50 protein-coding genes (2 of these 50 only partly in view) are annotated in these 56,224 nt (G+C 72.0%); 28 read left to right on the top strand and 22 right to left on the bottom strand.

The features are described 5' to 3' along the window. On the bottom strand, positions 1-275 hold the beginning of the coding sequence (locus ACYVLJ_RS45280; RefSeq protein ID WP_460443351.1) for a class I SAM-dependent methyltransferase. The gene continues 508 nt to the left of window position 1, outside the view; only the first 275 of its 783 coding nucleotides appear in the window; its start codon is at positions 273-275; the stop codon falls past the left edge of the window. A 199-nt stretch (positions 276-474) separates the two neighbouring features. Here ACYVLJ_RS45280 and ACYVLJ_RS45275 point away from each other — a divergent pair, with 199 nt between their 5' ends. The 7 genes from ACYVLJ_RS45275 to ACYVLJ_RS45245 all read left to right on the top strand — a co-directional run bounded on the left by ACYVLJ_RS45275 (position 475) and on the right by ACYVLJ_RS45245 (position 11,098). After that, positions 475-2,709: a discoidin domain-containing protein gene (locus ACYVLJ_RS45275; protein ID WP_460443350.1), complete on the top strand. Its 2,235-nt coding sequence runs from the start codon at positions 475-477 to the stop codon at positions 2,707-2,709. A 6-nt stretch (positions 2,710-2,715) separates the two neighbouring features. Beyond that, positions 2,716-4,896 (top strand): discoidin domain-containing protein, encoded by a 2,181-nt coding sequence (locus ACYVLJ_RS45270; RefSeq protein WP_460443349.1) that lies wholly within the window; start codon positions 2,716-2,718, stop codon positions 4,894-4,896. An 85-nt stretch (positions 4,897-4,981) separates the two neighbouring features. After that, positions 4,982-5,989 carry a LacI family DNA-binding transcriptional regulator gene (locus ACYVLJ_RS45265; RefSeq protein ID WP_451988516.1) on the top strand — a complete coding sequence of 336 codons (1,008 nt, stop codon included), beginning with the start codon at positions 4,982-4,984 and terminating at the stop codon, positions 5,987-5,989. A gap of 301 nt (positions 5,990-6,290) precedes the next feature. After that, the gene (locus tag ACYVLJ_RS45260) at positions 6,291-7,667 is read left to right on the top strand and encodes an ABC transporter substrate-binding protein (RefSeq protein WP_460443348.1); all 1,377 of its coding nucleotides are present in this window, start codon (positions 6,291-6,293) and stop codon (positions 7,665-7,667) included. Beyond that, entirely contained in the window at positions 7,645-8,619 is a 975-nt protein-coding gene (locus tag ACYVLJ_RS45255) for a carbohydrate ABC transporter permease (protein WP_451988518.1), read from the top strand. The genes ACYVLJ_RS45260 and ACYVLJ_RS45255 overlap by 23 nt, the downstream gene beginning before the upstream one ends. Continuing rightward, complete coding sequence (locus ACYVLJ_RS45250) at positions 8,616-9,485, top strand: carbohydrate ABC transporter permease (protein ID WP_460443347.1); 870 nt, start codon at positions 8,616-8,618, stop codon at positions 9,483-9,485. The genes ACYVLJ_RS45255 and ACYVLJ_RS45250 overlap by 4 nt, the downstream gene beginning before the upstream one ends. Before the next feature lie 35 nt (positions 9,486-9,520). Beyond that, complete coding sequence (locus ACYVLJ_RS45245) at positions 9,521-11,098, top strand: glycoside hydrolase family 13 protein (RefSeq protein WP_460443346.1); 1,578 nt, start codon at positions 9,521-9,523, stop codon at positions 11,096-11,098. Positions 11,099-11,156: 58 nt separating this feature from the next. Here the strand turns inward: ACYVLJ_RS45245 and ACYVLJ_RS45240 are convergent, their stop codons facing one another. Beyond that, complete coding sequence (locus ACYVLJ_RS45240) at positions 11,157-12,491, bottom strand: LVIVD repeat-containing protein (RefSeq protein ID WP_460443345.1); 1,335 nt, start codon at positions 12,489-12,491, stop codon at positions 11,157-11,159. 102 nt (positions 12,492-12,593) lie between these two features. Here ACYVLJ_RS45240 and ACYVLJ_RS45235 point away from each other — a divergent pair, with 102 nt between their 5' ends. Further along, a complete protein-coding gene (locus tag ACYVLJ_RS45235; protein ID WP_460443344.1) occupies positions 12,594-14,024 on the top strand; it encodes a peptide ABC transporter substrate-binding protein in 1,431 nt (476 codons plus the stop codon). Here ACYVLJ_RS45235 and ACYVLJ_RS45230 read toward each other — a convergent pair. Continuing rightward, complete coding sequence (locus ACYVLJ_RS45230) at positions 14,021-14,896, bottom strand: LysR family transcriptional regulator (protein ID WP_451988524.1); 876 nt, start codon at positions 14,894-14,896, stop codon at positions 14,021-14,023. The genes ACYVLJ_RS45235 and ACYVLJ_RS45230 overlap by 4 nt on opposite strands. Before the next feature lie 71 nt (positions 14,897-14,967). Between ACYVLJ_RS45230 and ACYVLJ_RS45225 the strand changes: the two genes are divergently transcribed. Then, positions 14,968-15,987 (top strand): SDR family oxidoreductase, encoded by a 1,020-nt coding sequence (locus ACYVLJ_RS45225; RefSeq protein ID WP_460443343.1) that lies wholly within the window; start codon positions 14,968-14,970, stop codon positions 15,985-15,987. A gap of 3 nt (positions 15,988-15,990) precedes the next feature. On the opposite strand, the gene ACYVLJ_RS45220 is transcribed toward ACYVLJ_RS45225, so the two are convergent. Together ACYVLJ_RS45220 and ACYVLJ_RS45215 are read right to left on the bottom strand one after the other, a co-directional pair. Continuing rightward, positions 15,991-19,101, bottom strand: coding sequence for an arabinosyltransferase domain-containing protein (locus tag ACYVLJ_RS45220; RefSeq protein ID WP_460443361.1), 3,111 nt, complete (start codon positions 19,099-19,101; stop codon positions 15,991-15,993). Positions 19,102-19,452: 351 nt separating this feature from the next. Next, positions 19,453-20,187 (bottom strand): SDR family oxidoreductase, encoded by a 735-nt coding sequence (locus tag ACYVLJ_RS45215; RefSeq protein WP_460443342.1) that lies wholly within the window; start codon positions 20,185-20,187, stop codon positions 19,453-19,455. Between the two features lie 21 nt (positions 20,188-20,208). On the opposite strand from ACYVLJ_RS45215, the gene ACYVLJ_RS45210 reads away from it, so the two are divergent. Further along, complete coding sequence (locus ACYVLJ_RS45210; RefSeq protein WP_460443341.1) at positions 20,209-20,841, top strand: class I SAM-dependent methyltransferase; 633 nt, start codon at positions 20,209-20,211, stop codon at positions 20,839-20,841. 52 nt (positions 20,842-20,893) lie between these two features. On the opposite strand, the gene ACYVLJ_RS45205 is transcribed toward ACYVLJ_RS45210, so the two are convergent. The 4 genes from ACYVLJ_RS45205 to ACYVLJ_RS45190 all read right to left on the bottom strand — a co-directional run bounded on the left by ACYVLJ_RS45205 (position 20,894) and on the right by ACYVLJ_RS45190 (position 25,752). Beyond that, the gene (locus ACYVLJ_RS45205; protein WP_460443340.1) at positions 20,894-22,792 is read right to left on the bottom strand and encodes a S8/S53 family peptidase; all 1,899 of its coding nucleotides are present in this window, start codon (positions 22,790-22,792) and stop codon (positions 20,894-20,896) included. A 289-nt stretch (positions 22,793-23,081) separates the two neighbouring features. Next, positions 23,082-24,473 (bottom strand): dihydrolipoyl dehydrogenase, encoded by a 1,392-nt coding sequence (gene lpdA / locus ACYVLJ_RS45200; protein ID WP_451988531.1) that lies wholly within the window; start codon positions 24,471-24,473, stop codon positions 23,082-23,084. Between the two features lie 49 nt (positions 24,474-24,522). Next, positions 24,523-25,284, bottom strand: a complete 762-nt coding sequence (locus ACYVLJ_RS45195; protein WP_451988532.1) for a lysophospholipid acyltransferase family protein — start codon at positions 25,282-25,284, stop codon at positions 24,523-24,525. 63 nt (positions 25,285-25,347) lie between these two features. Next, positions 25,348-25,752, bottom strand: coding sequence for a nitroreductase family deazaflavin-dependent oxidoreductase (locus tag ACYVLJ_RS45190; protein ID WP_451988533.1), 405 nt, complete (start codon positions 25,750-25,752; stop codon positions 25,348-25,350). Positions 25,753-25,967: 215 nt separating this feature from the next. Here ACYVLJ_RS45190 and ACYVLJ_RS45185 point away from each other — a divergent pair, with 215 nt between their 5' ends. From ACYVLJ_RS45185 to ACYVLJ_RS45140, 10 genes are all read left to right on the top strand, one after another. Then, positions 25,968-27,008: a LacI family DNA-binding transcriptional regulator gene (locus ACYVLJ_RS45185; RefSeq protein WP_460443339.1), complete on the top strand. Its 1,041-nt coding sequence runs from the start codon at positions 25,968-25,970 to the stop codon at positions 27,006-27,008. 94 nt (positions 27,009-27,102) lie between these two features. Next, positions 27,103-28,236, top strand: a complete 1,134-nt coding sequence (locus ACYVLJ_RS45180; protein ID WP_460443338.1) for a beta/alpha barrel domain-containing protein — start codon at positions 27,103-27,105, stop codon at positions 28,234-28,236. Then, the gene (locus ACYVLJ_RS45175; RefSeq protein WP_460443337.1) at positions 28,236-29,048 is read left to right on the top strand and encodes a sugar phosphate isomerase/epimerase family protein; all 813 of its coding nucleotides are present in this window, start codon (positions 28,236-28,238) and stop codon (positions 29,046-29,048) included. Before ACYVLJ_RS45180 ends, ACYVLJ_RS45175 begins: the two co-directional genes overlap by 1 nt. A gap of 51 nt (positions 29,049-29,099) precedes the next feature. Beyond that, a complete protein-coding gene (locus ACYVLJ_RS45170; protein ID WP_451988537.1) occupies positions 29,100-29,765 on the top strand; it encodes an IclR family transcriptional regulator in 666 nt (221 codons plus the stop codon). Positions 29,766-29,781: 16 nt separating this feature from the next. After that, entirely contained in the window at positions 29,782-30,492 is a 711-nt protein-coding gene (locus tag ACYVLJ_RS45165; protein ID WP_451988538.1) for a response regulator transcription factor, read from the top strand. Positions 30,493-30,494: 2 nt separating this feature from the next. Next, a complete protein-coding gene (locus ACYVLJ_RS45160; protein WP_460443336.1) occupies positions 30,495-31,787 on the top strand; it encodes a sensor histidine kinase in 1,293 nt (430 codons plus the stop codon). A gap of 254 nt (positions 31,788-32,041) precedes the next feature. After that, positions 32,042-33,433 carry an amino acid permease gene (locus tag ACYVLJ_RS45155; RefSeq protein ID WP_460443335.1) on the top strand — a complete coding sequence of 464 codons (1,392 nt, stop codon included), beginning with the start codon at positions 32,042-32,044 and terminating at the stop codon, positions 33,431-33,433. Further along, positions 33,430-34,170: a carbon-nitrogen hydrolase family protein gene (locus ACYVLJ_RS45150; protein ID WP_460443334.1), complete on the top strand. Its 741-nt coding sequence runs from the start codon at positions 33,430-33,432 to the stop codon at positions 34,168-34,170. The genes ACYVLJ_RS45155 and ACYVLJ_RS45150 overlap by 4 nt, the downstream gene beginning before the upstream one ends. Then, entirely contained in the window at positions 34,167-35,858 is a 1,692-nt protein-coding gene (locus tag ACYVLJ_RS45145) for a flavin monoamine oxidase family protein (protein ID WP_451986730.1), read from the top strand. Before ACYVLJ_RS45150 ends, ACYVLJ_RS45145 begins: the two co-directional genes overlap by 4 nt. A gap of 34 nt (positions 35,859-35,892) precedes the next feature. After that, positions 35,893-36,558: a TetR/AcrR family transcriptional regulator gene (locus ACYVLJ_RS45140; protein ID WP_451986728.1), complete on the top strand. Its 666-nt coding sequence runs from the start codon at positions 35,893-35,895 to the stop codon at positions 36,556-36,558. Positions 36,559-36,654: 96 nt separating this feature from the next. Here the strand turns inward: ACYVLJ_RS45140 and ACYVLJ_RS45135 are convergent, their stop codons facing one another. Further along, a complete protein-coding gene (locus tag ACYVLJ_RS45135) occupies positions 36,655-37,398 on the bottom strand; it encodes a TetR/AcrR family transcriptional regulator (protein ID WP_460443333.1) in 744 nt (247 codons plus the stop codon). A 68-nt stretch (positions 37,399-37,466) separates the two neighbouring features. Between ACYVLJ_RS45135 and ACYVLJ_RS45130 the strand changes: the two genes are divergently transcribed. Together ACYVLJ_RS45130 and ACYVLJ_RS45125 are read left to right on the top strand one after the other, a co-directional pair. Beyond that, positions 37,467-38,333, top strand: a complete 867-nt coding sequence (locus tag ACYVLJ_RS45130) for an alpha/beta fold hydrolase (RefSeq protein WP_451986724.1) — start codon at positions 37,467-37,469, stop codon at positions 38,331-38,333. Between the two features lie 82 nt (positions 38,334-38,415). Continuing rightward, a complete protein-coding gene (locus ACYVLJ_RS45125; protein WP_460443332.1) occupies positions 38,416-38,799 on the top strand; it encodes a hypothetical protein in 384 nt (127 codons plus the stop codon). A gap of 365 nt (positions 38,800-39,164) precedes the next feature. On the opposite strand, the gene ACYVLJ_RS45120 is transcribed toward ACYVLJ_RS45125, so the two are convergent. Next, positions 39,165-40,397 carry a PucR family transcriptional regulator gene (locus ACYVLJ_RS45120; RefSeq protein WP_460443331.1) on the bottom strand — a complete coding sequence of 411 codons (1,233 nt, stop codon included), beginning with the start codon at positions 40,395-40,397 and terminating at the stop codon, positions 39,165-39,167. 111 nt (positions 40,398-40,508) lie between these two features. Between ACYVLJ_RS45120 and ACYVLJ_RS45115 the strand changes: the two genes are divergently transcribed. Further along, entirely contained in the window at positions 40,509-41,351 is an 843-nt protein-coding gene (locus ACYVLJ_RS45115; protein ID WP_460443360.1) for an SGNH/GDSL hydrolase family protein, read from the top strand. Here the strand turns inward: ACYVLJ_RS45115 and ACYVLJ_RS45110 are convergent. The 5 genes from ACYVLJ_RS45110 to ACYVLJ_RS45090 are packed head-to-tail and all read right to left on the bottom strand — an operon-like array spanning position 41,341 to position 47,194. Then, the gene (locus ACYVLJ_RS45110; protein ID WP_460443330.1) at positions 41,341-41,859 is read right to left on the bottom strand and encodes a pyridoxamine 5'-phosphate oxidase family protein; all 519 of its coding nucleotides are present in this window, start codon (positions 41,857-41,859) and stop codon (positions 41,341-41,343) included. The two genes, ACYVLJ_RS45115 and ACYVLJ_RS45110, sit on opposite strands and share 11 nt — an antisense overlap. 2 nt (positions 41,860-41,861) lie before the next feature. Next, entirely contained in the window at positions 41,862-42,845 is a 984-nt protein-coding gene (locus tag ACYVLJ_RS45105) for an LLM class oxidoreductase (protein WP_460443329.1), read from the bottom strand. After that, complete coding sequence (locus ACYVLJ_RS45100) at positions 42,842-44,029, bottom strand: acetyl-CoA acetyltransferase (protein ID WP_460443328.1); 1,188 nt, start codon at positions 44,027-44,029, stop codon at positions 42,842-42,844. The genes ACYVLJ_RS45105 and ACYVLJ_RS45100 overlap by 4 nt, the downstream gene beginning before the upstream one ends. 4 nt (positions 44,030-44,033) lie before the next feature. Continuing rightward, positions 44,034-45,725, bottom strand: a complete 1,692-nt coding sequence (locus ACYVLJ_RS45095; RefSeq protein ID WP_460443327.1) for a class I adenylate-forming enzyme family protein — start codon at positions 45,723-45,725, stop codon at positions 44,034-44,036. Then, entirely contained in the window at positions 45,722-47,194 is a 1,473-nt protein-coding gene (locus ACYVLJ_RS45090) for a carotenoid oxygenase family protein (RefSeq protein ID WP_460443326.1), read from the bottom strand. The genes ACYVLJ_RS45095 and ACYVLJ_RS45090 overlap by 4 nt, the downstream gene beginning before the upstream one ends. A gap of 138 nt (positions 47,195-47,332) precedes the next feature. Here ACYVLJ_RS45090 and ACYVLJ_RS45085 point away from each other — a divergent pair, with 138 nt between their 5' ends. Further along, complete coding sequence (locus tag ACYVLJ_RS45085; RefSeq protein ID WP_460443325.1) at positions 47,333-48,289, top strand: winged helix-turn-helix transcriptional regulator; 957 nt, start codon at positions 47,333-47,335, stop codon at positions 48,287-48,289. An 82-nt stretch (positions 48,290-48,371) separates the two neighbouring features. Continuing rightward, positions 48,372-48,557: a DUF5302 domain-containing protein gene (locus ACYVLJ_RS45080; RefSeq protein ID WP_451986708.1), complete on the top strand. Its 186-nt coding sequence runs from the start codon at positions 48,372-48,374 to the stop codon at positions 48,555-48,557. A 47-nt stretch (positions 48,558-48,604) separates the two neighbouring features. On the opposite strand, the gene ACYVLJ_RS45075 is transcribed toward ACYVLJ_RS45080, so the two are convergent. After that, a complete protein-coding gene (locus ACYVLJ_RS45075; protein WP_460443324.1) occupies positions 48,605-49,531 on the bottom strand; it encodes an MBL fold metallo-hydrolase in 927 nt (308 codons plus the stop codon). Between the two features lie 83 nt (positions 49,532-49,614). On the opposite strand from ACYVLJ_RS45075, the gene ACYVLJ_RS45070 reads away from it, so the two are divergent. Next, on the top strand, positions 49,615-50,562 hold the full coding sequence (locus ACYVLJ_RS45070) for a type 2 periplasmic-binding domain-containing protein (protein ID WP_460443323.1): 948 nt from the start codon (positions 49,615-49,617) through the stop codon (positions 50,560-50,562). On the opposite strand, the gene ACYVLJ_RS45065 is transcribed toward ACYVLJ_RS45070, so the two are convergent. The 5 genes from ACYVLJ_RS45065 to ACYVLJ_RS45045 form a co-directional block, all read right to left on the bottom strand. After that, positions 50,547-51,350, bottom strand: a complete 804-nt coding sequence (locus ACYVLJ_RS45065) for a serine hydrolase (RefSeq protein WP_460443322.1) — start codon at positions 51,348-51,350, stop codon at positions 50,547-50,549. The genes ACYVLJ_RS45070 and ACYVLJ_RS45065 overlap by 16 nt on opposite strands. Beyond that, positions 51,347-52,420, bottom strand: a complete 1,074-nt coding sequence (locus ACYVLJ_RS45060; protein ID WP_460443321.1) for a Glu/Leu/Phe/Val dehydrogenase dimerization domain-containing protein — start codon at positions 52,418-52,420, stop codon at positions 51,347-51,349. The genes ACYVLJ_RS45065 and ACYVLJ_RS45060 overlap by 4 nt, the downstream gene beginning before the upstream one ends. 160 nt (positions 52,421-52,580) lie before the next feature. Next, the gene (locus ACYVLJ_RS45055; RefSeq protein ID WP_460443320.1) at positions 52,581-53,774 is read right to left on the bottom strand and encodes a kynureninase; all 1,194 of its coding nucleotides are present in this window, start codon (positions 53,772-53,774) and stop codon (positions 52,581-52,583) included. Beyond that, entirely contained in the window at positions 53,771-54,565 is a 795-nt protein-coding gene (locus ACYVLJ_RS45050; protein ID WP_460443319.1) for a tryptophan 2,3-dioxygenase, read from the bottom strand. Before ACYVLJ_RS45050 ends, ACYVLJ_RS45055 begins: the two co-directional genes overlap by 4 nt. After that, positions 54,562-55,377, bottom strand: a complete 816-nt coding sequence (locus tag ACYVLJ_RS45045; RefSeq protein ID WP_460443318.1) for a PaaX family transcriptional regulator — start codon at positions 55,375-55,377, stop codon at positions 54,562-54,564. The genes ACYVLJ_RS45050 and ACYVLJ_RS45045 overlap by 4 nt, the downstream gene beginning before the upstream one ends. Positions 55,378-55,425: 48 nt before the next feature. On the opposite strand from ACYVLJ_RS45045, the gene ACYVLJ_RS45040 reads away from it, so the two are divergent. Then, the gene (locus ACYVLJ_RS45040; protein WP_460443317.1) at positions 55,426-56,178 is read left to right on the top strand and encodes a creatininase family protein; all 753 of its coding nucleotides are present in this window, start codon (positions 55,426-55,428) and stop codon (positions 56,176-56,178) included. After that, a protein-coding gene (locus ACYVLJ_RS45035) for an acyl-CoA synthetase family protein (protein ID WP_460443316.1) crosses the window boundary here: on the top strand, positions 56,171-56,224 show its 5' portion. 1,458 nt of this gene lie beyond the right edge of the window; only the first 54 of its 1,512 coding nucleotides appear in the window; it begins with the start codon at positions 56,171-56,173; its stop codon lies beyond the right edge, outside the window. Before ACYVLJ_RS45040 ends, ACYVLJ_RS45035 begins: the two co-directional genes overlap by 8 nt.

Genomic DNA, 56,224 nt, shown 5'->3' with positions numbered 1-56,224 from the left:
GGCAGCTTCTCGGCCACCGCGTCGACCGCCGGCGGCAGGTCCGCCGGGCGCTGCGCGCGCATCGACGCGGACGGCTCGACCGCCGTCACTTCCCGGTCTTCCGGTTCGTACGCGCCCGCGCCGGCGCCGACGTTGAGCACGGTCCGCGCCTCCCCCAGCGCGTCGGCGATGTACCGGCCGATCCGGGGGTCCGGCTTGCGGTAGTCGGTGTAGACCCCGCCGATCGCGCCGTAGTCGGCGTCCCCCGCGCTGCCGTCCGCACGTCGCTGGCTCATGCCCCGAAACTAGCAGCGCTTCCCGGCGGTCCGGCCGCTGCTCCGGCGGGCGTAAGCGGGCGTCGGGCATCCGGGGTAGCCGTCAGTTCTTGTCGCAAACTTGCGTAAGTTCGTCGAACTATTGCGGATTCTTGTCCAGGATTCGTATGATCCCCGTCACAGAGGTCCCCACCTGCTGCCGGAAAGGCCAGTGCTGCCCATGTCCCCCAGCTCTGTCTTCAGCGCACCCAAAATCCTTTGGGGTGCCCTTGCCGCCGCGGTGATCACCGCCGCCGGCGTCACGATCGCCGCGGTCCCGGCCGAAAGCTCGGCGCTCGCCGCCGGCCGCGGCGCCACCGTCCCGTTCGTCGAACAGGAAGCCGAAACCGCCGCGACGAACGGGTCCGTCATCGGCCCCGACCGCGCCGCGGGCACCCTCGCGGGCGAGGCGTCCGGCCGGAAAGCCGTGACCCTGTCCGGCACCGGCCAGTACGTCGAGTTCACGCTCACCGCCCCGGCGAACTCGATCGACGTCCGGTACAGCGTCCCGGATTCCGTGACCGGGACGCTCTCCCTGTACGTCAACGGATCGCACAACCGCGACCTCGCGCTGACGTCGAAGTGGGCCTGGTACTACGGCTCCTACCCGTTCACCAACAACCCCGGCGACGGCCACGCGCACCACTTCTACGACGAGACCCGGGCCCTGCTCGGCACCTCCTACCCCGCCGGGACGAAGATCAAGCTGCAGGTCGACGCCGGTGACGTCCCGGCAACGGTGGATTTGGCCGACTTCGAGCAGGTCGCCCCGGCGGCGACGCGGCCGGCGAACTCGGTGTCGGTCACCGACTACGGCGCCACCGCGGGCGACACGAGCGACGACGCCGCGGCGTTCGACTCGGCCGTGGCCGCCGCGAAGAGCCAGGGCAAGGAAGTCTGGATCCCGGCGGGGACGTTCACCCTCGGCCACCACATCACCGTCGACCAGGTGACCCTCCGCGGCGCCGGGCCCTGGTACTCCGTGCTCACCGGCCCGCGTGCCGGGATCTTCGGCAAGGGCGAACCGGCGAGCTGCGGGACGTCGACCTATCCCGGCAACCCCGCCGTGCCCGGCACGAGCAGCGCGGTGAAGCTGTACGACTTCGCGATCATCGGTCAGGTCGACGCCCGTGTCGACTGCGACCAGTCGAACGCCGTCGGCGGCGCGCTCGGCGGCGGCTCGGTGGTGCAGAACCTGTGGCTGCAGCACACGAAGGTCGGGCTGTGGCTCGACGGGCCGTTCGACGGGCTCACCGTGTCCGGCAACCGGATCCTCGACCAGACGGCCGACGGGCTGAACCTCCACCAGGGCATCAGCCACGTCACGGTGACGAACAACTTCCTGCGCAACACCGGCGACGACGGCCTGGCGATGTGGTCGGAGCACGACGCCGACCACGACAACACGTTCTCCTTCAACACCGTGCTGCTGCCGATCCTCGCCAACAACATCGCGATCTACGGCGGGCACGACAACACCGTGTCCGACAACGTCGTCGCCGACAACCAGGACCAGGGCGGCGGCCTGCACATCGCGAACCGGTTCAGCGCGGTGCCGCTGTCGGGGACGACGACGGTCGCGCGCAACACCGCGATCCGCACCGGCGTGCTCGACTCGAACTGGCAGTTCGGCGTCGGCGCGCTGTGGTTCGACGGCCGCGACTCGGCCATCACCGGCCGCGTCGACGTCACCGACCTCGACCTGCAGGACAACAACTACGAGGCGATCCAGTTCATCGACAGCGCCACCACGGACGTCCACTTCAGCGACGTCCGGATCACCGGCGCCGGGACGTTCGCCTGGCAGCTGCAGGCCAAGCCGACCGGCTCGGTGAAGAACGTCGTCGCGACCGGGGTCGGCCGGGCGGGCGTCTACAACTGCCTCGGCCCGGACGCGCTGAGCGGCCTGGCCGACCAGGGCGGCAACTCCGGCTGGACGACGACGTACTGCGGCTCGTGGCCGACCCCGGTCTACGGCTCCGACAACGGCGGCACAACTCCTCCGCCGACCACCACGCCGACGCAGCCGTCGGGGAACCTCGCGCTGCACAAGAGCGTCAGCGCGTCCGGCTCGCAGGGCGGCTTCCCGCCGGGCAACGCCGTCGACGGCGACGCGAACTCCTATTGGGAGAGCACGAACAACGCGTTCCCGCAGTCGCTGACCGTCGACTTCGGCAGCACGGTCAGCGTCTCGCGGCTGGTGCTGAAGCTGCCGCCTTCGTGGGGTGCGCGGACGCAGACCCTGTCCGTCGACGGCGTCAAGGCGTCCGCGACCTACACGTTCGACCCGGCGTCCGGCAACACCGCGACCGTGACGTTTCCCGCGACGTCGGCGCGCACCCTGCGGCTGACCTTCACCGGCAACACCGGCTGGCCCGCCGGGCAGCTGTCCGAACTCGAAGCCTATTCGTCCTGAGAGGTGATGACGATGTCCCGCATTCCCGCCTTACTCGCCGTCGCGCTCGCCGCGTCCGGCCTGGCGATCCTGTCCGGCAGCACGCCCGCCGCGGCCGCCACCTGCCCGGCGAGGGCGTCCGGCGGCGCGAGCGTGCCGTTCCGGACCGTCGAAGCCGAGTGTTCCGCCACGAACGGCTCGTCGGTCGGCCCGGACTACACGCAAGGCAGCATCGCCTCGGAAGCGTCCGGGCGGCAGGCCGTGAAGATCACCACCGGCCAGTACGTCGAGTTCACGCTGCCCGCCGCGGCGAACTCGATCAACGTCCACTACAACCTGCCCGACGGCTCCTCCGGCCGGCTTTCGGTGTCCGTCAACGGGTCCACGCTCGCCCTGCCCGTGACCTCGCGCTACACCTATGTGGACACCGGCTTCATCACGGGCTCGAAGACGCACCACTTCTTCGACGACGCGCGCCTGCTGCTCGGGCAGAACCTGGCGGCGGGCGCGAAGGTCCGGGTGCAGGCGAACTCCGGTGACGTCGGCCAGGCGACCATCGACCTCGCCGACTTCGAGCAGGTCGGCGGCGCGGTTTCGCAGCCGGCGAACTCCCTTTCGGTGACCGACTACGGTGCCACGGCGAACGACTCATCGGACGACTCGCAGGCGTTCCGCAACGCGCTGTCGGCGGCGCGCTCGCAGGGCCGCGAGGTCTGGGTGCCGCCGGGCCGGTTCGAAATCGGGTCGGCACTCCAGATCGACCAGACGACGGTCCGCGGCGCGGGTCAGTGGTACACCGTGTTGCACGGCAACAACATCTTCAACAACGGCAGCGCGTCCGGGAACATCAAGCTGTACGACTTCGCGGTGTTCGGCGATGTGACCGAACGCAACGACGGCAGCCCGGACAACGCGTTCCACGGCGTGCTGGGGAACGGCTCGGTCGTGTCCGGCCTGTGGATCCAGGACACGAAGTGCGGGCTGTGGCTGATGAACGGCGCGTCGTCGAACCTCACCATCGAGAACAACCGCATCCTCGACACCCAGGCCGACGGCGTGAACTTCGACGGTGCCGTCACGAACTCGACGGTGCGCAACAACTACCTGCGCAACAACGGCGACGACGGCCTCGCGCTGTGGTCCAACGGGCAGGCCGACTCGGGCAACTCGCTGCTGAACAACACGATCGTGCAGCCGAACCTGGCCAACGGCATCGCGTTGTACGGCGGGTCGGACAACACGGTCAGCGGCAACCTGGTCCAGGACACCAACGCCCTCGGCGGCGGCTACCTGGTCGCGAACCGGTTCAACTCGGTGCCGCTGTCGGGCACGGTCACGCTGTCGAACAACACGGCGCTGCGGGCCGGGGCCCTCGACCCGAACTGGCAGTTCGGCGTCGGCGCGTTGTGGTTCGACGCGCGGGACCAGGCGATCACCGGCGTCACGATCCGGGTCACCGGGTTCACCGCGATCCAGAGCCCGTACGAGGCGATCCAGTTCATCGACGGCAACGGCGCCGGCAAGCCGATCCAGGGCATCACGATCGACAGCGTCTCGGTGCAGGGCGCCGGCACGTTCGTCGCGCAGTCGCAGACGCAGGGCTCGGTGTCGATCAGCAACCTGACGGCGTCCGGTGTCGGCGTGACCGGGACGTACAACTGCCCCTACCCGACGTCGATCCCCCGCATGACGTTCGGCGGGTCGGGCAACAGCGGCTGGACCGGCACCTGGAGCGACTGCTCGTCGTGGCCCGCGCCCAACTCGGGCCCGCCGCAGCCGCCGCAGTCCGGGAGCAACGTCGCCCGCGGGAAGGCGATCAGCGCGTCGGCTTCGGTCGGTGGCTTCCCGCCGTCGAACGCCGTGGACGGGGACGCCAACTCGTACTGGGAGAGCGCGAACAACGCGTTCCCGCAGACGCTGACGGTGGACCTCGGCGCGGCGACGTCGATCAACAAGGTCACGCTCAAGCTGCCGCCGTCGTCGGCGTGGGGCGCGCGGACCCAGACGGTGACGATCTCGGGCAGCACGGACGGCGGTTCGTACACGACACTGGTCGGCTCACGCGGCTACGCGTTCGATCCGGCTTCCGGCAACACGGCGTCGGCGTCTTTCACGGCGACGTCACAGCGTTTCGTCCGGTTGACGTTCACCGGCAACACCGGCTGGCCCGCGGGCCAGGTCTCGGAGTTCGAAGTGAGCGCCGCCTAGTCAAGCCGCAGGCGAGCCCGGACCGGTCGGAACACCGGTCCGGGCTTGTCTTACTTTTGCGCCCGGTTGCTGTAAAGTTTCACCTATGACGCGTCGTCTTGCCGAAGTCGCCCGCCAGGTCGGGGTCAGCGAAGCCACGGTCAGCCGGGTCCTCAACGGCCGGTCCGGGGTGTCCGCGAGCACCCGGGCCGCCGTGCTCACCGCGCTGGACGTGATGGGGTACGAGCGGCCCACGCAGCTGCGCGGCGAGCGGGCCCGGCTGGTCGGGCTGGTGCTGCCCGAGCTGCAGAACCCCATCTTCCCCGCGCTGGCCGAGATCATGGGCAACGCCCTCGCCCAGCAGGGGTTCACGCCGGTGCTCTGCACGCGGACCGCGGGCGGGGTGTCGGAGGCGGAGTACGTCGAGCTGCTCCTGCAGCAGCAGGTGTCGGGTGTGGTGTTCGCCGGCGGGCTGTACGCGCAGGCGGACGCGGTCCACTCGCACTACCACCACCTGGTCGAGCGGCGGCTGCCGACGGTGCTCATCAACGCGGCCGTCGACCACCTCGGCCTGCCGCAGGTTTCGTGCGACGACGCCGTGGCCGTCGAGCAGGTCGTCGGGCACCTGAGCTCCCTGGGGCACGAGAAGATCGGGCTGGTGCTCGGGCCGTCGGACCACGTGCCGTCCCAGCGCAAGCTCGCGGCGTTCCAGGCGTACGCCGCGAAGCTCGGGTTGCCGGTGCTGGACGAACTGGTCGAGCACGGCATGTTCTCGATCGAAGGCGGCCACGCGGCGGCGGCCCGCCTCTACCCCCGCGGCGCGACGGCGGTGCTCTGCGCGAGCGACCTGCTGGCCCTGGGCGCGGTGCGCGCGGCCCGGCGTCAGGGCTTGTCGGTGCCGGAGGACGTCTCGGTGGTCGGCTACGACGACTCGGCCCTGATGAACTGCACCGACCCGCCCCTGACGACCACCCGCCAGCCCATCGAGGCGATGGGCCGCGCGGTGGTGGAACTGCTGGTGAAACGCATCAACGGCGGCGAAGTGGCGGCGGAGGAACTGCTCTTCGCACCGGAGCTGGTGGTCCGCGGCTCCACCGCCCGCCGCACCGCTTGACCCCACTCCCCAAGGGCGCGACAGCTCCGGCTGTCGCGCCCTTCGCCGTCCCACGTGATCAGCGAGCCGACACGCGTGCTTGGAGAGTCGACCTCTCCATCACGTGTGTTGACCTTCTGATCACGCGTGTTGACCCTTCACGCACGTCGCTTGCGTTTTGCCTTGCCCTGTCGGGCACCAGTCGGCCGCTGCCTGTTCGTAACTTGCAGATTTCCGTCGGGTTATTGCGTCGATCCGGTCTCACACTTTATGGTGACCGCAATCACGTGACAGCCGTCGCGACCCCGAGAAGAGGCTTGAGATGAGCAGTCCCTGGTCCCGATCCGTGCCCCGCCGTGTGTTGTGCCTGCTCGCCGCAGGCGGTCTCACCCTGGGGGTGGCCGCCTGCGGCGACGGTGACAACGCCGCCCAGCCCGGCGGCAAGGTGACGATCACGGTCACCGGCCAGCCGCCGACCAGCCAGCCGTTCGAGCGCAGCGTCTTCGACGCCGACGTCAAGGAGTTCGAGGCGTCCCACCCGAACATCCAGATCCAGCCCCACGAGGGGTTCATGGACCCGAAGACGTTCTCCGCGAAGCTCGCCGGCGGGCAGCTCGAGGACGTCTACTACGTCTACTTCACCGACCCCGCGCAGATCATCGCGCGGCACCAGGCCGCCGACATCACCGAAGCCGTGAAGAGCGTTCCGCACGTCGGCGACATCAAGCCCGAACTGCTGGACAACTTCCGCGACGCGAACGGCAAGCTCTACGGCCTGCCGACGATGAACTACACCATGGGCCTGCTCTACAGCCGTCCGCTGTTCCAGAAGGCCGGGCTCGACCCGGACAAGCCGCCGGCTACCTGGGACGAGGTCCGCGCGGACGCCAAGAAGATCGCCGCGCTCGGCAACGGTGTCGTCGGGTACGCCGACTACAGCAAGAACAACCAGGGCGGCTGGCACCTGACCGGCTGGATGTACTCGATGGGCGGCGACATCGCCCGCAAGGACGGCGACAAGTGGGTCGCCGACTTCGACAACGAAAAGGGCAAGCAGGCCCTGCAGTACCTGCACGACATGCGCTGGACCGACAACTCCATGGGCAGCAAGCAGCTCCTGGAAGCCACGGACGTGCAGCGGATGATGGGTGCCGGCCAGCTCGGCATGTACATGGCCGCCCCGGACAACGTCCCGGTGCTGGTCAAGCAGTTCAACGGCAAGTACGAGGACTACGGCATCGCCGGCATGCCCGGCGGCCAGGGCACGCTGCTCGGCGGCGAGGGCTACATGATCAACCCGAAGGCGTCGCCGGAGAAGATCAAGGCCGGCCTCGAGTGGATCCAGTGGAAGTACCTCAACCCGGACCGCTTCGAGAAGCACATCCAGCAGTACGTCGACGGCAAGCAGCCGGTCGGCCTGCCCGCGGAGCCCACTCCCGACGTCTGGACCGGCTCGGTGCGCGAGCAGCAGCTGGCCCTGAAGGCCAAGTACGCCAACGTCCCCGCGAAGAACTACCAGTCCTATGTGGACACGACCAGCAAGATCAAGGGCAGCATCGAGCCGCCGGGTGCGCAGCAGATCTACGCCGCCCTCGACAGCGTGATGCAGGCCGTGCTGACCGACCAGAACGCCGATATCGACCAGCAGCTGTCGTCGGCGTCGTCGAAGGTCAACAGTGTCCTCGCCCAGGTCAAGTAGCCTGCTCGCCTGGCCCGCGACGTCCTCGTCGCGGGCCAGGCGCCCGGTCGCCTCGCCGGAAGACCGCCGCCGGACCCGGCTCAAGCGCAAGATCCGGGAGAACCTCACCGCGTACGGCCTGCTCTGCGCCGCGCTCGTGGTGTTCGCGCTGTTCTCGTGGTACCCGATCGTGCGCGGGGTGCTGCTGAGCTTCCAGCAGGTCGACTTCGTCAACGCGCCGACGTGGGTCGGGTTCGCCAACTTCGAAAAGCTCTTCGAAGACCCGCTGTTCGGCGTCGCCTGGCGCAACACGCTGCTGTTCACCGGGCTCGCGCTGGTCTTCGGGTTCGCCGTCCCGTTCCTGACGGCGGTGCTGCTCAACGAGATCCGGCACGCGAAGGCGTTCTTCCGGCTCGCCGTCTACCTGCCGGTGATGCTGCCACCGGTCGTGACGGCGTTGATGTGGAAGTGGTTCTACGACCCGGGTCCCGGTCTGTTCAACTCCGCGCTCGGCGCGGTCGGCCTGCCCGGCGGCCAATGGCTCGACTCGAGCGGCACGGCGATGCTGTCGCTGGTGTTCGTCTCGACGTGGGCCAACATGGGCAGCACCACGCTCATCTACCTGGCCGCGCTCGGCACGATCCCCGGCGAGCTGTACGAAGCCGCGGAACTCGACGGCGCCGGCCTGTGGAAACGCCTGCGGCACGTGACGTTCCCGCAGACGCGGTTCGTGCTGCTGGTGCTGCTCCTGCTGCAGATCGTCGCGACCATGCAGGTGTTCACCGAGCCGTACGTGATGACCGGCGGCGGGCCGGACGACTCGACGGTCACCGTGCTCCTGCTGCTCTACCGCTACGCCTTCGTCTACAACGACTTCGGCTCGGCGAGCGCGATGAGCCTGCTGCTGTTCGTGGCGCTGGGCGTGTTCTCGGCGTGGTACGTCCGGCTGACGCGGAAGGCGGACCAGTCATGAGGACCCTCGTCTCCCCCAGCGCGCTGCGCAGCCCGCGCGGCAAGGTCGTCTACGGCGTGGTTTTCGCCTGCACGCTGGTGATCTTCATCCTCGCCTTCCTGTTCCCGCTCTACTGGGCGGTCACCGGCGCGATGAAGTCGCCGCAGGAGCTGGCCGCGACACCGGCGACGCTCGTCCCGCGCGGGTGGCACCCGGAAACCTTCGCCGACGCGTGGGACCAGCTGAGCCTGGGCAAGTACTTCCTCAACACGCTCGTCGTCGCGGGCGGCGCGTGGCTGGCTCAGCTGGCCATCGACGTCCCGGCCGCGTTCGCGTTGTCGAAGCTGCGGCCGAAGTTCGGCAACGTCGTGCTGGGGCTGATGCTCGCGACGCTGATGCTGCCCGCGACGGCATTGCTGGTCCCGACGTACGTGACGGTGACGGACCTGCCGCTGGTGCACCTCAACCTGATCAACTCGCCGACCGCCGTCTGGCTGCCCGCCGCGGCGAACGCGTTCAACATCTACCTGCTGAAGCGGTTCTTCGACCAGATCCCGGACGAGCTCATCGAGGCGGCGCGCATCGACGGTGCCGGGCCGGTGCGGACGCTCTGGCGGATCATCCTGCCGATCTCGCGGCCGATCCTGGCCGTGGTGTCGATCCTCGCGGTGGTCACCGCGTGGAAGGACTTCATCTGGCCGCTGCTGGTGTTCCCGGACACCGAAAAGCAGACGCTCTCGGTGATGCTGCAAAGGGTGGCGATCGACATGCCGCTCAACGTGCTCGTCGCCGGGATGGTGCTGGCCAGCCTGCCGATGGTGGCGCTGTTCCTGGCCTTCCAGCGGCAGATCCTCGCCGGGCTGACCGCCGGCAGCATCAAGGGCTGAGCCGGGTTTTCCCAACGATTAGGAGGGGCACTTTCGTGACCGACAACACCGGCTGGTGGCGGAGCGCGGCCATCTACCAGATCTACATCCGCAGCTTCGCGGACGGCAACGGCGACGGCGTCGGCGACCTCGCCGGCGTGCGCGCCCGGCTGGACCACCTGGCCGGCCTGGGGATCGACGCGATCTGGTTCACCCCCTGGTACCCGTCGCCGATGGACGACGGCGGCTACGACGTCGCCGACTTCCGCGACATCGAGCCGCTGTTCGGCACGCTCGCCGAGGCCGAGCAGCTGATCGCCGAGGCGCACGCCCGGGACATCCGCGTGATCATCGACATCGTGCCCAACCACGCCTCCGACGAGCACCGCTGGTTCCAGGCCGCGCTGGCGGCGGGCCCGGGATCGCCGGAGCGGCAACGGTTCTGGTTCCGGCCCGGCCGCGGCCCGGACGGGAGCGAGCCGCCGAACAACTGGAAGTCGCGCTTCGGCGGGTCCGCGTGGACGCGCGTGCCCGACGGCGAGTGGTACCTGCACCTCTACAGCTCGCGCCAGCCCGACTTCAACTGGGACAACCCCGAGATCCGCGCGGAGTTCGAGGACGTGCTGCGGTTCTGGTTCGACCGGGGGGTGGACGGCTTCCGCATCGACGTCGCCGACGGGCTGGTCAAGGACCCGCGGCTGCCCGACGTCGACGAGGGCGACGAGACGCCGTTTTCGGACCAGGAGGGGCTGCACGAGATCTACCGCTCGTGGCGCAAGATCGTCGACAGCTACCCGGGCGAGCGCGTGCTGGTCGGGGAGATGTGGCTGCCGGACATGTCCCGCGCGGCGCGCTACCTGCGCCGCGACGAGCTGCACTCGGCGTTCAACTTCGACTTCCTGGTGTGCCCGTGGGACGCCACGCGCTTCCGGGACGTCATCACGCGCACGCTGCGGGCGCACGACGAGGTCGGCGCGCCGGCGGCGTGGGTGCTGTCGAACCACGACGTCACGCGGCACGTGACGCGTTACGGCCGGCAGGGCGACACGGGGTTCTCGTTCGCGAACCGGCTGCACGAGCTGCCGGTGGACCGCGAGCTGGGCACCCGGCGCGCGCGGGCGGCGGCGTTGCTGACCCTGGCCCTGCCCGGCGGGCTGTACGTCTACCAGGGTGAAGAGCTGGGGCTGTGGGAAGTCCTGGACATCGCGGACGACCTGCGGCAGGACCCGGTGTGGGCGCGGACGAACGGCGCCGACCCGGGCCGCGACGGCTGCCGCGTCCCGCTCCCGTGGTCCGGCGACGAGCCGCCGTTCGGCTTCGGTTCCGGGGGCGCGTGGCTGCCCCAGCCGGCGGAGTGGAAGGCGTACACGGCTTCGGCGGAGGCGGCGGACCCGGACTCGATGCTGTCGCTGTACCGCGCCGGCCTCCGGCTGCGGCGTGACCTCCCGGCGGGCTCGCTGGAGTGGCTTTCGCTGGGCGAAGACGTGCTGGCGTTCCGGCTCGGGCCGGAGTTCACGTTCGCGCTGAACTTCTCGGCTTCCCCGGTGCCCCTGCCCGCTGGTGAGGTGCTGCTGGCGAGCGGTCCGGTGACGGACGAACTGCCGACGGACACGGCGGTCTGGCTGCGCGGCTGAAGACGCACCGGAGGCCGTCGCCGAGCGGGCTCGGCGGCGGCCTCCGGTGGATCAAGCGCTACTTCGTGAGCTGCAGGATGTCGATGCCCCGGGCGTTGTCGGCCACGTACACGTACTTCCCGTGCCAGTACGGCGCCCAGGCGCTCGCGTCGCCCGGGCGGTAGTAGGCGATCTGGCGGGGGTTCGTCGGGTCGCTGACGTCCAGGAACCGCGTGCCCTGCGAGTAGAACGACTGGACCAGCACCTTGCCCCGCACGTCGAAGTAGTGCGCCGAGCAGTCGTCAGATGCCGGGTCGCTGCCCTCCTGGCCGTTGACGCTCCACGTGCCGATGCTCTGCAGGCGGAACGGCTGCGAAGGCGTCGAACGCCAGCCTTCGCCGTGGTACGAACCCGCCAGGGACGAGATCGTCAGGACGCCGTCGCCCGCGCAGCCGTCGACGAAGTTCTCCTCCGTCGCGTAGATCAGGTCCTGGCCGCGCCACGCGCCGTCGCCGATGCGGTGGCCCGCCGGGTGGAAGCTGTTGTGCATGAAGCGGGACGGGGCCGCCGTCTCGGCGATGCCGCCGCCCGCGTACGGGATCGGCTCGTGCGCGGTGGCGCGGTGGACCTTGCCGGACAGCGGGTCGCGGTGGACGCCGGACGTCCAGTAGCCGCGCACGCCGCCGCGGCCGGACACCCAGGCCACGCCGTCCTCGTCCACCTGGACGTCGTGCACGTAGTCGGTCTTGCCGTCGTTGCGGGCCAGCTCGATCGGCTCCGGGTTCACCTTCGGGTGCCGCGGGTCGCGCACGTCGGTGACCCAGACCGGCCGGCCGCCCCAGTCGGCGGGCTGGTCGTCGGCCTTCGCCGGGCCGCCCGTCCACAGGTAGCGGCAGCCGTCGACGCAGCTGGTCGTGTGGCCGGCCGGGACCTTCGTGTAGCTGAGGATCGCCGGGGCTTCCGGCTTCGAGACGTCGACGACGTAGATGCCGGACTCGCCGGTGTGCGTGGTGCCGCCGAACGCGCGCGGGTCGCGGGAGAGGAACACCAGCTTGCGGTTCTGGTCGACCTCGGTGTCCTCGGTCTCCCACAGGCCCGGCAGGCTGACCTGCCCGACCAGCTTCGGCGCCGCCGGGTCCTTGGTCAGGTCGTACACCTTCAGCCCGAACTCGCCGGACACGACCATCACGTCGCGGCGGCCGTAGTCGAGGAAGTTGACCGAGATGGCGCCGGCCGCGTCGGGCACGTTGCCGACGGCCTTGACGTTCTTGATCGCGCCCGGGTCGCCCAGCGTTCGGGTGGCCGGAACAGCGGGTTTGTCGTCCTCGCCACAGGCGGCGGCCGGGAGCCCGGTCGCGACCAGCGTGGCGCTGACGGTGACGGCGGCGAAGCACGACCGCAACCAGGTGCGCACGCGAACCTCCCAGAACGCTCAGAGCGTGACCAACCGAACGTACGTCGGAGATCAACCGGACACAACCGTCTTTTGTCGGCTGTTCACTGGTAGGACTGGCGCATGCGCCTGCTCGCCCTGCTCGCCGTCCTGACCCTCGCCGTCACGGGCTGCTCCGGCTCCGGCCCGGCCCGCCCCGGCGTCCTGTCCGTCGGCATCCGGGAGCCCGCGACGCTCCTGCCCGCCGACGTCGCCGACCAGGCCGGCCGGCTGGTGACGGGCGCGCTGTGGACGCCGCTCGCCGACTACGACGCCGCGTCCGGGAAGCTCACACCCCGGGCGGCCGAGTCCATCGAGAGCACCGACCGGGTGCACTGGACGGTCAAGCTGCGCCCGGCCACCTTCCACGACGGCACCCCGGTGACCGCCCAGTCCTATGTAGACACCTGGCGGGCGGTCGCCGCCGAGCACTGGGCGTCGTCATCGGTCTTCACGAAGCTGTTGCGCGCCAAGGAGATCACCGCACCCGCGCCGGACCGGATCACGGTGACCCTGGACCGGCCGTCCGGTCAGGTGCCCGCGCTGCTCTCGGCGCCGGGTCTCGTGCCGCTGCCCGCGTCGGTGCTCGCGTCCCGCGACTGGAAGGGCTTCGCGACATCGCCGGTCGGCAACGGCCCGTACCGGCTCGACGGCGCGTGGCGGCCCGGCTCGGGCGGCACGCTGAAGCGCGTCGGCGAAGGCCGGTCCGCCGAGATCGAGCTGCGCGTCGGCGATCCGGCCGCCCAGTACGACGCGGTCAAGGCGGGCACCCTCGACCTCGCCACCGAAGTCCCCGGCGAGAAGCACGAAGCCATGCACGGCGACTTCGCCGACCACCACGCGACCTGGGACCTGCCGCTGGCGGGCTATCTGGCCTTCCCGGTGACGAACCCCCGGTTCGCCGATGCGACGGTCCGCCACGGCTTCGCGCTCGGCGTGGACCGCGCGGCGCTGGAAGCCGGGCCGCTGGCGCACCAGGCCGATCCGGCCAAGGCGCTCCTGCCGCCGGTGGACGCCCCCGGCGAGCGGTCCGGCACGTGCCGTCCGTGCAGCTTCGACGCCGCCGCGGGCAAGGCGCTGCTGAAGCAGGCGTCGTTCCCGGGCGGCGCGACCGTCTACTTCGGACCTGACACGGAGGCGTGGACGCGGACGCTGACGGTCGGCCTGCACAAGGCCTTGGACGTATCCGTCACCGCGCAGGCCGCTCCGGGCGACGGTCCCTCCACTGTGGAGCTCAAGCCGGCGACGGCGAGCCCGTACGAGGTGCTGACCGAGCTGGCCGCCGCGTCGGGGTACGCCGACGACGTGTTCCGCCAGAACCTGGCCCTCGCCGACGCCGCGGCGACTCCCGAGGAGGCGGGCGAGCTGTACCGGCTGGCGGAGAACCAGCTGCTGCGCGACCTCCCGGCGGCGCCGCTGTGGACCGGCCACGGCCACGCGGTCTGGGCCCCGCGGGTCCACGACGTCACGACGACGCCGTTCACCGGCCCGGTACTGGCGGGCATCGGCGTCTAAACCACCGCGTGCACGGCCAGGGTGTCGATGAACGCGCTGGTCAGTGGGTCCGGGGCCGCCCGCGTGTACGCGACCACGGACCGCCGGACCGGCACCCGGGGGCGCAGGACGCGGCCGTCGAACCGGGCCGGCAGGACGTTCGCCGGGACGAGCGCGGGGCCGAGGCCGGCCGCCGCGAGGATGGGTGCCGCCGCGGTCTGCTCGGTGCGGACCGCCGGGCGCGGCCGGAACCCCGCCGCCGCGCACGTCGCGTCGACCAGCTCGGCGAGGCCGTTGCCCGGGGCGTAGTGCACCCACGCGCAGTCCGCCAGCGTGGCCAGGTCGACGACGCCCTCGGCGCCTTCCGAAGCGCCGTCGGCCGGGAGCACCACGACGAACTCCTCCACGCCCAGCTCCCGCACCGGCCCGGCCCACTCGCCGGGCCGCGGGCCGAGCGCGACGTCGGCTTCGCCCGCGGCCATCGCGTCGCGCAGCTCGTCGGCGTGCCGGAACTCGATCAGCCGGACGTCGACCTCGGGCCGGTCGCGCCGCCACACCCGCAACGCGGGCGGCAGCACGCCGAGGCTCATCGAGTAGACCGTCGCGACCTGCAGCTCCCCCGCCGTCGTGCCGGACGCGAGCCGGGCGGCGCAACGGGCGCGTTCGGCGTCGGCCAGCGCCGCCCGCGCGTGCGGCAGCATCGCCCGGCCCATCGGGGTGAGCCGGACGGTGCGGGGCAGCCTCTCCAGCAGCGGCCCGCCGAGGCTCTGCTCGAGGGCCCGCATCTGGTGGGACAACGCGGGCTGCGTCACGTGCAGCTGTTCGGCGGCTCGGGTGAACGAGCCGGTGTCGACCACCGTGACCAGGTACTCGAGCTGCCGCAGGCTAGTCATGAACACACCTTATCGCCGCCGTGAAAACTAAGCCTTGGACTTATCGCGAGCGCGTGACCAGCCTGGACGGCATGGAACGCAAGACAGCCCTGGTCGCCGGGGCGAACGGGATCATCGGCCGCACCCTCGCCGAGCGCCTGCGGGCGGACGGCCGCTGGGACGTCGTCGGCCTGTCCCGCCGCGGCGGGCCGGGCACGGTCGCCGTCGACCTCCTCGACGCGGCCGACACGAAGGCGAAGATCGGCGACCTGACCACGACGACCCACCTCTTCTACGCCGCCTACCAGGACAAACCGACGTGGGCCGAGCTCGTCCCGCCGAACCTGGCGATGCTGACGAACCTCGTCGACGCGGCCGAGGCGGCGGCTCCCGGCCTCGAACACGTCAGCCTGATGCAGGGCTACAAGGTCTACGGCGCGCACCTCGGCCCGTTCAAGACGCCGGCCCGCGAGACCGACGCCGGGCACATGCCGCCCGAGTTCAACGTCGACCAGCAGGACTTCCTCGAACGCCGGGCGGGCGCGTGGACGTGGTCGGCGATCCGGCCGTCGGTGGTCGGCGGCACGGCTCTGGGCAACCCGATGAACCTCGCGCTGGTGATCGCGGTCTACGCGTCGATTTCGCAGGAACTCGGCCTGCCGCTGCGGTTCCCCGGCAAGCCCGGCGCGTACGACAGCCTGCTGGAGATGACCGACGCCGGCCTGCTCGCCGACGCGACGGTCTGGGCGGCCGGGCAGCGGGGCGCGTTCAACATCGCGAACGGCGACCTGTTCCGGTGGCGCGAGCTCTGGCCGAAGCTCGCCGCCTACTTCGGCCTCGAAACCGCGCCGCCGCTGCGGATGTCCCTCGCGGACGTGATGGCCGACAAGGGTCCACTGTGGACGAAGATGGCCGCGGAGCACGGGCTCACCGCGTCCTACGCCGACGTTTCGGCGTCCTGGGCCTTCGGCGACTTCGTGTTCGGCTGGGACTACGACGTGTTCGCCGACACGTCGAAGTCGCGGCGCGCGGGCTTCCACTCCTACGTCGAGACCGAGCAGATGTTCTACCGGCTCTTCGACGAGTTCCGGAAGGCGCGCGTGATCCCGTGAGCGTCAGCGCGTGGCCGTGGACCCGTTCGGCTGCGCGGGTCCCGGCCCCGGCGACCACCAGCCCCACACGGTCTTTTCCCCGTGCTCGACGTGCGGTGCCTGCCCCTCGGCGTAGGGCTTGATGCGCATCAGCTGGCCCCACGGCTGTCCCGGCTCGCCCTGCAGGTAGCTCGGGACCTCAGGCTGGTCGGCGACTTCTTCGAGCCAGCCGAGCGGACCGCCGTGGACGTTGTTCGCCCAGCCTGCCTCGTCCTGGAGCGTGCCCGAGGTGATCCGGTACTGCGGGACCTCGGAGATGCCGTCGTGCGAGGTCACCGGGTTCATCCGCGGGTAGACGAACGCCGCCGGCCAGTCCATGTACACCGGCGCGTCGCCGACCCGCTGCGTCAGCGTGGTGAACGTCGGGACGCGCGGTGCGGTCACCGCGACCCAGCCGTCGGAGGTCACGTCGTCGTCCTTCGCGACCACGCGGACGAGCGTGGCTTCCTTCGGCAGGTCACCGATCTGGACCCGCTGGTCGGCCCAGCTGCCCTTGCTCGACGGGTCGTTGTCGGACCCGGTGTCCGCGCCCGGCGCGTGCACCTGGTCGGAGTTGACGACCTTGACGCCGTCGGGGGTCTGCTTGCCGTACTCGAACCAGACGCTCTCCGCCTTGCCCGCCTTCGCCGCCACCGAGATCGCGAGCTGCGAGTTCGCCCGGTCCGCCGGCAGCTGGTACCAGGACGTGCGCAGCCGGCCGGTCCGCTCCTCCGCGCCGTAGCTGCTCCACATCGGCAGGGAGTTCGCGCTCAGCCCGTTCGGCGGCTCGTCCAGCGGGTCGTCGCTCGACTTCGCCTTGGTGTGGAACCCGGTGCTGGTCGGGCCGTTGTCCTGGTCGGCGGGCGGCAGTCCCGGGGCGGGCTGCCGCTGCACGACCGCCGCCGTCTGCGCCGGAACCGGCTTGAGCACGCTCGCCGCCGGGTCCTTTTCGACCATCACGTGGTCGGACAGGTTGCCGCTGGTGGTGAACAGGTGCTGCACGTTCGCCGCGCCGAGGCTGTAGCTGCCCAGCTGCTTCTCGATCGCCTTGCCCATGCTGGCGAACTCGAACGCGACGACCACCCCGCAGATCACGACGAGCGAGATCGAACCGAGCTTCAGCGCGCGCAGCCGGCGTTCCTTCGACGGCGGCGGCAGCAGCACCGGCGGCCGGTGCGCCTTGAGGTTCTCCACGAACGCGATCGCCGCCGCGACGGCCGCCGCGAGCAGCAGCAGCGTCGAGAGGTGGTAGCCGTGCAGGGACGGCGCCTTGTCGAACCACGGCACGCCGATCGACGACACGAACCAGTACGCGTTCGGCCCGGTCGCCGCGAGCGCGGCGACCACCAGCAGCCCGGCCGTGAACGCGGCCCGGTTGCGCCGCGACCGCAGCACCGCCGAGCTCGTCGCGAGCGCGGTGAGCGCGGCCATCGCCGAGCCGACCGCCGCGAACGCGCCGAAGTGGTGCGTCCACTTGGTCGGGGTCAGGGCCAGCAGCAGGAAGAACAGCGCGGTGGTGCCGATCAGCCGCCGGGCCGGGCCGAGCGCGGCGCCCTGGATCCGGCCGCGGCGCAGCAGCACGACCAGGCAGGTGCCCGTGCAGAGCATGAGCAGCAGCACCGGGAAGCGGCGCGTCAACGACCCGTCGGCGTTGTCGGAGAACAGCAGCTGGTACCGCGAAAGCTCGCTGTACCACGGTTCGTTCGGGCCGACCTTGCCGCGCAGGCGCGTCGCCTCCAGCACCGTGGCGACCGTCTGGTCGGCGAACACGACGACGAGCACGATGAACCCGGCCGCCGCGATCGGCGCGAGGACCGTGGCCCAGCCGGACTTGCGCACCCGCGCGCGCAGCAGCTGGAACAGCGGCCGCGCGGCCACCAGGAACGGCGCCACGGCGATGAGCCCGGTCGGGGTCGCGGCGAGCGCGAACGCGGCGGCGAGCAAGCCGAGGCACAGCGGAAGCAGGCGCCGCGTCACGAGGGTCCGTTCGACCGCGCACAGCGCGAGCAGCGAGCCCAGTGCGGCCCACGGTTCGGGGCGCACGCCGTCGTTGAACGGCAGCCACCAGACGAGGAACACCATCGCCGCGGCCCAGCTCGCCGCCGGGCTCTGGCGGACCTGGGTGCCCAGCCGCGGCATGACCTCGCGGCTGATCAGCAGCCAGCAGACCGCGCCGATGACGAACGACGGCAGCCGGATCCACGGCGGCACCGTCGACACCGTGGTCATCAGCTCGGTGAGGTGGTCGTTCCAGCCGAACGGCGCTTCGGCGACCCCGAACCACCGGTGGTAGTTGGTCAGGTAGCCGGTCTGCGAGGCCACTCTGGCCATGGTCAGGATGTAGCCGTCGTCCGAGGTCACCGGGCCGATGAAGACCCAGGCGCCGAGCACCCCGAACACCGTGAAGTCGCGCTTGGTGAGCTTCCACCAGCCGACCGGCGCCCAGCGGGGCGCCCTTCGCGCGCCTCCGCGGTCGAGCCGGTTCACCGCGAACAGGCAGCCGATGAGCGCCAGCACCCCGGCCACGCCGACCCCGACCTTGAAGCCGGTGGGCGCGGACTGGTAGCGGGTGTCCGGCGTGATCGACACGTGCAGCCCGGTGATGGGGTCGCTGGCCGAAGTGATGTCGGTGTAAATCCCGACGACCCGCGGGCGTGAGTCGCCCGTCTCGTCGAAGACCGGGGTGCCGGCGACGGTCAGTTTCGTGTCCGTCGCCGAGGAGGAGAACCGGACATCACAGCCGGTCGCGGGCAGCGGCTGGTTGGCGACCTGCTGGCCGCGGTTGAACGCGGTCAGCACCCCCTTCTCCACGCGGAGGAACACGCCCGCGCCGTTCCCGGTGCGCGCACCGGGAACGCTCGAGAACAGGTAGGCGCCGCCGGGTTTGCGCGCGTCGAGCGCCTGGATCGTCCGGCACGGCAGGTCGACCTGCATGTCCTGCGCCCAGTAGCCGGTGAGCGGAGCGTTCACCGCGCGGGTGTCCGCGCCGACCGGCCAGGTGATCTCGGCGGTGTCCTGCACCACGGGCAGCAACGGGCAGGCGATCGCGCAGGCCGCCGAGAACAACCCGAGCACGACCACCAGCCAGCGCCACAACCCGGTGCGGGAGCTGGAATCCCTTACGGGGTCAGGGCGTGGCTGTTCTTCGCCGGTCACTTCTTCGGAGACGACTCCGGGTGACCCACCGACCGTCCACACCGGGCGGACGCTATCACGCTGCCCAGGCCATCCCCGGGGCCCCTGCGCGCGCGGTCCGGATTCCTTTCCACCATGCGGATTTCCGGCCGGGCCACTACCATCGCGCGCGACCCGAACGGGTGAGCGGAGCCGGAAATACCCTGGTCTGCCGGGGAAATCGGGTTTCCGGTGAACTCCGTGCGAACTTTCCGTTGCGGTGGACCGAGTTTGTGAACACTGTGTTTCCGGATGCCCCGCGCACCCGGCCGGCTAGCCCCGGCCGATGAACGGCATGGTCGTCGCCGTGATGGTGAGGAACTGCACGTTGGTGTCGAGCGGCAGCGCGGCCATGTAGCGCACGGCGTCCGCGACGTGCCGCACGTCGAACGTCGGTTCGGCGAGGACGCGGCCGTCGGCCTGCGCAATTCCGGCGGCCATCCGCTCGGTCATCTCGGTGGCCGCGTTGCCGATGTCGATCTGCCCGCAGGCGACGTCCCAGGCCCGGCCGTCGAGCGAGATCGACCGCGTCAGGCCGGTGACGGCGTGTTTCGTCGCGGTGTAGGCGACGCTCGCGGGGCGCGGGGCGTGCGCGGAGATCGAGCCGTTGTTGACGATCCGGCCGCCGCGCGGGTCCTGGTCCTTCATCAGCAGGACGGCCTGCCGGGCGCAGAGGAACATCCCGGTGAGGTTGACGTCGACGGTCCGCTTCCAGTCCTCGACGGACAGGTCGGCGACGGTCCCCGCGGCGCCGATGCCGGCGTTGTTGAACAGCAGGTCGAGCCGTCCCCACGCTTCGCGGACGGTGGCGAAGAGGTGCTGCACGGAGTCCTCGTCCGCGACGTCCGCCGGAACGCTGAGCGCGTTCTCGTGGCCGCCGGCCGTCTCGGTGAGGGCGCTTTCGCGCCGGCCGGCGAGGGCGACGCGATAGCCGTCGTCGAGCAGGGCCCGCGCCACGGCCCGCCCGATGCCCGACCCGGCTCCGGTGACCACCGCCGTTTTCGGCATCACGCCTCCTAGACTGCGCCCATGGGACTTCGCGAAAGTTTCCAGGCCGGCCTCGCCCGGCAACTCGGCCACCCTAGCGGCCTGCGCGGGCGGATCGTGGGCTCGATGCTCAACGGCCGCAACCGCGAGGCGGTGACGCGGGCCGTGTCGGCCCTCGGCCTGACCGGCGGGGAGACGGCGGTCGACGTCGGCTTCGGCGGCGGTCTCGGCCTCACGCTCCTGCTGCGCGAAGCGGGGGTGGTGCACGGCGTGGACGTCTCGGCGACGATGCTTTCCCGCGCCCGCGCCACGTTCCGCCGGGAGATCGCCGCGGGGCGGCTGCGGCTGCACGAAGGCTCGATGACGGCGTTGCCGCTCGAAGCCGGTTCCGCCGACGCGGTCGTCTCGACCAACACGGTGTACTTCGTCGACGACCTCGGCGCCGCGTTCGCCGAAGTCGCGCGGGTGCTCGCGCCGGGCGGGAAGTTCGTGCTCGGCGTCGGCGATCCGGACCTGATGGCCAAGTCCGCGATGCTGACCGGCAACGGCTTCCGGATCCGTCCCGTCGCCGAGCTGGAAACCGCGCTGGACGCCGCCGGGCTGGCCCTGCGCGACCACGTCCGGTTCGCGCACCGGGGGCTCGGCTTCCACCTCCTGGTCACCGGCCCGGAATGACGGAACGGCCCGGCGAGCGCGCTGCTCGCCGGGCCGTCCGGTGCGGTGCCCCTTACTTGGCCGCCACGCCCAGCGCGGCGAGCGCCGGGCCGGCCATGATCACGCCGTTGCCGGTCACGGTGTCGAACCCGGGCGCGCCCAGGTCGATCGCGCTCGAGACCAGCGCGCTGCGGATCTCGGCCGGGGTCGCCGTCGGCTTGCCCGAGAGCAGCAGCGCCGCGATGGCCGCCGCGTGCGGGGCCGCCGCCGACGTCCCGAAGAACGGCTGGAACCCGGTCACCGACGTCGCCACGCCGTCGGCCGCCGTGATGTCCGGCTTGGCGCGGGTCGTGCCGCCCGTCGAAGACACGTTGCCCGGGGTGATCGCGGTGCCGTCGGCGTTGTAGAACAGGTGCCGCTTGCCGTCGGAGCTGAAGCGCTCCCACTTGCTGGCCGCCGTGAACAGGCCGGGGTACGGGCCCGCCGGGTTGGCCGGGTCACCGGTCTCCAGCGGCCGGCCGAACGCCGGGCCGGCCGGGGCCGCCGCCACGCTGAACGCGTTCGCCGCCGCCGAGTGGCCGTTCGTGACCCCGTTGGTGCTGAAGGCCTTGAGCGAACCCGAAGCCACGAACCGGCCGCGGATGACGTTCAGCGCGATGAACCGGTCGGCGCCGCTGTACTTGACCACCGCGACCTTGTAGCCGGAGCCGGTCGTCGGCACGTTCGCGATCTCGTACGGGTTCTGCGAGCCGGACTGGCTGTTCTCGCTGGAGGCCACGACGCTGCCCGAGGAGTTCAGGATGAACAGGTCGTAGTCGTTGGCGGACTTGCCCCACGGGTCGGACCAGAACAGCGTCACCGGCTTGCCGAGCGAGCCGGCCGAAAGCGCGTCGAAGTTCTGCGTGGTGCTGCTCGGGTCGAAGTCGTGCGGGGTGCCGGTGACGCCGCTGATCTTCGTCGAGGAGGCGCGGAAGTCGCCCTCGTAGTAGCCGCTGGTGCCGTCGGTCGCGTTGCCCGAGTTGCCGGCCGAGGAGAAGTACAGGACGCCGGCCGCGGTGACGTCGTTGACCGCCTGGGCGACCTGGGTGTCCTGGAACGGCGACTCGTCGAAGTAGGAGACGTCGTCGACGATGACCTGGCAGTGGCCGGTGGTGCGCAGCGCGCGAATGTTAGCGGCGAAGCTGGCTTCGCTGGTGAACGCCGTCGCGAAGCCGAGGGTCGCGTTCGGCGCCAGGTCGTGGACGATCTCGAGCATCGCGGTGCCCTCGTCGCCGCTGCCCTTCTGGCCGGAGAGGACGTCGACCGCGGGCAGCTCGCCGGCGCTCTGCGACTTGGCCAGGGAGTCGACGCCGTCGGAGAGCACGCAGACCTTGATGCCGGAACCGCTGACGCCGTAGGTGGTGCGCGCGGTGTCGGCACCGTGGGCCTTGTCGCCTTCGGACACCTGCGTCGCGGCGGCGGCCCGGGCGGCCACGTTCGCGCGGGCGTCGCGCTCGGTCCAGGTCATCGCCTGCGAAGCGGGCTTGACCTCGGCGACGTCGGCGCGGCCGGCGATCGCGTCCACGGCGGACAGCGGCAGGTCGGCGCGGATGGCGCCGTCGGGCGAGGCGTAGCGGACGGTGCCTCCGGCGGCCTTGACCGCGTTGGCGACGGCCTGGTCGCGCGTCGCGGCGATGTCGACCGAGACGGTGCCGGCGGTGCTGACGCCGACGCCCGAACGGTAGTCGGGCAGCTTCGCGGCCAGGGTCCGGTCGGCGCGCAACCGCTTCTCCACGACCAGCTGGCTCGATTGCTTGCGCTCGGCGGGGGTCAGGCTCTTCTTGATGCCCTGCAGCACGTTGATGCCCGCCTCGGTGCGCGCGGTCGCGGCGTCCACCGTGGACGGCTGAGCTGCCGAAACCCCCGTCGTCAGCAGCAGCGCGCCGACGGTCAGCGGAACCGCGTGCGCGGCGACCCGGCTGAATCTCACCATCGAATTTCTCCCTGAGGCACTCGGCCGTATGACACCCAACCGGGTGTAATGGGGAGAATCTAAGGAGTGACTTCGCGGTGGTCCACCGACCAAAGTCGGGAACGTCCGGTTGCCCACATGCTGGAACGATCACGGAAACGTGAGAACTGTTTTCTTCCGCGCCCGTGCCGCGTGGCGGCCGCGGCACCGCAGGGCGCCTGGCCCGGCGTGCGGCTCCGGCAGATCGATACTTCGCGTTACCTTGAGGTCAAGGCAGCCGGTTCCGCACACCGGGCGGCGCGTTGCCGCGCTAGAGGTTGATCATGTGCCCCGCGAGGCCGTGCACCGCTTCCTTCACCGCTTCACCCAACGTCGGGTGCGCGTGGACGTTCCGCGAAACCTCGTGCACCGTCAAATCCCACTGCTGGGCCAAAGTCAGCTCCGGCAGCAGCTCGGTCACGTCCGGCCCGATGAGGTGGCCGCCGATCAGTTCGCCGTGGCGCGCGTCGCTGATCAGCTTCACGAACCCGCCCGCGTCGCCGAGACCTTGGGCCTTTCCGTTGGCCGTGAACGGGAACTTCGCCACCCGGACGTCGAAACCCTTGGCACGCGCCTGTTCCTCCGTCCAGCCGAAGCTGGCGATCTGGGGCTGGCAGTACGTCGCGCGCGGGATCATCGGGAAGTCGAGCTCCATCGTCTCCGCGCCCGCGATCGTCTCCGCCGCCACCACGCCCATCGACTCGGACGCGTGCGCCAGCATCAGCTTCGCCGTCACGTCGCCGATCGCGAAGATGTGGTCCACGTTCGTGCGGCCGCGGCCGTCGATCGCGATCGCGCCGCGGTCCGTCAGGGCCACGCCCGTCTTCTCCAGCCCGTAGCCCTCGACGCGTGGCTGGAAACCGATCGCCTGCAGCACCTTGTCGGCCGTGAGGACCTGCTGCCCGTTCTTCTCCGAAGAGACCGTCACCCGAACCGACGGGCCGGAGTCGTCGATCGACTCCACCCGCGTCGACGTCAGCACCTTGATGCCCAGCTTCCGGTAGCGGCGCGCCAGCTCCGCCGACACCTCCGCGTCCTCCAGCGGCACCATGCGGTCGAGGAACTCGACGATCGTGACGTCGACGCCGTAGTTGTGCAGCACGTAGGCGAACTCGACGCCGATCGCGCCCGCGCCGGCGATCACGATGCTGGACGGCAGCTCGCTCGAGAGGATCTGCTCTTCGTAGGTCACCACCCGCGAGCTGCGGGACGTGCCCGGCAGCAGGCGGGTCGTCGCGCCGGTCGCGATGATGCAGTGGCCGAACGTGATCCGCGACCCGTCGACCTCGAGGGTGTGGTCGTCGACGAACGTGCCGTGCCCGTCGAACTCGGTGATCTTGTTCTTCTTCATCAGGAAGTGCACGCCCTTGACGCGCCCGTCGGCGACCTTCCGGCTCCGCTCGTAGGCGGCCGTGTAGTCCACCCGGATCGGGCTGTCGGAAGAGATCCCGAACGCCGCGGCCTCCTGCGTCACCACGTGCGCCAGCTCGGCGTTGCGCAGCAGCGCCTTCGACGGGATGCACCCGACGTTCAGGCAGACGCCGCCCCAGTACTTCTCCTCCACCACCGCGGCGCTCAGCCCCAGCTGCGACGCGCGGATCGCCGCCACGTAGCCGCCGACCCCGGCCCCCAGCACGACGACGTCAAAGTGTTGTGCACTCATGTGCCCGAAAGTACCCCTTCCGGGGTCGCCGAGCGGGGTGACGCGGGCCTCAGGCCGCGGCCGGGCGCGTCTCGCCGCGGATCGTCTCGAGCAGCGCCGTCACCGCCGCCATGATCCGGGCCGTCGCCTCCTCCAGCACCTCGCGCGTCAACGGGCGGTCGCGCAGGTCCGACAGGTCCACCGGCGGCCCGGCCACCAGGTCGACCGTCTTGCGCGGGAACCCGCGCGGGACCCACGCCGTCGACGGCAGCAGGTGGTGGGTGCCCCAGTTGGCCACCGGGATCACCGGCGCGCCGGTCTCCAGGGCCGCGCGCACGATGCCGGTTTTGCCGCGCATCGGCCAGCCGTCCGGGTCCTTCGAGAACGTGCCCTCGGGGAAGACCGCGACGCACTCGCCGTCCCGCACCGACGCGACCAGGTCGCGGTAGGCCTCCGCGGCCGTCGCCGCGCCGCGGTAGACCGGGATGTGCCGTCCCGAGCGCATCACGCGGCCCACGACCGGCAGCTTCCACAGGGAGGCCTTCGCCAGGTACCGCGGCACGCGGCCGGCGGCGAGGCAGAACGCCGTCAACGTCGTCGGGTCGGCGAACGACAGGTGGTTCGACGCCACCAGCACGCCCCCGGTCTTCGGGATGTGGTGGGCGCCGCGCACCCGGAAGCGGGTCGTCTGGACGAGGAACTGCCAGACCACCTCGATCGCGAAGCTGTACCAGGCGCCCCGGCCGGCGCGGGCGAAGCGCCGGCCGTAAGCGATCATCTGGCGTCGGGTGAGGAGCTCACCTTCGGTGTCCAGGGCGGTCCAGCGGTCCATGACCGTCATTCGTAGCCGACGACCGGCCGGATCGGCCCTCGCGCACGCGGAACGCGGCGCAGATCACAGTCGCTCGAGAACCACGACAGGAATCTCGCGGTCCGTCTTCTTCGCGTAGTCGTTGTAGTCCGGCCAAACGGCGGCCAGCTTCTCCCACAGCTTCGCGCGCTCTTCGCCCTCGGCCGTGCGCGCGCGGGCCTTGAACTTGTCGGCCTTGACCTGGACGCCGACCTCGGGGGTCTCGACGAGGTTGAAGTACCAGCCGGGGTGGTTCGGCGCGCCGCCCTTGGACGCCACGATCACCGGGTTGCCGTCGACTTCCTGGTAGATCAGGGCGAACTTGCGCTCCTGCCCGGTCTTGCGGCCCTTGGTGGTCAGCACGAGCGTCGGGACGCCTTCCTTCCACTCGTGGCCGACTTCGCCGTCGGTCTCCTCGTAGCGGCGGACGTGCTCGTCACCGAACAGCATGCGGGTTCCTTTCACGGTCGATCGGCAGTGGCGTACCCACTACTTGAACGTTCTCCTTGTTTGCAACACACTCTGCGCCGCCGATCTTCCCCGCGCGTTCACTCGAACGGGTCAGGTCCCCCGGCCAGCGGCTTCTCCGGGCCCACCCCCCTCCCAGTAGATTGCACCGACCGAGCACGCCGAGACACTCGAGACCGATCTTGGAGGAGCCAGCCATGAAGGCCCGGCCGCACGTGACACTCGAAGACGTGGCACGCAGCGCGAACGTCTCGCTCGCGACGGCGTCGCGGGTGCTCAACGGCACCGCGTCCGTCCGCGCCGATCTGCGGGAGCGGGTGTCCGCCGCCGCGGCCGAGCTGGCTTACGCCCCGAACGCGCACGCACAAGCACTCGCCGGCGGCACGCACCGCACGGTCGGCGTGATCTGCCACGACGTCAGCGATCCGTACTTCGCCGCGATCGCCGGCGGGGTGATGCGGGTGGCCACCGACAACGGACTGCTCGTGATGCTCGCCGGGACGTTCCGCGACCCGGACCGCGAAGTCGCCTACGTCTCGACGCTGCGCGCGCAGCGGGCCGCGGCCATCCTGCTGATCGGCTCGGCCTTCGAAGACCGGGCGTGGGAACGCGCGATGGCCGCCGAACTGGAGCCCTACCGCCGCGGCGGCGGGCAGGTCGCCGCGGTGAGCCGGCACCGCGGGCTCAAGATCGACACCGTGCAGCCGGACAACAAGGGCGGCGCCGCGGCCCTCGCGAAGGCGTTGGCCGGGCTGGGGCACAAGCGGTTCGCCGTGCTCGCCGGGCCGCGCCGGCTCAGCACCGTCATCGACCGGCTGGCCGGGTTCACCGACGCGCTCGCCGAACACGGCATCAGCCTGCACGAAGACGACGTCGTCGAGGCCGCCTTCACCCGCGACGGCGGCTACGAGGCGACGAAGCGGCTGCTCGCGGGCCGCAAGCGCAAGCTGCCGACCTGCGTCTTCGCCGTCACCGACGTGATGGCGATCGGCGCGATGACGGCGTTGCGGGAGGCGGGCCTGTCCGTGCCCGGCGACGTCTCGGTCGCCGGGTTCGACGACATCCCGGTGGTCCGTGACCTCGCGCCGGCGCTGACGACCGTCCGGCTGCCCCTGGAAGAGCTGGGCGAGCGCGCGATGGACCTGGCGATCAAGGGATCCGCGGGCACGCGGCCGCGGACGGTCCGGCTGTCGGGCGAAGTCGTCCTGCGCGAGAGCACGGCTCGCCCCAAGCGCTGACCGCGCGCACACCCGGTCGGGCCTTGTCGTGCTTCGGCACAGGCCCTACCGTGGAATCGGGAAAGCGCTTTCTGACTGACGCGGAGGTTCTCCGATGCTCCTGCTCCCGGTCCCCGGCGGCGGGCTCGTGAACTGGTCACCGTCCGGGCCCCCGCTCCCCGCGTCCCCCACCGCACCACCGGCGTCCCGGATCGCCTACGCGGCCGCGCACGTCGTGGCGGACGCCCTGGCCGGCGAGGCGGACACCGTCGACTGGGACACCACGCTGGCCTTCCGCGAACACCTCTGGTCGTGCGGCCTCGGCGTCGCGGAGGCGATGGACACCGCGCAACGCGGCATGGGCCTCGACTGGGCCACCACTAAGACGCTCGTCGCCCGCACCGGCGCGATCGCCGCCGGGCGCCGGTGGTGCGCCGGCGTCGGCACCGACCAGCTGCCGGCCGGCCCGGCCACCCCGGCGTCCATTGTGGACGCCTGGCGCGAGCAGCTCGACCTGGTCGGCGGCGCGGGCGCGATCCCCGTCGTGATGGCCAGCCGGGCGCTGGCCGCGGCGGCCCAGGGCCCGGAGGACTACCACGCGGTGTACGGGAAACTGCTCTCCGAGGCGAGCGGCCCGGTTCTGCTGCACTGGCTGGGCGAGCAGTTCGACCCGGCGCTCGCGGGCTACTGGGGTCACGACGACGTCCGCGCGGCGGCCCGGGAGCTGGCCGCGTTGTGCGCCGAGCACGCGAACACCGTCGCCGGGGTGAAGGTCTCGGTGCTGGACGCCGAGGTCGAGACGGAGTTCCGGCGGGCGCTGCCGGCCGGCGTCGCCTGCTACACCGGTGACGACTTCCACTACCCGCGGCTCATCGCGGGCGACGACCACGGCCACAGCGAGGCCCTGCTCGGTGTTTTCGACCCGATCGCCCCCGTCGCCGCGGCCGCGCTGGCGCGCCTGGACGACGGCGACCGCGCGGGGTTCGAAGCGGCGCTCGAGCGCACGGTGCCGCTGGCCCGCGAGATCTTCCGCGCCCCGACCCGCCACTACAAGACCGGCGTCGTCTTCCTCGCCTACTTGAACGGTCATCAAGCGCACTTCCGGATGATCGCCGGGCAGGAGTCGGCGCGCACGATCACGCACCTCGCCACGCTGCTGCGGCTGGCCGACGAGGCCGGTGTCCTCGCCGACCCGGACCTGGCCGTCGCGCGGATGCGGCCGCTGCTCCAGGTCGCGGGGGTGGCGTGATGGACCCCCGGTTCAGCCTCAACCAGATCACCACCAAGGCCTGGTCCCTGCCCGAGGCGGTGGCCGGGTGCGCCGCGGCCGGCGTCGGCTGGATCGGGCTGTGGCGGGACAAGGTCGCCGAGACCGGAGTCGACGAAGCCGCGCGCCTGCTGAAGGAGCACGGCGTGCGGGTTTCGTCGCTCTGCCGCGGCGGGTTCTTCACCGGCGTGACGCCGGAGGGGTCCCCTGTGGACGGTGTGGCGCGGACCCGGGAGGCGATCGACGAGGCCGCCGCGCTCGGCGCCGGGGTCCTCGTGCTGGTCGTGGGCGGGATCGCGAACCACGACCTGGCCGCGTCGCGGCAGCACGTCGCGGACGCCGTGGGCGAGCTGGCGCCCTACGCCGGGGAGCGCGGGGTGCGGCTCGGCCTGGAGCCGCTGCACCCGATGCAGTGCGCCGAGCGGTCCGTTTTGTCCACTGTGGACCAGGCGCTGGCCGTCGCCGCCGAGCACCCGGCCGAGCAGGTCGGGGTGATCGTGGACGAGTTCCACGTCTGGTGGGACCCGCGGATCGAGGAGTCGATCGCCGCGGCCGCCGGGCGGATCGCCGGGTTCCACGTGTGCGACGTGCTCGTGCCGCTGCCCGACCCGCTGCTGGGCCGCGCGCTGCCCGGCGACGGCCCGATCGACCACCGCCACCTGCGCGCGGCCGTCGAAGCCGCGGGCTACACCGGCCCGATCGAGGTCGAGGTGTTCAACGCCGGCCTGTGGGCGCGGCCGGGCGCGGAGGTGCTCGCCGAGACCGTTGCGGCGTTCGAGCGACACGTGGCCTGACCGGTCCGGCCGCCGGTACGCTGGGTCCGTCAGGCGGACGGGGGTCGCTCGATGAAGGCGGAAGACGACGGCGCGGTCCGGAGCGTGCTGCGCGCGTTCGACCTGCTCGCCCTGTTCACCGAACGCCGCCGGACCTGGGCGGTCAAGGACCTCACCGCGGCCAGCGGCCTCGCCAAGACGACCGTTTTGCGCCTCGTCGCCACCTGTGAGCAGCGCGGCCTGCTCTGGACGCGGCCGGACGGGCGGGTCACGGTCGGGCCCGGGATGCTGCGCTGGGCGCAGCTGGCGAACACCGCGTGGCAGCTGCCCGAGCCGGTCCGCCAGGCGTTGCGCGAGCTGGCGCGGGACTGCGGCGAGACGGTCAACCTGTACGTCCGCAGCACCGAGGTGCTCGTCTGCGTCGCCCAGCAGGAGGGCTCGCGGGCCATCCGGCACGTCGGCCGGGTCGGCGACGAGCTGCCGCTGCGGTGCGGGGCCGCCGGGCAGGTGCTCGCCGCCGCGGCCGAGGGGCCCGCGGTCAGCCACGGCGAGCCGGAGGAAGGCGCCTCCAGCGTCGCCGCGCCGGTGTTCGACGCCGACGGGCGGCTGCTCGCGGCCCTGGCGGTCACCGGGCCGACGACGCGGTTCACCGAAGCGGCCGTGGCGCGGTTCGGCGTCGAAGTGACCGAGGCCTCACACCGCATTTCGCGGATCGGTTTCGGTGCGCGGCCGGAGTAGAACGTAGGCTCCCCGCATGCCGAACCTGCTGGTGGTGGAAGACGACGCGGCGATCGGCAGCGTGCTCGAATCGACCCTGCGACTGCACGGTTACCAGGTGTGCTGGCGCCGGGACGGCCGGACGGCCCTGCAGGCCGCCGAGTCCGGTGAGTTCGACCTCGTGCTGCTCGACCTAGGCCTGCCCGACCTGGACGGCGTCGAGGTGTGCCGCCGCCTGCGGGCCGCGCTCCCCTCGACGGTGCTGGTCATCCTCACCGCCCGGCAGGAGGAGATGGACGTCGTCGTCGGCCTCGACGCCGGCGCCGACGACTACCTGACCAAGCCGATCCGGCTGGGCGAGCTGCTGGCCCGCGTGCGGGCGCACCTGCGCCGCGGCGCGCCCGCCGGGGCCCGGCCGCCGGTGACCGTCGGCGGGCTGACCGTCGACATCGCCGGCCGCCGCGCCACCCTGGGCGGCCGCGAGGTCGTGCTGCGCGCCAAGGAGTTCGACCTGCTCGCGCGGCTGGCCGAGCAACCCGGGGTCGCGGTCAGCCGCGAGACGCTGATGTCCGAGGTCTGGGACGCGCACTGGTACGGCTCCACCAAGACCCTGGACGTGCACATCGCGGCCGTGCGCCGCAAGCTCACGGCCGCGGCCGGCCCCGGCGACGAGGTGCCCCGGATCGCCACGCTGCGCGGTCACGGGTACCGGCTGGAGGACCCCGCCCGGACCCTCGCCGAAGGGTAGCCGTGCGCCGCCGGATCACCACCCTGACGGTGCTCGCCGCCCTGGTCGCGACCGTGCTGTTCGCGTTGCCGCTGGGCGTGGCCGTGATGAAGTACTTCCACGACGACGCCGAGACCGATCTGGAGCGCGCGGCCGACACCGCCGCGCTGGCCGTCTCGGACGAGCTGACCGCGGGGCGGTCGCCGGTCGTGCCGGCGCCCGGGGACGCCGACGCCGACGCCGACGTGGGGGTCTACGCGCCGGACGGGCGGCTGCTCGCCGGGCGCGGGCCCGCGACGGGCGGGACGATCGTGCTGCAGGCGGCGGGTGCCCGGGTCGACGTCGTCGTCGGGCGGGACGGCGACGAGCTGACCCTGGCCGTGCCGGTGGTCAGCGGGTCGCGGGTGCGCGGCGTGGTCCGCGCCGCGCCGCCGGAGTCCGCGCTGCGCCTGCGCGTCGGGCTGACCTGGCTCGGCATGGCCGGGCTGGCGGTGGCGGCGATCGGGGCGAGCTGGCTGATGGCCCGGCGGTACACCGCGCGGCTCGTCAGCCCCCTGGAGGAGCTGGCCGCCGCGGCCGGACGGCTCGGCGACGGCGACCTCACCGCCCGCGGGCCCCGGGCCGGGATCGCCGAGATCGACCGCGTCGGCGAAGCGCTGGACGCCACCGCCGTGCGGATCGGTGAGACCCTCGAACGCGAGCGCGCGTTCTCCGCGGAGGCGTCGCACCAGCTGCGGAACCCGCTGACCGGCCTGCGCCTGCAGCTCGAAGCCGCCTTGGAGACGCCGGCCGCGGACCCGTACGCGGCGATCCGCGCCGGGATCGCGTCCGCCGACCGGCTGGAACGCACGATCGAGGACCTCCTCGCGCTGGGCCGCGAACGCCGGGCGCCGCGGGCCGAGCTAGACCTCGACGCCCTCCTGGAGGAAGTCCGGCAGTCGGGCGAAGCCCTGCTCTCGCCGCACGGGCGGGCGCTGCGCGTCACCCGGGACGATCCGCCGCCGGCGCGGGTGGCGGCCGCGGCCGTCCGGCAGGTCCTCGGCGTCCTGCTGGACAACGCGGCGACGCACGGCCGCGGCACGGTGACGGTCCTCGCGCGCGACGCCGGGGACGCCCTGGCCATCGACGTCGCCGACGAAGGCCCCGACCTGGGCGAAACCGACCCGTTCGCGACGGCCGCGGCCGGGCACGGGATCGGCCTGCGCCTGGCCCGCAGCCTCGCGGAAGCGGAAGGCGGCCGCCTCCGGCTCAGCCGCCCGGCTCCGCCGACGTTCACCCTGCTCCTCCCGGCCGCGGACCCCCCACCCCAGCCGTGACCGAAGAGGCATCACGCGTGATTGAGCGGGCATCACGCGTGTTTGGAGAGGCATCACGGTGATGCCCCTCCAATCACGGCTGATGCCCCTCCAATCACGGCTGATGCCCCGGGAGACACGCGTGATGCCCCTTACTGTACGTGGAACGATTCGCCATGATTCGAACGTCCTGTGCACTGAATCACCTGTGATTCATCTGTACGCGCAACGATCTCCTGTTTTGCGGGTCGGAGACGGCCGATACCGTCGTCGGCATGAATCTGCGAGCCGCGACGGTGCGGCGGAAACCGGTCGCCGACCTGGTCGCCGAAAGTGATCATGGCACGCTCAAGCGGTCGCTCGGCCTCGGGCAGCTGACCACGCTGAGCATCGGCGCGACGCTGGGCAGCGGGATCTTCGTCGTGCTCGGCGAAGCCGTCCCGGTGGCCGGGCCCGCGGTGGTCCTGTCGTTCGTGCTCGCCGGCGTCACCGCGCTCTTCTCGGCGCTGTCCTACGCCGAGCTCGCCGGCATGATCCCGCTGTCCGGTTCGTCGTACTCCTACGCCTACGCCACGCTCGGCGAGCTGGTCGCCTGGGTCTGCGGCTGGTGCCTGGTGCTCGAATACGGCGTCTCGGTGGCGTCGGTCGCCGTCGGGTGGGGGCAGTACCTCAACGAGCTGCTGCGCCTCGCCTTCGGCTTCGCCATCCCGGACGCGCTGAGCCAGCCGCCCGGCTCGGGCGGGATCGTCAACGTGCCCGCGATCGTCGTCGTGGTCCTCGCGATGGTCCTGCTGCTGTCGGGGGCGAAGGAGAGCGCGCGGGCGAACGCCGTCATGGTCGCGGTGAAGATCGGCACGCTCGTGCTGTTCTGCGCGATCGCCTTCACCGCCGTCAAGGCGAAGAACTTCACGCCGTTCCTGCCGCTCGGCCTGGCCGGGATGAGCGCGGGCGGTGCCAAGCTGTTCTTCTCCTACATCGGGTTCGACGCCGCGTCGACCGCCGGTGAAGAGGCGAAGAACCCGCAACGCGACCTGCCGCGCGCGATCCTGCTCTCCCTCGGCATCGTCACGGTGCTCTACTGCCTGGTCGCCGTGGCCGCGGTCGGCGCGCTGCCGTGGCCGGAGTTCGACGGCCAGGAGGCCGCGCTCTCGCACGTGCTCACCGTCGTTTCGGGCAACCCCTTCTGGGCCGGCCTGCTCGCCGTCGGCGCGATCGTCGCGATCTCCAGCGTCGTGCTGACCGTCCTCTACGGACAGACCCGCATCCTGTTCGCCATGTCCCGCGACGGCCTCGTGCCCGCGTCACTGTCCAAAGTGGATCCCAAGTCGGGCTCGCCGCGGATCAACACCGTGGTGGTCTCGGCCTTCGTCGCCGCGCTGGCCGCGTTCATCCCGCTCGGCAAGCTCGCCGACGCCACCAGCATCGGGACGCTCTTCGCGTTCCTGCTGGTCAACGTCGCCGTCCTGCTGCTGCGCCGGCGCCAGCCCGAGCGCCCGCGCTCGTTCCGCGTGCCGTTCTCGCCCGTGACGCCGCTGCTCGGCGTCCTCTGCTGCGGCTACATGATGTTCAGCCTCGACGGCGCCACCTGGGTCGTCTTCGGCGGCTGGATGGCACTGGGCCTGCTGATCTACTTCGGGTACGGGATCCGGAGGTCGAGGCTGGCATGAGGGTCGCGATCCACCAGGGCCCGTTCGACGCGCTGCCCCGCGTCGACGCCGACCTCCTCGTCACCGCGGAGATGGGCACGACGGGCTACCACATCGGCGCGCGCACGCACGAGCTCGCCGAACCCGCCGACGGGCCCACCGCGGCGCGGATGTCCGCATTGGCCCGGGAATCCGGGACCGCGCTCGTGTACGGCTACCCGGAGACCGACGGCGAACACGTCTACAACAGCGTCCAGCTCGTCGATCCGGCCGGGCGGCGGACGAACTACCGCAAGACGCACCTGTTCGGCGAGCTCGACAAGAAGTGGTTCACCCCGGGCGACGACCCGGTCGTGCAGGCCGACGTCGGCGGCGTCCGGGTCGGGCTGCTGGTCTGCTACGACGTCGAGTTCCCCGAGCTGGTGCGGGCGCACGCGCTGGCGGGCACGGAGCTGCTGGTCGTCCCGACGGCCCTGATGAGCCCGTACGAGCTCGTCGCCGACACGCTGGTTCCGGCGCGGGCCTACGAAAGCCAGCTGTTCGTCGCCTACGCCAACCGGTGCGACACCGAACGGGACCTGACCTACTGCGGCCGGTCCTGCGTCGTGGCGCCGACCGGCGAGGTGCTGGCCCGCGCGGGCGCCGGGCCCGAGCTGATCGGGGCCGAAGTCACCCGGGACGCGCTCGCCGCGTCCCGCCTGGAGAACACCCACCTGGCCGACCGGCGGCCCGAACTGTACCGAGGAACCACCGCATGACCTCCGCTGTCCCGACCGCGATCCCCCACGACGAGCCGGCGGGCCGCCCGATCACGATGTTCGGCCCCGACTTCCCGTTCGCCTACGACGACTACCTCGCCCACCCCGCCGGGCTGGGCACGGTGCCGGCCGAGCGCCACGGCACCGAGGTGGCGGTGATCGGCGGTGGCCTCTCCGGCATCGTCACCGCGTACGAGCTCATGAAACTGGGCCTGCGGCCGGTGGTCTACGAGATCGCCGAGATCGGCGGCCGGCTGCGCACCGTGCGGTTCCCCGGCTGCCCGGACGACGTCGTCGCCGAGATGGGCGCGATGCGCTTCCCGCCCGCGTCGACCGCGCTGTACCACTACATCGGCAAGGTCGGCCTCGAGACGACGCCGTTCCCGAACCCCCTCGCCCCCGGGACGCCGAGCACGGTCGTCGACCTCAAGGGACAGAGCCACTACGCACGCACGCCGGCCGACCTGCCCGCGGTGTTCGCCGACGTCGCCGCGGCGTGGGACCGCACGCTCGCCGAGCACGCGTCCTTCGCCGAGATGCAGACGGCGATCCGCGACCGCGACGCGAAAACGATCAAGCGGCTGTGGAACGAGCTCGTCCCCCGTCTGGACAACCAGACGTTCTACGGCTTCCTGTGCGATTCGCCCGCGTTCGCGTCGTTCCGGCACCGCGAGATCTTCGGCCAGGTCGGCTTCGGCACCGGTGGCTGGGACACCGACTTCCCCAACTCCATCCTGGAAATCCTGCGCGTCGTCTACACCGGCGCCGACGACGAGCACCGCAGCATCGTCGGCGGGAGCCAGCAGCTGCCGCAGCGGCTGTGGGACCACGCGCCCGCGGACCTCGCGTTCTGGCCCGCCGGGACGAGCCTGGCGTCCCTGCACGACGGCGGCCCGCGCCCCGGCGTCACGAGGCTGCACCGGACCGCGCCGAACAACATCACCGTGACCGACGCGTCCGGGCACGTCCGCACGTTCCCGGCGGCCGTGTTCACCGCGCAGAGCTGGCTGCTGCTGGCCAAGATCGAATGCGACGAAGCGCTGTTCCCGATCGACCACTGGACGGCGATCGAGCGCACGCACTACATGGAGTCGTCGAAGGTGTTCGTCCCGGTCGACCGGCCGTTCTGGCTCGACCGCGACCCGGCGACCGGCCGCGACACGATGAGCATGACGCTCACCGACCGGATGCCCCGCGGCACCTACCTCCTCGGCGACGACCCGGCTGCGCCCGCGGTGATCTGCCTGTCCTACACGTGGGCCGACGACTCGTCGAAGTGGCTGCCGCTTTCGGCGGCCGAGCGCGTCGAGGTGATGCTGCAGTCGCTGCGGGAGATCTACCCCGGCGTCGACGTCCGGCGGCACATCATCGGCGACCCGGTGACGGTCTCGTGGGAGGCCGAGCCGCACTTCATGGGCGCGTTCAAGGCGAACCTGCCGGGGCACTACCGCTATCAGCACCGGCTCTTCACGCACTTCGTCCAGGACTCGCTGCCCGAGCGGTACCGGGGGCTCTTCCTGGCGGGCGACGACGTCTCCTGGACCGCGGGCTGGGCGGAGGGGGCGGTCCAGACCGCGCTCAACGCCGTTTGGGGCGTGCTGCACCACTTCGGCGGCGAGACGGACCCGGCGAACCCGGGGCCGGGCGACGGGTACGCGGACATCGCGCCCCTCACCCTTCCGGACTGAGCGTGCCCCAACTTCGCGTGCGACCATGGAGAACATGAACACGGAGCCGGCGCCGAGATGGCGAAGACTGGAACCGGACGAGCGGAGGGAACAGATCTACGCTTGCGCGGCGCGGCTGTTCGGTGAACGCCCCTATTCCGAAGTGTCCACTTCGGACATCGCCGCGGCGGCGGGTGTCGCGCGGGGGCTGATCAACCACTACTTCGGCACGAAACGCGAGCTGTACCTGGAAATCATCCGGCGCGCGCTGACCGTGCCGCGGCTGGCCGTCGAGATCCTCCCGGACGGGCCCCTCGAACTGCGGGCCGACGTCGCCATCGAGTGGTTCCTCGACATGGTCACCAGCCAGGAGCGGATGTGGCTCGCCGCGATCGCGCCGGAGGGCATCGGCCGGGACCTCGAAGTGGAGCGCATTCTCGAGGAAGCCGACCGCGAATCGGCCGACCGGGTCCTGGAAGCCGTCGGGCTGTCCAGCGAAAGCGAGCACGGTCCCGAGCTGAACGCGCTCGTGCGCGCGTTCGGCGGGATGGTGAAGTCCGCCGGCCGGGAATGGCTCGTGCGCGGCTCGCTGACCCGCGCGCAGGTGCACCTGCTGCTGTCCAAATCCCTCGTCACGCTGGTCGGCGAGGTTTTCCCGGTCGTGCAGGCGGAACCGCCGCGCGCCGAGCCGCCGGCCCCGCGCCAGGGCGGTCGCGAGTAGACCGAAGCCCCCGGCGCCACGAGGGGGAGGAGGGCGCCAGGGGCTCCGGGTCGGTGGCGGACCACCGACGCAGGCCCACGGTACGCCGAGGCGCTGTCAAGTCGCTGTCAACCCCTGAGCCCCCGATTCACGCAGTTCCCCGAGCCGGTGGGCGAGCCCGTCGAGGCAGCGTTCGACGGCGTAGTCGTACAGCTGCGCGTAGTACCCCGCGGCGAGGTCGGGGTCGCCCATCAGGTCGTGCATCGCCGCGCCCAGCTCGGCCATCCCCGGCAGGTCGGTCCGCTCGCGGTAGGTCGCGTACTCCTCGGTGTTGTCGATCCGCAGGGCGAGCGCGCCGTCGCGGTCGTCCTCCATCGCGACGAACTGGCACGCCGTCATGAGCAGCAGGTTGTAGGCCAGCACGCTCTCGCGGCCGAAGCCCGCCCGCAGCAGCACGCCGATGCCCGCGTTGATGCTGCGCGTGGCCGCGTCGACGGACGGGCCGAACAGCGCGAGCCGCCGCGCGCACCCGGGGTAGGTCCGCAGCACCGCGCGCAGGCCGGCCAGGAGCTCGACGAACCACTCCTGCCACGGCAGCCGCTCGTCGGGCAGTTCCAGCAGGCCGACCACGCGGTCGACGACGGCGTTGACCACCGCGTCCCGGTCGCCGACGTGGTGGTAGATCACCGCGGGGTAGGCCTCCACCGCACGCGCCAGCTCCCGCAGCGTCCAGTTGTCGAGGCCGCGTTCGCCGGTGAGGGTGGTGGCCGCGCTGACGATCTTGTCGGCGGTGAGCGCCGGCAGTCCCGCCGCGGCCCGCGACCGGGGGCGCTGGCCCGTGCCCGAGGATGAGGTCGGCATGGGGCGTAACGGTAACCGCACCGGCCCGGCGCGTGCCAGCGCGAGCGGGTGTGGGGCAGGATCGGGTCATGGCACGCGCACAGGCCAACGGTCTCGAGCTCGAATACGACACCTTCGGCGAACCGGACAACCCGCCCCTGGTTCTGGTGATGGGGCTCGGGGCCCAGATGGTCACCTGGGAAGCCGGCTTCTGCGAGCTGCTCGCCGGTCACGGGTTCTTCGTGGTGCGCTACGACAATCGCGACGTCGGGCTCTCGACGTGGCTGGACGAGCTGCCCGCACCGGACCTGGCCGCGCTGGCCCGCGGTGACCTGGCGACGGCGCCGTACCTCCTGTCGGACATGGCCGACGACGCCGTCGGGCTGTTCGACGCGCTCGGCATCGACCGCGCGCACGTCGTCGGCGCGTCGATGGGCGGGATGATCGTCCAGCAGCTGGCGATCGACCACCCGGACCGGCTGCGGTCCGTCACGTCCATCATGTCGACCACCGGCGACCCGGCGGTCGGGCAGGCCGAGCCGTGGGCGCTGGCCCTGTTGACGCGGCCGCCGGCTTCGACGCGCGAGCAGGCGCTCGCCGACAGCGTCGAGGGCTACCGGCGGCTCGGCTCGCCGGGCTACCCGGACGACGAGGCGTTCCTGCTCGCCAAGGCGACGCTGCACTACGACCGCGCCCGCCACCCGGTGGGCACGCTGCGCCACGCGGCGGCGGTCGTCGCCTCGGGCGACCGCACGGCGGCGCTGCGGTCGGTGCGGCTGCCGGCCCTGGTCGTCCACGGCGACGCCGACCCGCTGATCAACGTGAGCGGCGGCAAGGCGACGGCGGAGGCGATCCCGGGCGCGGAGCTGCTCGTGATCCCGGGCATGGGGCACAACCTGCCGCGCGCGGTCTGGCCCGAGCTGGCGGCCGCGATCGCGCGCGTGACGGGTCAATAGCGCGTCAAGATCCGGGGGCCCGGGCGTAGGAAATGTGTCCTGAGTCATGGCCCCGGCCGGTTTTCGGGCTTGGCTCGAGGGCATGAGTGGTGGGTTCGGGTTCCCGTTCGGCTGCGTGGCCGCGGTGGGCGCGCTGATCGCGGCGGACGTCGCCGGGGCGACGGTCCAGCCGTGGTACGCGCTGGTCACGCTGGGTGCCGTGGTGCTGCTGACCGCCTTCTGGAGCTCCGCCGCCGCCGCGATCGGGGTCGCGGCGGTGGCGTGGGCCCTGGACGCGGGCTTCGTGCTGGGCCGCGCGGGCGAACTGCGGTTCGACGCGGCTTCGGGCCTGGCGGCGGCGGTGCTGGCCGCGGCGGTCGTCGCCGGTCTGCTGGCTGCGGTGGTCGCGCGTGCCCCGCGCCCGGTGCGGATCCCGGCCCCGCGCCGCCCGGCCGACCTTCCGACCCGGGTGAGCACCCCGATCTGAGCTGCGGCCGCCCGTGCCCCGCGCCCGGTCCGCATCCCGGCCCCCGGCCGCCCCGCCGACATCCCGGCCCCCGGCCGCCCCGCCGACATCCCGGCCCCCGGCCGCCTCGCGACATCCCGGCCCACCGCCGGGTGACCACCCGATCTGAGCGGTGGCCGCCCGCACTCCATGCCCGATGCGGATCCCGGCCGCGCCGCCCCGCCGACGTTCCGACCCGGGTGATTGCCCCGATCTGAGCTGCGGCCGCCCGCCCTCCGCGCCCGGTCCGCACCCCGGCCCCCGGCCGGCCCGCCGACATCCCGGCCCCCGGCCACCCCTCGACCTCCCGGCCCACCGCCGGATGACCACCTCGATCCGGCCGAAGGTCAGGTGCGGGGAGCCGAAGCGCGCCGGGCGGCCAGCGCCGCGATGATCCGTGGCAGGCCCGCCGGGTGGAGCGGGTCGATGTCCGTCAGGTCGCGGACGCGCCGCAGGCGGTAGTCGACCGTGTTCGGGTGGACGTGCAGGCGGGCTGCCGTGCGGCGGCGGTTCGTGTCCAGCTCGAGGTACGCCGACAACGTCTCGACCAGCTCCGGGTGGGCGTCCAGCGGGGAAAGCACCGCCGCCAGGCGGTCGCGGGCCGTGCCCGGGCGGGTCAGCTGGTACTCCACCAGGACGTCGTCGAGGCGGTACAGGCCCGGCGGGCGCCCGAACCAGCGCAGCACGTCCAGCACCTCGCCCGTGCGCCCGGCCACTTCGCGGACTTCCGACGGCTCGGCCGTTTCCGCCGCGGCCAGCACGGCGACCCCCGCGGCGCGCCCGGCCGTGTCCACCAGCCGCTCCGGCGCGTCGGACAGCCGGCCGGTCAGCGGCAGCAGGACCAGGCCGCCCGGTCCGTCCAGGGACGCCAGGACGCCGTCGCCGCAGGCTCGGTCGAACGCCGCGAGGAACCGGCGGATCTTGCGGCGCACCGCGATTTCGGCGTCCACGCCCGGCGACGCCTCGTCGGCGTGCGGCCCGAGCTCGACGCTCAGCACCAGGTACCGCGCCGGCAGCGTGACCCCGGCACTGCGCGCGACGACGTCGACGGGACCGCCGTCGACCAGCACCGAGAGCAGGGTCCGCCGCGCGGTGTGCTCCTGCCCGACCTTCGTCCGCAGCTCTTCGAGGTAGCCCCGCGTGACCGCGCCGGTGACGGTGCCGACGAACGCGAGCATCCGGTCCGCGACGTCGAGGAGGTCGGTGACGTCCGCGCCGCCCGCGCCCCCCGCGCCGACGGCGAAGATCTCCCGCGTGCCGACGTGGTAGGCGGCGAGCACGGCCTCCAGCGGAAAGCCCTCCTCGGCCCGGCGCACCGCCGAGGCGCCGATCTGCCGCAGCTCGGCGTCGTTGAGCTCGCGGTCTTCGCGCAGGCCCCGGGCGAAGGCGCGCACCGTCTGCTGGGTGATGCGCGCGATGTCGCCGGCGAGCTCCTCGACCGGCAGCCGCCGGTAGTCCGCGACCTCGTCCTGGATCCGCGCCAGCACCCGCGCGACCAGCTCCGGCTCCTCCAGCGTGAGCCGCTCGTGCACGCGCTGCCCGCCGAGGACCAGGTCCCCACCGGATTTGTGCCCCGTCACAACCGATGCCCCCGTTCTCTGCCCGGACTCCCAGTCAATCCGGCCGCGCCCGGTGCCGATGGTGTCACGGAAGCCAATCATCGGCACAACGTCAAGGAGGACGGCGTGCGACTGAGGACAACGGCGTTCATCACGATCCTGGTCACGGCCCTGGCGACCGTGACGGCCGGTACGGCGGCCGCGGCCACCGGCGAGTACGTGGCTCTGGGCGACTCCGCGGCGGCCGGGCCGCTGATCCTGCCCCCGGACCTCTCCTCCCCCGGCTGCCTCCGGTCCCTGGCCGACTACCCGCACGTCGCGGCGCAGCGGCTCGGCGTCCCGCTCGAGGACGTCACGTGCTCCGGCGCGACGACCGCGGACATGACCTCGCCGCAGCAGACCGACACGGGTGCCGTGCCGCCGCAGCTGGACGCGCTCAGCGCGGCGACGCGGACCGTCACGCTGACCATCGGCGGCAACGACGTCGGCCTGGTCGGCGCGGCGACCAGCTGCATCACCCTGCTGCCCGGCATCACCCCGGACTGCGTGGACCGCTACACCGCCGGCGGCCACGACCAGCTGGCCGAAAAGATCGCCGCGTTCGAACCCACGTGGGGCGCGCTGCTGGACGCGATCCACGCGCACGCGCCGAACGCGACGGTCTTCGTCGCCGGCTACGGCACCTACCTGCCGCACAACGGGTGCTGGCCGATCGCGCCGCTGACCCCGCGCGACGCCAACTACATCCAGGGCAGCGTCGACAAGACCAACGCCGCCCTGGCCCGCCAGGCCGCCGCGCACGACGCGCACTACGTCGACATCCGGACGGCGTCGATCGGGCACGACGTCTGCAAGCTGCCGGGCGTCAAGTGGTTCGAGAGCGTGATCCCGACGTCGGTCGCGGCCCCGCTGCACCCGAACGCCGACGGCATGCGGCACATCGGCGCGGTCGTGGCCCGGGCGGTCAGCGGCTGAAGTCCCAGCGGCTCGCGCCGTGGGGCTCCGCGCAGGCGACGCCGATCGCCCGGGCGGGCGCCAGCCGGTACAGGAACCACGGCGCGGGCCCGGCGCTCGGCGCCATGAACGACGCGGTGAACCCGCCTTCGTGCACCTCGGCGGGCCAGCCGCCCTCGCGGTAGACGGCCGCCACCCGCTCGAGGGTGGCGGGATCGGCGACGGGCTCGGCCTCGCCCTCCAGGGTGAGGTCGAGTCCCTTCAAGCGCACCGAAACACTGCACGCCGGGTTCGCCGCCAGGTTGCGGGCCCGGCGCGTGCCGGCCCCGCTCACGAAGTACAGGGCGTCGTCGACCCAGATCGCGCCGACGCCGGCGGCGTGCGGCCGGCCGTCGGGGCGGACGGTCCCGACGAAGAACGTCAGGTCCTCCTTGGGGGCTTGGGTCGCGAGGAGGTCGCGCGCCCGGCTCCACGGCAGGGCCGGGTAGCCGTTCTGGTCGAGGTTCTTGGTCTTCGTCGGCTCAGTCATGCCTACGCGTCGAACGGGACGACCGCGGATCGACACGCGGCGAGGGTTTTCGCGCCACCGGGGTCGTCGTCGCCGGTCGCGGGCACGATCACCAGCTCGTCGATGCCGGCTTCGGCGTACTCGGCGGCCTTCGCGGCGATCTCCGCCGACGAGCCCAGCAAGCCGACGACGGCGATCGCCTCGACCGGCACCGCGGCCAGCAGCTCCCGCGGGTGCGGCCGCGTGCGCGCGAAGTCGACGAGGCCGCCGAACCCCGCCGCGCGGAACATCTCGCCGTAGCCGGGCGCCGCCAGGTACCCGACCACGCCGCGACGCAGCTGCTCGATTTCGGCGGGGCCCGGGTCGACGGCGCCGACCACCCAGGCAGCCACCGGCGGCGGCGCCACCTCCGCCCGCTCGGCCGCCTCCCGCAGCCCGCGCACCAGGGCACCGGCCGCGGCCGGGCTGACCAGGTTGACCACCATCCGGTCGGCGTGCCGGGCCGCGACGGCCAGCGCCCGCGGCCCGAACGCGGCAATCGTCAACGGCGACTTCGGGGCCGCCAGCCGCAGCCGGTACCCCTGCGAGCCGACCACCGTTCCGTCCACAGTGGACTTGGCGCCGGAGAGCAGCTGCCGCACGGCGATCGCCGACTCCGCCAGCGCCGTCGCGGCCCGTGCCCGTGATCGGCCGTGCCAGCCGCGCACCACGACGTCACTGGACGTGCCCAGCGCCACCCCGGTCGTCCGGCCGGTCAGGGCCGCGACCGACGCGACACCCATCGCGATCGTCGCGGGGTCCCGGACCGTCACGGCCAACGGCCCGAACGTCAGGGAGATCCGCGAGGTCGCCGCGCCGATCGCGGTGCCGAGGGCGAACGCGTCCCACGTCGCCATCTCGCCGATCCACAGCTCCGGGTACCCGGCGGCCTCGGCGGCACGCGCGGTTTCCAGCGCTTCCTCCGGCGGCCGGTCCTGCCAGAGCCCCAGGGACACCGAAAGCCTCATGCGGTGACCAGCATCGTGACCACCGTGGTGAACGAGCCGCCGACGTTGAGCGTCAACGCCGTCCGGGCGCCCTCGACCTGCGTCTCGCCCGCCGTCCCGGTGACCTGCCGGGCGACGTCGTGCAGCATGCGGACGCCGGTCGCGCCCACCGGGTGGCCGAGCCCGATCAGGCCGCCGCCCGGGTTGATCCCGGCGGTGCCGAGGCCGCCGTCGGCGATGAACCGGCCGCCGTCGCCGGGTGGTGCGACGCCGAGGTGCTCCAGGGCGACCAGCCCGGTGATGGTGAAGCAGTCGTGCAGTTCGACGACGTCGAGCGCGTCCGGGCCGGGTACGCCCGCGCGCTCGTAGGCGTCGACGACCGCGCCCCGCAGGTGCGGGAACAGGTATTCGCCGTCGGCTTCGATCTTTTCGGCCAGACCGATGTGCGCGGTGCGGTGGCCGAACCCGGCGATGCGCGGGAAGCCGCCGCCGAGGCGTTCGGCGAACGCCGGGGACGCGAGCAGGACCGCCGCGGCGCCGTCGGTGATCCGGCCGCAGTCCTGCTTGCGCAGGCGGCCTTCGATCAGCGGGTTCAGCTCGTCGTCGGGGCCGAACGCGCCGGCCGGGAACCGCCAGTCCCGCGCCTGGGCGAGCGGGTTCCGCGCCGCGCGGTCGAACGCGTGCGAGGCGAACTGCCCGAGGTGGGCCGGGTCGAGGCCGTACCGCTTGTCGTAGGCCTCGGCGACGTCGGCGAAGAGCGCGGGCCACGGGAACTTCGCGGCGACGGCTTCGTGGCCGGCCCACGCGGCGGACCCGAGGTGCTCGGCGGCCGTCTGCCCGTCGGTGTTGCGCATCAGCTCGACCCCGGCGACCAGCGCCAGGTCGTAGCGGCCCGCTTCGAGGTCCGCGCACGCGGCGAGCACGGCCGTGCTGCCGGACGCGCACGCGGCTTCGTGCCGGGTGCTCGGCACGCCGTCCAGCTCCGGCACCGCGGCCACCAGCAGCCCGCCCAGCTGGGCCTGCCCGGTGAACAGCTCGGCCGCGAGGTTCCCGACGTGCGCGACTTCGACGTCCGCCGCGGTGACTCCGGCGTCCGCGAGGGCGGCCGGCACGACCTCGGCGAAGAGGTCGAAGATCCCTCGGCCCTCCTTCGCGTAGTTGCACGCGAAGTCGGTCTGCGCCCCGCCCAGCACGAACACCGTCATGGCCTCACTCCAGACTCTCCCGCAGCTGCCGCTTCAGGATCTTCCCCACCGGGTTGCGGGGCAAGGCGTCGGCGTACTCGAGCCGTTCCGGCAGCTTGAACGCGGCCACCCGCTTCTCGCGCAGGTACGCGACCAGCTCCTCGAGCGACGGCTTCCGGTCGCCGGGCACGACGACCGCGCACACGCGCTCCCCCATGACGTCGTCGGGCACACCGACCACGCCGACGTCGGCGACGTCCGGGTGCCCGGCCAGCAGGCCTTCGACCTCGGCCGGCGAGATGTTCATCCCGCCGCGGATCACGAGGTCCTTGGCGCGGTCGACGTACTTCAGGAACTCGCCCTCCGCCCCGGCGATCTCGAAGACGTCGCCGGTGCGGAAGTGGCCGTCCTCGTCGAACTTCGACGTGTCGAGAGGTTCGCCCACCGACGTCAGGTAGCCGGCGAACACCGTCGGCCCGGCGATGTGCAGTTCGCCGGGACGCCCGGGTTCGGTCACGTGCTCGCCGGTGACCGGGTCGTGCAGCCGCACCGACGTCCAGCCGGCGACCGGCGTCGACCAGGTGACGTCGGAGGCGTAGTTCGGGAAGTAGCTCGCCCGCTGGTCCGGGTCCGGCATGTCGGGTGGCGCGGACAGCAGCGCGGTGCCCTCGTTGGAGCCGAAGAAGTTGATGATGTCGATGCCGTACCGCTCGGCCCAGGTGCGCACCAGCCACGGCGAGAGCGGCGCCGACCCGGAGCCGATCTTGGTCACGCTCGAGATGTCCACTCCGGACAGGATCTTTTCGTTGTGCAGCAGCATGGTGAGCAGCGCGGGTGGCGCGAGCGTGTACGTCACGCGCTCGGCCGCGAGCTGCCCGAGGAACACCGGCAGGTCGAACGGGTGGTGCGGCACGAACACGGCGCCGGTCAGCAGCCACGGCAGGAACATCCCGCCGATGCCGGCCATGTTCGTCATGGGGAACGGGGACAGCAGGACGTCTTCGCGCGTGATCCCGGCGGCCTGGGCGCAGCCCGCGGCCGTCGCGAGCCAGTCGCCGTGGCAGCGCGGGACCGCCTTCGGTTCGGCTTCGGTGCCGGACGTCCAGCAGATCGTCACGCAGTCGTTGACGTCGGCCTCGGTCACCTGTGCGTCCAAAGTGGACTTTTCCGCTTCGGACAGTGGCGCCTCGGGCCAGGCCAGGGCACCGGCCGGTTCGTCGTCCCCCCGGGCGACGACGAACCGGACCGACGGCGCCGCAGCGCCCATTAGCCCAAGGGCCGCCCCGGCGAGCTCGTGCTCGCCGTATCTGGAAGCGGTCACCACCGCGACGGCTCCGGTGCGCCGGCACATCGGACCCATCTCGTGCTCCCGGTAGGACACCGGGAACGGGGTGAGGACCGCACCGATCCGCACGATCGCGAGGAACGCCTGGACCAGGGCCGAGCAGTTCGGCAGCTGCACGGCCACGACGTCGCCTGCTCGCACCCCTCTGGCGAGCAGGAACGCGGCCAGGACGTCGACGCGTTCGTCGAGCCGGTTCCAGGTCCACCGCACCGGGTCGCGTCCGACCAGTGCGGTGGTGTTCGGTGGATCGACCAGCGCGAGACCCTCCGGGTCGGCACTGACCCGCTCCTTGACGAGCTGGTCGATCGTCTCCGCACTCCACCATCCCCGCGTCCGGAAGTCCCGGGCGCGACCCTCTCGATGGCACTTCATGAACGGAGGTTTTCCAGCTGGTCCGCCCGGACCCAGGTCGCGTGAAAACCGAGCGGGACACGCTGGGGCAACAGGACCCTGGCCACGGGTCCGGCAGCGAGATCGGCGGCGTCGAAGATGTCCAGTTCCGAGCGTCCCTCACGCTCGTCCTGCACGAACGTCACCAGATAACCGTCCGCCGAATCGGCGGCCGCCCCGTCGCGGGGTGCGAACGGAGCCTCACTGCCCCACCGGCCGGGACCGAACCGGTATTCGGTCTTGGAGCCGGCAAGATTGTCGTAGCGCACGAGCCCGTCGAACTTCAGCGTCGACTCGGGCGAAATGTGCACCGCGTAGGAGAACCGGTTCCGCAAGCCGACCCCGCGGGAGTCGACGGTCGGGAACTCGGTGTTGTCGTCGTCGAGCGGGGCCTCGCGGCACACGCCGGTCCGCAGGTTGAAGCGGTAGCGGTGCAGCGACGCGTCCAGCCGCAGGTAGGACAGCATCTTCGCGAGCGGGGTGCGCGCGTCGGCCCGCGGGGCGGGCTTCTGCACGCGGCAGACGTCGAGGACGACCTCTTCGCCCTGCTCCCAGGCGTTGACGACGTGGTAGATGTAGCACGGGCTCGCTTCGAACCACCTGATCTGGCTACCGTCTCCGTAGCGTGGCATGACACCGAAGCGGCTCGGCGTCGAGCGGTCGAAGTGCAGCTTGTGACGGCCCTGCTTCGCCGCCTCCAGGTCCTGGACCAGCGGCAGGTCCATCAGCACCGCGAAGTGCTCGGTGATGGCCATGTCGTGCGGCAGGCGCGGGCCCGGCAGCTCGATCTCGGTGGTGGTCACGACCTGGCCGTCCGCGCCGATCACGCCGTAGCGCAGGTACGGCGGGCGCGGGCCGTAGTCGAACCAGAACAGCTCGCCGGTGGCCTCGTCGACCTTGGGGTGGGCCATCATGTCGCCGACCAGCGTGCCGAGGAAGTCCTCGGCGCCCAGCGTCTCCAGCGAGAGCGGGTCGACCGCGTACGGCGAGCCGCACAGGTACCAGGTGGCGAGGATCCGGCCGCGGTGGAAGACGACGTCGGTGTTGGCGTTGTCCTTGAGGCCCAGGCCGTGGGTGTTGCCGAAGGGGTTGCCCTCCGGGTTCTCCATGACCCCGGTCCACAGGCCCTTGCCGGCCTCGGACTCGGCCTCGAAGGCCTTCGTGCGGACCCAGCGGTTGCGGTAGCGGGCCTTGCCGTTCTCCAGGTGGACGGCGTGGATCATGCCGTCGCCGTCGAACCAGTGGTAGCGGCCTTCCGGCGCGAACCGCGGGTTGGGGCCGTTGCGCAGGTAGACGCCGTTGAGGTCCTTCGGAATCTCGCCGATGACCTGCAGGTCTTCCGCGTCGATCTCTTCGCTGACCGGGGCGTAGACGCCGAGCAGGTAGGGGTTGGCCTCGCCGGTGTCCGCCGTCCGGGCCACCATCAGCGGCTGTTCGGAGGTGCTGGTCATCGGGCTGCTCCCTGGCTGTCGGGTCACCGCGCTGGCTGATGGGGATGAGACTATGATTTGTGTACCCAGCTGTCAATAGGCTTCTTTTGCTGTAGTCAGGTGCTACCCTGAGACGGCGATGCAACGAGGGGGAGTGACGTGGTCGAGGCGACTGCACAGCGGATTCGACCGGCGGGCGATCCGCTTCGGAGAGCCCTGGAGCTGGTCGGCGACCAGTGGACCTTGCTGATCCTGCAGAGCCTGTTCCTGCGGTTCAGACGCTACGAAGAGCTGCGGCTGCGACTGGGCATCTCGCCCACGGCGTTGTCGGGACGCCTGCGGGACATGGTGGACGCGGGCATGCTCACGCGCGTCCCGTACCGCGACGCGCGGCGCACACGGCACGAGTACCGGCTCACCGAGCGCGGCCTGGAGCTGTGGCCGCTGCTGATTTCGATCTGGGCCTGGGAGCGCGAGTGGGTCGAAGGCCGCCGCGAGGTGCTGCCGACGCTGATCCACCTCGACTGTGAGCTGGCTACATCAGCACCCCTCGGCTGCGCCGCCTGCGGCCGCCGGGTCGACGCCCGCGACGTGCGGGCCGAGCGCCTCGACAGCACCGGCGTCGCCGCCGCGACGGCGTCCAAGCGCTTCCGCCGCAAGGACGCCGAGACCCTGGCCGGCGACCCCCTGATGTTCTTCCCCGACACCATGGAGCTGCTGGGCGACCGCTGGTCGACGGGGCTCCTGGTGTCGGCGCTGCTCGGCTGCCGCCACTTCTCCGAGTTCGAACGGGAGATGGGCATCGGGCCGAGCGTGCTCTCCGGCCGGCTGAGCAAGCTGGTCGAGGTCGGTGTCCTGCGGACGGGCACGGCCAAGACCCGCACCGACGCCCGCGACTACCGCCTCACCGCGAAGGGCCTGGCGTTCTTCCCCGCGCTGGCCTTCATCGCCGAGTGGTCCCGCGGCTTCGAGGTGGTCGGCCAGGAGCCGGACATCACGCTGAACCACGTCGAGTGCGGCAACCGGCTGCAGCCGATGCTGCTGTGCGACCACTGCGGCCGGCCGCTGACGCGCCAGTCCGTGCAGTTCGGCGGAGTGCCGTCGCCCAAACGCTGACGGTGTGGCGAAATCGACTCGCCAAGCGGGGGGTCCGGTGCCAGGCTGGAGTGGTCACACGTCGTCACTTCCGGAGGTAAGCATGAGTGAACCCAATCCGTCGCCCAGCGGCGAGGAGGACGACGTCAAGCGCAAGTTCCGCGAGGCGCTCGAGCGCAAGCAGGCCCACGCCCGCTCCGGCGCGTCGCACGAGAGCGGCGGCGGCAAGAACCAGCACGCCCACGGCCCCGCGGCCAACAAGCGGACCTTCCGCCGCAAGTCCGGCTGAGGTTTCCCGAAGGCCCCCACCGCTCGCGGTGGGGGCCTTCGTCGTGCTCACGGCACGAACGACCCCAGGTGGTCCAGGACCACGAACTCGCTCCCCGGCGCGGCCGCGGCGACGGCCTTGCGCAAGGGCTCCAGGCCGCCCGCGTCCTTCACCTGGCCCAGCGGCAGGTCGAAGTCGTCCCAGTGGGTTGCCGCCACGTAGCGCGGGGTCCCCAGGGCGCCCAAAAGCCGGGGCACGTACCGCGTCACCTTCGCGCCGCCCGCCGGGACGCAGACCACGTCCGGACGCAGGCCCGCCAGCTCGGACTCGACGTAGTTCGAGCCGCCCAGGTTCAGCACGCTCGCCCCGCCACCGCTCACGACGTAGGCCAGCGTGCCGCCCTCCACGAGGTCCTCGATGACGCGCGGGCGGTCGCGGCGGGACAGCGGGCGCGAGCCCGGGAACGGCACCCGCGCCCGGTCGCCCGTCGCCGAGTGCAGGGATCGCAGGACCCGGATCGCGTAGCCGTCGAACGTCAGGTCCTCGCCGCCGCTCGCGATCGACAGCTGGTCTTCCGGCGCGCCCAGCGCCGCCATGAGACTCAAATGGGTCTCGGTGCCGATGACCGTCGCGCCGGTGCGTTGCGCCAGGTAGGGGACGTCCGTGAGGTGGTCGTAGTGGCCGTGCGTCACCAGGATGTGGTCCGCGCGCAGCTCACCGCGGTCGAGGTAACCGTCGATCAGGGCCTTGTTCACCGAGAGCGGGGTGCGCGGGTCCGCGCCCGCCGGGGTGTACGTCCCGGTCCTGAAGCGCGTCAGCCACGGGTCGACCAGGATCGTCTTGCCGCCGGCGCGGATCTCCCAGCCGTTGTTCCCCCACCACCGCAAGGTCATCGTCGACGTGCTCGCCGCGGCGGCCGCCGGGGCGCCCGACAGGATCGCCGCCGCGGCCGCGCCCGCGCCGAAGAGCCCCCGTCTGCTGATTCCTGTGTCCATGGCGCCACCCGACCACGGCCCGCGGGCGGCTGTCCAAGATCGAGTCGTCGGCATGTCGATATGCGGTCGGCTATCGTCGCTGCGTGGACCACCTCCGTTCGCTCCGGTACTTCCTGGTCGTGGCCGAGGAACTGCACTTCGGCCGCGCGGCCGAGCGGCTCGGGATCGCGCAGCCGCCGTTGAGCCAGCGCGTGAAGCGGCTCGAAGCCGAGCTGGGCGCGACCCTCTTCGACCGCGGCAGGCGCGTCACGCTCACCGAAGCCGGCGAGGTGCTGCGTGCGGAAGCCCGCGACCTGCTTTCCCGCTGGGACCGCATGACCGCGCTGGTCGCGAAGGCCGAGCGCGGCGAGCCGGCCGCCCTGCGCGCGGGCGTGCCGCCGGACCTGCCCGGCCGGGTGCTGGCCGCGATCCTGACGAAGTTCGCCGAGGCGGTTCCCGCCGTCCGGCTCGACCTGCAGGAGCTGACCACCGCCGAGCAGGCCCGGCTGCTGGCCGACCGCGCGCTGGACGCCGGGCTGCTGCAGCTGCCGGTGGACGTCGTGGGCCTGGATCTCGGGCCCGCGATCGACACGCCGCTGGGCGTGGTCCTCCCCCGCGACTCGCCGCTGGCACGCCGGCCGTCACTGTCCCTCGCCGACCTGGCGGGCGAAGGCCTGGTCCACTCCCCGCGCGCCGCCGCGCCGGGAAGCTACGACGCGCTGCTGCGCACCTGCTGGGACCACGGCTTCCGCCCGGCGGCGGTTCGGCACGCGCGCAACCCGGAGTTCGTGCTCGGCCTGGTGCTGGCCGGCCACGGCGTGGCGTTCGAGGCGCACGCGCGCAAGGAACCCCGCGTGGTCTGGCGGCCCCTCGAAGGCGAGGTACTGCGCGCCCGGACGGCGTTCGCCTGGCCGTCGTCGAGCCCGCGCCCGCAGGCGGAGAAGCTGGCGGAGATCGCCGCGGAAGTCCTCCGCGACGACGGCGTGTCCCGGCTGGTCCCGCCGGACCCGGGCGGCGCACGACCGTGGGACGTCTTCTACGAGCGCAGCTGATCCACCGCCGCGCGGGCCGCGTCGCCGATCGCGCGGTCGATGTCCGGGCGCCGCAACGTTTCCGCCCCGCCGGCCGTGAAGACCGCGATCGCGTACGCCGTGCCGTCCGGGTAGGTCGCGACGCCGATTTCGTTGCGGATCCCGGGCATCGTCCCGGTTTTGGCCGCGACGGCGACCTCCGGCGGGAAGCCCGCGGTCAACCGGTGCCAGCTGACCTGAGCAGCCATCCACGCGAGCACCTGGGCGCCGGGTCCGGGGTCGGCCCAGATCGCCGACAACAACGAGGTCATCTCGCGCGGTGTGGTCGACGAAGTCCGCAGCGGATCCAACGCCCGCAGGGGACGGCCCGCCGCAGTGTCCGCCATGATCGTCCGGATCAGGTCCCGCGGCGGGCCGATCACGGAAGTCCGCGTCAGGCCCAGCTCGGCCAGCAACGACCGGACGTTCTCCACGCCCACCCGGTCGAACAGCAGGTCCGCGGCCGTGTTGTCCGAGACCGACAGAGCCAGCAGCGCCGCGTCCCGCAGGCTGTAGGAAACGTCGTCGGCGAAGCCCGCCGAGCCGCTGCCGCCCAGGCGATCGGCCGCGGAGGCGTGCACGCGATCGGAAGGGTCGAGCTGCCCCAACGCCACCTGGCGGGCGAACTCGTACGCCAGCGCCACCTTCACCACGGACGCCAGCACGACCGGGGCGTCGGCGCCGACCCCCACGCAGTCGGGGGAACCGAGACGGCGGGCGTGCAGGAAACCCCGCACGCCCACCGCTTCGAAGAAGAGAGAAAGACTCACACGGTCATGATGGACCGCAGCCGCCCGATCTCCGCCATCCGCCGCTCCGCGAGCCGGTCTGCCGCCGTCGCCGGGGGCACGCCCTCGGTGTCGGCCAGCGCGAAGACGGCCTTCGTCGTGTCGAAGATGGCCGTCGTCTTGCGCTTCGCGCGCTCGAAGTCGAAGCCGTGCCGCTCGTCGTCGACCTGGATCACGCCACCGGCGTTGACCAGGTAGTCCGGCGCGTACAGCACGCCGCGGTCGGCGAGCTGCTTGTCGACGCCGGCGTGCGCGAGCTGGTTGTTCGCCGCGCCGCAGACGATCCGGGCGCCGAGCACCGGCACGGTCTCGTCGTTCAGCGCGCCGCCCAGGGCGCAGGGCGCGAAGACGTCGAGTTCGGTGCGCAGCAGGGTGTCCGCGTCGGGCGCGACCTGGACGTTCGGGTAGATCGCGCGGGTCCGCTCGATCGCCGGGGCGTGGACGTCGGTGATCGTCACCTGGGCACCGGCCTCCACGAGGTGGCCGACGAGGATGTGCCCGACCTTGCCGACGCCGGCCACGCCGACGCGCTTGCCGGCCAGGTCCGGGCTGCCGAAGACGTGCTCGGCCGAGGCCCGCATGCCCTGGAAGACGCCGAACGCGGTGAGCACGGACGAGTCGCCGGCGCCGCCGTCCTCGGGCGAGCGGCCGGTGACGTAGCGGCACTCGCGGGCCACGACGTCCATGTCCTGCACGAACGTGCCGACGTCGCACGCCGTGATGTAGCGGCCGCCCAGGGACTGCACGAAGCGCCCGTACGCGCGCAGCAGCGCTTCGGACTTGAGCGTCTTCGGGTCGCCGATGATGACGGCCTTGCCGCCGCCGAGGTCGAGCCCGGCCAGCGCGTTCTTGTACGCCATGCCCTTGGACAGCGCGAGCACGTCGTCGAGCGCGTCCGCTTCGGTGGCGTAGGGGTGGAAGCGCGTCCCGCCCAAAGCGGGTCCGAGCGCGGTGGAGTAGATGCCGATGATGGCCTTCAGGCCACTGGCCTGGTCGTGGCAGTACACGACCTGTTCGTGCCCGGTGCCCCGGGCGAACACTCCTTCGGTCACGGTGGTGACTCCTTTGTCATCCGCGCCCGGTTCGTGGCCGGGACGCGCTTCACGGGGTGGTCGGGTACCCGCGCGGAGGTCGTCCGCCCGGGGGCCCGGCACCAACCTAGATCGCCGCCGTTCGCCGGACCAGTGGAGGTCCCGCGATACGGACCGGTAATCAGCCCCGGGCCACCGTGCCGAGGGTGTTCATCGCCGTCTCGAGCTGCGTGTCCGAGAGGTACGGCGCCGGGCCGAAGCGCAGGTACGGGCCGCGGCTGTCGGTGCGGACGCCGTGCTCGGCGAGCCCGGCCTGCAACCCGGCGGCGTCGGCGCAGCGCAGCGAGAGGAACCCGCCGAGCCGGTCCAGGGGCACCGAGCGGTCGCGCGTGACGACGTCCTCGGGCAGTGCCAGCTCGTCGAAGACCGCCGCGAGCAGGCCGACCTGGTGCTGCGAGACCTCGCGCAGGAACTCCGGCGTGAGGCCTTGCTCGGCGAAGAACCGCTGCACCCGGACGCCGCGGTAGTGGCTGGCCGGGTCGTAGGTCGCGCCGGCGAACCGGTCGCCGCCGGTCGCGTACGGGACCGCGCCGGGGTGACGCGCGTCGGCCAGCGCGCCGAATTCGGCGTACCAGCCGGTGATCACCGGCCGCAGCTCCTGGGCGTGCGCGGGCAGCCGCAGGAAGCAGTTGCCCTCGCCCAGCTGCAGGTACTTGTAGCCGCCGCCGAGCACCCAGGCGTTGGTCAGCCCGAGGTCGTGCAGCGGGAACGGCACCACGCCGAGCGCGTGGTAGGCGTCGACGACGAGCTCGATCGAGCGGCCGCGGCACGAGTCGGCCAGGTGCGCGAGCCCCGGCACCAGCCGCGACGTCTCGAACAGCACGGCCGACACGAGCACCGCCGCGGTGTCGTCGTTCACCTCGCCCGCGACGCGCTCGGCGAGCGTCGTCACCGGGTCGAGCGGCACGCGCACGACCTCGACGCCCTCCTCCTCGAGGCGGGCGAGCTGGCGGCGCAGGGTGTGGAACTCGCCGTCGGTGGTGACCAGGCGCGGTCTTCGCGGCAGCTCCATCGCCGAGAGGAACCGCAGCACCAGGTCGTGCGTGCTGCCGCCGAGCGCGTACTCGCCGTGCGGGTCGCCGAGCAGCACCCGGAACCCGGCGCGCAGCTCGTCGGCCTTCGCGAAGGCGCGCTCCCACTTCTCGTCGACGTCCCGGGCGGCGTCCGCGAACGACTCCCGCAGCCCGTCCTCCGCGACGTCCGGCCACGCCTGGTGCGAATGCCCGGACAGCAGCAGGCGTTCGGCGACCCCGAACCGGGAGTAGTGCGGGGCGAGCGCGTTGTCGTCGGCGCGCAGTTCGTCCAAAGTGGTCACAGTCGGCTCCGTACGGCCCAGAGATCCGGGAACATCGGCTGGAACAACGTGGTACGCAGGTAGGTCGCGCCGGATGATCCTCCCGTCCCGGTCTTGTCGCCGATGGTGCGTTCGACCATCTTCACGTGCCGGTAGCGCCACTCCTGCATCCCTTCGTCGAGATCCACCAGACATTCCGCGACGACCGACGGTCCGCCGTCGTCGCTGTACACGTCCAGCAATATCGCTTGCAGGGCCGAAGACGGCTCCACCGGTCGAGTGACGTCTCGGTCACACCCCACCGGGTAACCAGAAGCCTTGAGATAGGCGAGAAAAGAGTCGAACAACGACGGCCGCGCCATCGCTTCGGCAATGCGTTTCCGCTGATCGCCGCCCTCGGGGTAGTGCGCGAAGACCCGCCCGTCACGGCGCCCGAGCACGGCCTCCAGCTCGCGGAACTGCGCCGACTGGAAGCCGCTCGAAGCGTCCAAACGGGCGCGGAAGCTCGTGAACTGGCTGGGGGTCATGGTTTCCAGCACGTCGATCTGCGCGACGGCGACCTTGAGGATCGTCAGGATCCGCCGCAGGATGCGGATCGAGTGCGCCGTGTTGCCCTTCTCCAGGTTCTGCTGGAGGAACGCGGCTTCGTGCAGGATCTGCTTGAACCACAGCTCGTACACCTGGTGGATGACGATGAACAGCAGCTCGTCGTGCTCGTCCGACCGCGGGCGCTGGGCGGTCAGCACCTCGTCGAGCGCGAGGTACGAGGTGTAGCTCAACGCTTCCTGCGTCTGGGCGTCGATGTCGCTCATCCCTGGGTCACCTCGTCGAAGTGGCGCTGCGCGGGTTTCGCGAGCGCGGTGTACAGATCGTGGAACAGCTCGACCGCGGCCGCCCGGTCACCCGGCGCGGGGACCAGGTCGACGGGCAGTTCCGGGTCCAGTGCCGGGAACGCCCGGAACGTGTGCACCAGCCGGGTCCGGACGTCGAAGGCTTCGGCGTCCGAGACGTCCTTCACCGCGGACCCGCCGAACTGGCCGACGAACGCGGTGTAGCGCGCGGCCAGGTCGTCGAGGTCCCAGGCCCGGCCGGCGAACCGGCGGACGTCCAGCGCCGCCGAGGGCCGCCCGAGCAGCAGGCCGGCGTGCTCGGTGACGTCCAGCTCGGCGAGCAGGGCGACGACCTCGGCCTCGCGGTCGTGCGGGGCGATCCAGGTGCCGTCCTGGTAGGGCCCGAAGCCGAGGAACCGCAGCCGCCGCACCAGCCGTTCGCGGGCCTGGCGGCGGCTCTCCGGGATGCTCTGCCAGAGCACCGTCCACTCGCCCGCGGCGCGCTCGCGGCGGCCGAGGGAGAAGATCCGGTGGTCGCCGTCGGCCAGCAGGGCGACGGTCCGCCGGGTCAGCGAGTAGTGCACCGTGCGGCCTTCGCGGTGGCGCTGGAGCAGGCCGCGGCGCACCAGCCGGGTGAGCGCGATCCGGGCCGCGCCGTCGGAGAAGCCCAGCTCGGCGAGCACCGCGACCAGGCCGCCCGACCACACCCGGCGCGTCTCGCGGGGGTGCACGTAGCTGCCCAGCAACGTCACGACCAGCTCCTGAGGGCTGGCGTCGAAGGCGTCTCCGGGCATGAACGCAACTCTATACACCTCAGGCCGCTGCGGTGTAGCGTGAATTGCGTGACGTACTTCGCGGACCTCAGCTCGCGGCAGGTCGCGTCGTTGGCCGACGGCCCGCGCGTCCCCGTGCTGCTGCTCCCGCTGGGTGCGGTCGAGCCGCACGGCCCGCACGCGCCGCTGGGCACCGACCCGCTGATCTCGCGCGGGATGTGCGAGCGGGCGGCCGCTCGCTTGGCCGCCGACTCCGAAGTGCACGTGCTGGTGCTGCCCGAAGTGCCCTACGGCGTGACGCGGTTCGCGGCCGGGTTCGCCGGCGGCGTCCACATCGGCGAGGAGACCCTGCACTCGCTGATCGTCGACATCTCCTCGGCGCTGATCGGCCAGCACCTGCGCCGGATCCTGCTGGTCAACAACCACTTCGAGCCCGCGCACCTGGTCACGCTCCGGCGCGCGGCCGAGACGGTGAACTTCGCCTACGACGGCTGCGTCGCGCTGCTCGACCTGGTCCGGCGGCGGCACGCGCAGCGGCTGACCGAGGAGTTCAAGTCCGGCGAGTGCCACGCCGGGCGGTACGAGACGTCGCTGGTGCTCGCGGACCGGCCGGAACTGGTCGACCAGGGGCTGATGCGGACGTTGCCGCACGTGCCCGTGAGCCTGGCCTCGGCGCCCGAGGACGGCGGTTTTCTCGAGATGGGGATGACCGAGGCGTACTGCGGGTCTCCCGCCGAAGCGACCGCGGCCGAAGGCGAAGCGACGTTCTCGACCCTGACCGATCTGCTGGTGGAAGCGATCCGGGAGCTGGCCCGTGAGTGAGCCGTTCAACCTCGCCACGTTCTTCCTCGACCGGCACGTGGCCGAG

Source organism: Amycolatopsis stemonae (genome assembly GCF_054781455.1).
The sequence above is the reverse complement of the archived record's forward strand: the minus strand, read 5'-3'. Positions and strand labels throughout refer to the sequence as shown.

Excerpts from the sequence above, each read along its gene's own strand:
- ACYVLJ_RS45110 (WP_460443330.1), bottom strand. The coding sequence starts at position 41,859 with ATGACTGAGCCGACGAAGACCAAGAACCTCGACCAGAACGGCTACCCG.
- ACYVLJ_RS45215 (WP_460443342.1), bottom strand. The coding sequence starts at position 20,187 with ATGCCGAAAACGGCGGTGGTCACCGGAGCCGGGTCGGGCATCGGGCGG.
- ACYVLJ_RS45250 (WP_460443347.1), top strand. The coding sequence starts at position 8,616 with ATGAGGACCCTCGTCTCCCCCAGCGCGCTGCGCAGCCCGCGCGGCAAG.
- ACYVLJ_RS45050 (WP_460443319.1), bottom strand. The coding sequence starts at position 54,565 with ATGAGCGACATCGACGCCCAGACGCAGGAAGCGTTGAGCTACACCTCG.
- ACYVLJ_RS45275 (WP_460443350.1), top strand. The coding sequence starts at position 475 with ATGTCCCCCAGCTCTGTCTTCAGCGCACCCAAAATCCTTTGGGGTGCC.
- ACYVLJ_RS45175 (WP_460443337.1), top strand. The coding sequence starts at position 28,236 with ATGGACCCCCGGTTCAGCCTCAACCAGATCACCACCAAGGCCTGGTCC.
- ACYVLJ_RS45235 (WP_460443344.1), top strand. The coding sequence starts at position 12,594 with ATGCGCCTGCTCGCCCTGCTCGCCGTCCTGACCCTCGCCGTCACGGGC.
- ACYVLJ_RS45155 (WP_460443335.1), top strand. The coding sequence starts at position 32,042 with ATGAATCTGCGAGCCGCGACGGTGCGGCGGAAACCGGTCGCCGACCTG.
- ACYVLJ_RS45075 (WP_460443324.1), bottom strand. The coding sequence starts at position 49,531 with ATGGACACAGGAATCAGCAGACGGGGGCTCTTCGGCGCGGGCGCGGCC.
- ACYVLJ_RS45140 (WP_451986728.1), top strand. The coding sequence starts at position 35,893 with ATGAACACGGAGCCGGCGCCGAGATGGCGAAGACTGGAACCGGACGAG.
- ACYVLJ_RS45045 (WP_460443318.1), bottom strand. The coding sequence starts at position 55,377 with ATGCCCGGAGACGCCTTCGACGCCAGCCCTCAGGAGCTGGTCGTGACG.
- ACYVLJ_RS45145 (WP_451986730.1), top strand. The coding sequence starts at position 34,167 with ATGACCTCCGCTGTCCCGACCGCGATCCCCCACGACGAGCCGGCGGGC.
- ACYVLJ_RS45190 (WP_451988533.1), bottom strand. The coding sequence starts at position 25,752 with ATGCTGTTCGGTGACGAGCACGTCCGCCGCTACGAGGAGACCGACGGC.
- ACYVLJ_RS45205 (WP_460443340.1), bottom strand. The coding sequence starts at position 22,792 with ATGGTGAGATTCAGCCGGGTCGCCGCGCACGCGGTTCCGCTGACCGTC.
- ACYVLJ_RS45185 (WP_460443339.1), top strand. The coding sequence starts at position 25,968 with ATGAAGGCCCGGCCGCACGTGACACTCGAAGACGTGGCACGCAGCGCG.
- ACYVLJ_RS45105 (WP_460443329.1), bottom strand. The coding sequence starts at position 42,845 with ATGAGGCTTTCGGTGTCCCTGGGGCTCTGGCAGGACCGGCCGCCGGAG.
- ACYVLJ_RS45130 (WP_451986724.1), top strand. The coding sequence starts at position 37,467 with ATGGCACGCGCACAGGCCAACGGTCTCGAGCTCGAATACGACACCTTC.
- ACYVLJ_RS45195 (WP_451988532.1), bottom strand. The coding sequence starts at position 25,284 with ATGGACCGCTGGACCGCCCTGGACACCGAAGGTGAGCTCCTCACCCGA.
- ACYVLJ_RS45080 (WP_451986708.1), top strand. The coding sequence starts at position 48,372 with ATGAGTGAACCCAATCCGTCGCCCAGCGGCGAGGAGGACGACGTCAAG.
- ACYVLJ_RS45125 (WP_460443332.1), top strand. The coding sequence starts at position 38,416 with ATGAGTGGTGGGTTCGGGTTCCCGTTCGGCTGCGTGGCCGCGGTGGGC.
- lpdA (WP_451988531.1), bottom strand. The coding sequence starts at position 24,473 with ATGAGTGCACAACACTTTGACGTCGTCGTGCTGGGGGCCGGGGTCGGC.
- ACYVLJ_RS45095 (WP_460443327.1), bottom strand. The coding sequence starts at position 45,725 with ATGAAGTGCCATCGAGAGGGTCGCGCCCGGGACTTCCGGACGCGGGGA.
- ACYVLJ_RS45180 (WP_460443338.1), top strand. The coding sequence starts at position 27,103 with ATGCTCCTGCTCCCGGTCCCCGGCGGCGGGCTCGTGAACTGGTCACCG.
- ACYVLJ_RS45100 (WP_460443328.1), bottom strand. The coding sequence starts at position 44,029 with ATGACGGTGTTCGTGCTGGGCGGGGCGCAGACCGACTTCGCGTGCAAC.
- ACYVLJ_RS45225 (WP_460443343.1), top strand. The coding sequence starts at position 14,968 with ATGGAACGCAAGACAGCCCTGGTCGCCGGGGCGAACGGGATCATCGGC.
- ACYVLJ_RS45090 (WP_460443326.1), bottom strand. The coding sequence starts at position 47,194 with ATGACCAGCACCTCCGAACAGCCGCTGATGGTGGCCCGGACGGCGGAC.
- ACYVLJ_RS45135 (WP_460443333.1), bottom strand. The coding sequence starts at position 37,398 with ATGCCGACCTCATCCTCGGGCACGGGCCAGCGCCCCCGGTCGCGGGCC.
- ACYVLJ_RS45260 (WP_460443348.1), top strand. The coding sequence starts at position 6,291 with ATGAGCAGTCCCTGGTCCCGATCCGTGCCCCGCCGTGTGTTGTGCCTG.
- ACYVLJ_RS45165 (WP_451988538.1), top strand. The coding sequence starts at position 29,782 with ATGCCGAACCTGCTGGTGGTGGAAGACGACGCGGCGATCGGCAGCGTG.
- ACYVLJ_RS45210 (WP_460443341.1), top strand. The coding sequence starts at position 20,209 with ATGGGACTTCGCGAAAGTTTCCAGGCCGGCCTCGCCCGGCAACTCGGC.
- ACYVLJ_RS45230 (WP_451988524.1), bottom strand. The coding sequence starts at position 14,896 with ATGACTAGCCTGCGGCAGCTCGAGTACCTGGTCACGGTGGTCGACACC.
- ACYVLJ_RS45265 (WP_451988516.1), top strand. The coding sequence starts at position 4,982 with ATGACGCGTCGTCTTGCCGAAGTCGCCCGCCAGGTCGGGGTCAGCGAA.
- ACYVLJ_RS45170 (WP_451988537.1), top strand. The coding sequence starts at position 29,100 with ATGAAGGCGGAAGACGACGGCGCGGTCCGGAGCGTGCTGCGCGCGTTC.
- ACYVLJ_RS45270 (WP_460443349.1), top strand. The coding sequence starts at position 2,716 with ATGACGATGTCCCGCATTCCCGCCTTACTCGCCGTCGCGCTCGCCGCG.
- ACYVLJ_RS45150 (WP_460443334.1), top strand. The coding sequence starts at position 33,430 with ATGAGGGTCGCGATCCACCAGGGCCCGTTCGACGCGCTGCCCCGCGTC.